This window comes from Limobrevibacterium gyesilva, assembly GCF_025989185.1.
Taxonomy (GTDB): Bacteria; Pseudomonadota; Alphaproteobacteria; order Acetobacterales; family Acetobacteraceae; genus Limobrevibacterium; species Limobrevibacterium gyesilva.
The window spans coordinates 336553-385985 of record NZ_JAPDNT010000003.1 but is presented as its reverse complement, the minus strand read 5'-3'; the positions used below and the strand labels follow the sequence as shown (position 1 = coordinate 385985).

Below are 49433 nucleotides of genomic sequence, written 5' to 3'. Positions count from 1 at the left end.
GCCTGGGCAGCCGCGCCTTCGCCGGCGATCCGGCCGCCGCGCCGGCGCAGGGGCCCGAGCTGTGGCTGGCGCGCCCGGGCCACGCGCCGCTGTGCTTGCGCTTCGACGAGCGGCTGCGTGCCGACGCCGCCGCCTGCGTCGCCCGGCTGCGTGCCATGGGCTTGCAGGTGATGCTGGCCTCCGGCGACCGCAGCGGGCCGGTGGCGGCCGTCGCGGTCGCGCTCGGCATCACGGACTGGCAGGCAGAGCGCTCGCCGGTCGAGAAGGTGGCGCTGGTGGAAGGGCTGCGCGGCCAGGGCCGCCGCGTGCTGATGGTGGGCGACGGAGTGAACGACGGGCCGTCGCTGGCCGCCGCCAGCGTGTCGGCCTCGCCGTCGAGTGCCGCCGATGTCAGCCAGACCGTGGCCGACATGGTGTTCCAGGGATCGCTGCTGGCGCCGGTGGCCGAGGCGGTGGCGGTGGCGCGGCGCGCGCGGGCGGTGATGCGGCAGAACATCGCGCTGTCGATCTGCTACAACGCCGTGATGCTGCCGCTGGCGGTTGCCGGGTTCGTGACGCCCTGGCTGGCGGCGGCGGCGATGTCCAGCTCGTCGCTGGTGGTGATGGCCAACAGCTTGCGTGTGCGAGGCAGACGCGCATGACCGCGATGTTCACCCTGATCATGCTGAGCCTGGTGCTGGGCGGCGGCGCCCTGGCGCTGTTCCTGTGGACGCTGCGCTCCGGCCAGTATGACGATGTCGAGGGTGCCGCAAACCGCATCCTGTTCGACGACGCGCCGCGGAACGACGCGCCGGAGCGCCGATGATGCATTGACCATGCGGCCCCGCTCCATGACACTTCGTCCATCCGAGGCAAGAGGGGGACAGGCCATGTCCAGGCGTTTGCTCATTGCATGTGGCGCCGCGTTGGCGCTGGGGGCCGGGGCGGCCCGGGCGGATACGCTGGTGGTCTGCACCGAGGCGAGCCCGGACGCGCTGAGCTCGGCGCTCAGCACCGCCAACACCAGCTTCGACGTGTCCGAGCAGATCTCCGACCGGCTGGTGGAGATGGAGATCGGCGGCTCCGCGCTGAAGCCGGCGCTGGCGGAATCCTGGACGATCTCGGAAGACGGGCTGCAATACACCTTCAAGCTGCGCCATGGCGTGAAGTGGCAGTCCAGCGCCACGTTCAAGCCGACGCGCGCGCTCAATGCCGACGACGTGGTGTTCAGCTTCAACCGGATGCTTGACAGGGCGCACCGCTTCAACAAGGTGGGTGGCGGCAACTATCCGCTGTTCGCGGCCCTGGTGGAGCCGAGCCTGAAGGCGGTCACCAAGGTGTCCGACGACACCGTGCTGTTCGAGCTGAAGACTCCGCTGGCGCCGCTGCTGAGCACGCTGTCGGTGCAGCCCTTCTCGATCCAGTCGGCCGAATACGCCGCCGCGATGGACAAGGCGGGCACGCCCGACCAGCTCGACATCGCGCCGATCGGCACCGGGCCGTTCCAGCTGGTGCAGTACCAGAAGGACAGCCTGATCCGCTTCCGCGCCTTCAAGGATTTCTGGGGCGCGAACGGCGGCATGCCGGAGCGCGCGGCCAAGGTCGACAACCTCGTGTTCTCGATCACGCCTGATCCGTCGGTCCGCTTCGCCAAGCTGCGTGCCAATGAATGCCAGGTGGCGCGCTATCCCAATCCCGCCGATCTCGACGCGATGCGCGCGACGGCGGGCGTGACCGTGCAGGACAGCACGATCGCCTCGCTCAGCTATCTGGCGTTCCGCAATGACAAGAAGCCGTTCGACGACAAGCGCGTGCGCGAGGCGCTGGCGACAGCGATCGACCTCAACAGCCTGGTGAAGGCGGTCTATCAGGGCAGCGGCACGCCGGCGGCGGCGCTGGTCTCGCCGGCGCTGTGGGGCCACAACGACCAGGTGAAGCCGCGCCCCTACGACCCCGCGCGGGCCAAGGCATTGCTGGCCGAGGCCGGCTATCCCAACGGCTTCAGCACCGATCTGTGGGCCATTCCGGTGGCCCGCGCCTACATGCCCAATGGCCGTCGCGCCGCCGAAATGATCCAGGCCGACTGGGCCAAGATCGGCGTCACCGCGAAGATCGTGACCTTCGAATGGGGCGAGTACCTGCGCCGCATCCGCAACAACGAGGCCGATGTCGGCATGCTCGGAGGCACCTGGGACTATCCCGATCCGAGCCAGCAGCTGATCGGCTTCACCTGCGAGGCGCTGACCACTGGCCGCAACATCCCGCACTGGTGCAACCGCACCTACAGCGACCTGATCCAGCGGGCCAACATCGTCACCAGCCAGGCGGAGCGGGCGCGGCTGTACCAACAGGCGCAGCAGGTGTTCCACGACGAGGTGCCGGCCATGGTATTCGCCGACGCCCGCGCCTTCGTCGGCGTGCGCAATAACGTGCGCGGCTTCAAGCTGCACTTCCTCGGCGGCCAGCCGTTCGGCGGCGTCAGCCTCGCGCAATAAGGAACGAAAGATCATGCAACTGGCACTGGCGACCTGGCAGGAGGTCGAGGACTATCTGCGCACATCGAACGGCGTCATCGTGCCGATCGGCTCCACCGAGCAGCACGGCCCGAACGGGCTGATCGGCACCGACCACCTCTGCGCCGAGGTGGTGGCCAAGGGCGTGGGCGACGCGATCGGCTGCGCGGTGGCGCCGACGCTCGCTTATGGCATGTCGCAGCACCATCTGGCCTTCAAGGGTTCGGCGACGCTGCGGCCGAGCACGCTGATGCTGGTGGTGCGCGATGTCGTGCAGTCGCTGGCGGTGCACGGATTCCAGCGCTTCTTCTTCATCAACGGGCATGGCGGCAATGTCGCGACGGTGACGGCGGCGTTCGACGAGATCTACGCCGCGAAGTCGCTCGGCGATCCGGTGGAGCAGGTGCGCTGCCGGATGACGTTCTGGTCCGGCGGGCCGCGCTGCAAGAAGGTGGCCGAGGAATTGTATGGCGGCGTGAACGGCAGCCACGCCACCGCGGCCGAGGTGTCACTGGCGCAGTACTACCAGCCCCAGGCCATCAAGCACGCGCAGATGTCGCCGAAAGTCGCACCGCCCAGCTCGCAGTTCTTCGAGGCGGCGGATTATCGCGCGCGCTACCCCGATGGTCGCATCGGCTCCGACCCGTCGCTGTCCTCGCCCGAGCACGGCAAGCGGCTGTACGACGCGGCGATCGAGGACATGGTGGAAGCGTATCGGACCTTCCTGGCTTATTGAACGCCGCCAGGGGGCGACGAAGGGGGCGGCAATGGCTGATAACCGCAAGAAGCTGATGCTGCCGGCCGCCATGGCGCAGGCCGGCTGGGACCTCGCGCGCAGCCGCGACGATATCGAGACGCTGCGGTTCGAGGACACGACCCCGCCGGCGGCGTTCCAGGCGATGCTGGCCACGGCCGACGGCATCGCGCTGTGGGGGCGGCCCTTTCCCGCTGCCGATATTGCGCTGGCGCCGGAGCTGAAGGTCGTCGCCCGAATCGGCGTGGGCTATGACGCGGTCGATGTGCCGGCGCTGACCCGGCGCGGCATTCCGCTGTTGATCGCCGGCACCGCCAATTCCGTCACCGTGGCCGAGCACGCCATCTATTTCATGATGGAGCTCGCCAAGCAGGGCGCGGCCATGCACGCGCTGGTGCAAGACGGGCGCTGGACGCAGAAATTCAGCGTCAGGATCTTCGACCTTTACGGCAAGACGGTGCTGATCGTGGGTTTCGGCAAGATCGGCACCCGCGTGGCCGCGCGTTGCCTGGCGATGGAAATGAACGTGCTGGTGCACGATCCCTACGTGCCCGAGGACGTCATCCGCTCGCGCGGCTGCACTCCCGCGCCGGACCTGGACGCGGCGCTGCCGAAGGCTGATTTCGTCACGATCCATTGCCCGAAATCGCCGGCGACGGTCGGCATGTTCAATGCCGACCGCCTTGCGCGCATGAAGCGATCCGCCTTCCTGGTGAACACCGCCCGCGGCGGCATCATCGACGAGGCGGCGCTGCACGCGGCACTCACCTCCGGCGACATCGCCGGCGCGGGGCTCGATGTGTTCGCGCAGGAACCCATCGTGCCCGAGAACACGCTGCCGCATCTGCCCAATGTGATCACCGCGCCGCACATGGCCGGCGTCACCCAGGAATCGCTCGACCGGATGGCCGTCGCATCGGTGCGGAACATCCTCGGCGTGTTCGACGGGCGCGTCGAGCGCGACAACGTGGTGAACAAGGAGGTGCTGGGCTGACACGCCCCGGCTGGATCAAGGCGCCGCCGCTGGGCGGTGCAACGCAGCCGCCGCTGTGGCTGATCTTCGCGCTGGTGATCTCCGGCACGATGTCGATGCATATCTTCGTGCCGGCCTTGCCCGTCGCCGCGCGCGATCTCGGCGTGTCGAACGGCGCCATCCAGCTCACGATCACGCTGTACCTGGTCGGGCTCGCCGGCGGGCAGTTGCTCTATGGGCCGCTGTCCGACCGGTTCGGGCGACGTCCCGTCCTGCTGGGCGGGTTGCTGCTGTATGCCGCCGGCGGCATGGTGGCCGGGCTGGCGCCGGGCCTGGGGACACTGGTGGTGGCGCGGGTGGTGCAGGCGCTGGGCGGGTGCAGCGGCCTGGTGCTGGGGCGCGCCATCCTGCGCGACGTGTCCTCCGCGCGCGAGGCGGCGGCGAAGCTGGCGCTGCTCAACCTGTTCATGTCGGTCTCCCCAGCGATGGCGCCGCTGGTCGGCGGCGCCATCGCCACCTTCCTGGGCTGGCGCGCGATCTTCGCGCTGCTCGCCTTTATCGGCACGCTGACGCTGTTGACCGCGTTGGCGACGCTGCCGGAGACGCACCAGCCGCAGGGCGGCGGACGCCCGGCCGGCATGCTCGGCAGCTATCTGCGGTTGCTGGGCTCGCCGGCGTTCCGCGGCCTGACCATTGCCGGGGCCGGGACCACGACGAGCTTCTACGCCTTCCTTGCAGCGGCACCGTTCATCATCGTGGACCGCCTGCATCGCCCGGCCGCGGAGATCGGCTGGTATCTGGCGGCGCCGATCCTGGGCATCACACTGGGCAGCCTGATCGCCAACCGGTTGGTCTCGCGGGTCGACCCGATGCGCCTGATGCGGGCCGGGATCGTGCTGGCGGCGATCGGCGCGGCGCTGTTCTTCGCCGCCGAAGTGACCGGGCACCTGACGGTCGTGACGATGCTGGCGTCGATGCTGGTGTTCACTGTAGGGACCGGCACCGTGAGCCCGTTGGCGCTGACCAGCGCGATCAGCGCCGTGCCGGGCATGACCGGCGCCGCATCCGGGCTTTACGGCTTCACGCAGATGGGCTTCGGCGCCTTCTGCACGCTGCTGGTAGGGCTGTGGCACGAGAATCCGGCGCAACCGGCGGCACTGGTGCTGCTGCTCTCCTCGCTTGCCAGCCTGTTGGCACTGGCCGCCGTAGTGTCGCGGACACGACGCTGAGCCGCCACGTCGCCGCCGGTCACACGTCCATCGTCGGCTGGCCGGCATCGTCTTCGGCCATCCAGGCCTGCAGCAGGGTGTAGGTCACCGCCAGGGCGGCGGGGCCGAGGAAGATCCCCACCAGCCCGAACGACAGCAGCCCGCCGATCACGCCGCCGAGGATCAGCAGCAGCGGCAGGTCCGCGCCCTTCCTGATCAGGATCGGGCGCAGGAAATTGTCCAGGCTGATGACGACCAGCGACGACACCAGCAGGAACGTGCCCCAGGCGGCGCTGCCGACCACATACATCCAGATCACCGCTGGCAACAGCACCAGCCCCGGCCCGAGCTGGGCAATGCACAGCATGAACATCAGCGCCGTCAGCACCGAGGCGAACGGCACGCCGGCCACGGCGATCGCGATGCCGCCCAGCAGCGATTGCGCGGCCGCCGTCACTACCACGGCGAGCGCCACGCCACGGATGGCCTGGCCGGCAAGGCGAACCGCCTCCGCCCCGCGCTCGCCGGCCAGCCGGTGTCCGAAGCGGCGCGCCATCGCCGCGCCCTGCTCGCCCTTGGCGTACATGATGCCCGCGAGGATGACGGTCAGCAGGAACTGCACGAACACGATCCCGAGGCTGCCCACCGCACCGACGAACCAGTTGGTCACCTGCCCGGCATAGGGCGCCAGCTGCGGCGCCAGGTCGCGCAGGCCCCTGTCGGCGGCTTCGTCCCAGAGCTGTGTGGCCCGCGCGCCGACGAGCGGCAACGCGGTCAGCCAGTCCGGCGCGGGCGGTAACTTGAACGAGGCGAGCGCGCGGACCCACTCGGCGATCTGGCCGGCATGGCCGACGATGGTGCCGATGGCGAACCAGAACGGCACGATGAACACCAGCAGCAGCCCCAGCGTCATGACAGCGACCGCAAGCCCGCGCATGTTCCACAACGCCGCTTGCGCTCGCAGCATCAGTTGCCATGTGGCGATGACCAGGGTCACGGCCCAGACGATGGCCGGCAGGAAGGGGCCGAGGATCCAGAAGCAGGTGGTGATCATCCCGCCGATGAACAGCACGGCGAGGGTTGTGCGGGTCAGGTCGCGGTAGGCGTCGGCCATGAAGGTGGATCCTGCCATGGATACGCGGCACCCTCCGGTGCCGCAACGAACGGGCAACGCGCAACAACGGCCGACACGGGTCCCCGGGCCGCGACATGGGGCCGGCACGAACACTATCGGCTATCGGACCGATTGGCCGGGGAGGGAGAGGGTAGCGTTGCGATAGCGCCCGGGCAACGCGCGCTGCGGTTCAACGCGACGCATAGGGGCACGGAACGTGGGCAGGAAGGCGGTGCGACAGGGATTCGGCAAAGGCCACGCGGCCGTCCTGGCCCTGGTGACGGTCTGCATCGGCTACGGATCGCTCTATCCGTTCGCGTATTCCGGCCCCCTCCACGAGGCCGGAGCGGTCCACCATTTGCTCGCCAGCTGGCGCGACTGGGACGACCGCGGCGACCTGCTCGCCAATATCCTGCTGTATGCGCCGTTCGGCTTCTTCGCGTTCTGCGCGTTGCCGGCACGCGCGCCGGTATGGTCGCGCCTGGCCTGCGCGACCCTCGGCGGCACGGTGCTCAGCACGGCGATGGAGTTGCTGCAATTCTACGATGCCGGCCGCGACTGCTCGATGGGCGATGTCTACGCCAATACGATCGGATCAGCGCTCGGGGCGCTCGCCGCCGCGGCGCGGGTGCAAGGTCGGAGGTGGACCCTGGTTCGCGAGCTCAGCCTGCACCCGCCGGAGGCGGCGCTGCTGGCGGCGTGGCTGCTCTATCGCCTGTACCCCTATGTGCCGACGATCGACCCGCACAAATACTGGCACGCGCTGCAGCCGGCGCTGTCGCCTGGCCTGCCGCCGTTCGAGCTGGCGCGGTATGCCGGCACCTGGCTGCTGATCGGGGCGATTGTCGAGGTCCTCTACGGCTTCCGCCGGTGGCTGCTGCTGTTCCCGCTGCTGGTGGGGATGGAGGCGCTCGGCCAGGTACTGATCATCGACCGCGCGTTGCACCCGGCCGACCTCGCCGGGGCGGGGATCGTCTTCGCCCTCCGTCTGCTCGTGCCGGGCCGGCTGCCGGGGCGGGCGGTGGTGACGGCCGGCGTGTTCGCCGCCCTGGTGGTGTCCCTGCGGCTGGAGCCGTTCCATCTGGCCGAGGCGTCGCGCGCGTTCGGATGGGTGCCGTGGGCCAGCCTGATGTCCGGGTCGATCGGCGTCGCCGCGCAGGCGTTCTGCGCGAAGTTCTACCTGTATGGCGGCCTGATCTGGCTGCTCGGCCAGGCCGGCATGCGGCTGCTGCCTGCGACCGGCCTGACCGCGCTGATGCTGCTGGCCACGAGCATGGCCCAGACGTTCCTGCCGGACCGCTCGGCGGAAATCGGCGACGCCCTGACGGCGCTGATGATCGGCGGCGCTTTTGCGTTGCTGGCGCGTCCGCCTGCGCAGGCGGGGCCGGAGCTCGTTGTCGCCGAAAGTGGCGGGCGCGAATAGAAGAAGGCCCCGGTCGCCCGGGGCCTTCGCATTGTCAGGCAACGGCTGCTGTCGGACGGGACGCTACTCTGCCACCTCGGAAGCGAGGACAGAGATCCGGGTCACAACGGTTGGCCGAAGGCACGAACAATGAGACACTGGATCACCTCCTTTCAGTTGGTTGACGACAGAGCGCAGCCTGCCCCGAAGGCGGGAGTCCGCGCAAGCGGGATTGCGGGGGCCGCGACGACGTCAGGCGGCCGCTTCGTGCGGAATGCCCTTCTCGGTCAGGAAGCTCCCGAGCTCGCCGGACTGGAACATCTCGGTCACGATGTCGCAGCCGCCGACGAACTCGCCGTTCACATAAAGCTGCGGGATTGTCGGCCAGTTGGAGAACTGCTTGATCCCGTCGCGCAGCTCGGCGTCTTCCAGCACGTTCGCGGTCTTGAAGGGCACGCCCATATGGGTGAGGATCTGCACCACGCGGGCCGAGAAGCCGCATTGCGGGAACATCGCATTGCCCTTCATGTACAGCATCACCGGGTTCGCGGTGATGTCGGCCTGGATGCGTTCGAACACGGGGTTGGTCATCGCGGAAAGCTCCTTAATCGGGGGCTGAGGTCTGAAGCGCGAGGGCATGCAACTCGCCCCCCATCCGGCCGCGCAGGGCGGCGTAGACGATCTGGTGCTGCTGGACGCGGGACTTGCCCCGGAACATCTCGCTGATCACGGTGGCGGCGTAGTGGTCGCCGTCACCCGCCAGATCTTCGATGGTCACGCGGGCGTCCGGCAGTGCTGCCTTGATCAGGGCTTCGATTTCGCTGGCGGGCATCGCCATGCCGTTTCGTCCTTACCTTGTCGCCGGCCCGTTCATCCAGGCCGGGAAGAATCGTTCATGCGCCGCGCGCAACGTCGGCAGTGAGATGGTGCCGCCATCCGGCAGTGTCAAATCCCCCCCGCCGGTTTGGCCGATGCGCACGGCCGGAACACCAGCGAAGGCCGCAGATTGCAGCAAGGCGGCCGAGTCGGCCACCGCCAGGACGTAGCGGCCCTGGTCCTCGCCGAACCAGAACGCGTGCGGCGGCACGCCGGCGGGCTCCGGCAGCAGGCGCACGCCGGTGTTGCCGGCCAGCGCCATTTCGGCGATCGCCACCAGCACCCCGCCATCCGACACGTCGTGGCAGGCGTGAACCGTGCTGGACAGAATCCGGCCGCGCACGAAATCGCCGTTGCGGCGCTCGACGGCGAGGTCCACCGGCGGCGGCGGGCCGTCCTCGCGCCCAGCCACCTCGCGCAGCCACAGCGACTGGCCCAGCCAGCCCGCGCTATGCCCGATCAGCACCAGGTCCAGCTCCGGGATCAGGGCGATGCCAACGGCCTTGGACGCATCCTCCAGCACGCCCACGCCGCCGATCGCGGGGGTGGGAAGGATGCCCTTGCCCTCGGTCTCGTTGTAGAGGCTGACATTGCCGGACACGACCGGGAAGTCCAGCGCGGTGCAGGCGGCCGCCATGCCGCGGATGGCGGCGGCGAACTGACCCATGATCTCCGGCTTCTCGGGGTTGCCGAAATTCATGTTGTCGGTCACGGCCAAAGGCAGGGCGCCGGTCGCCGTGATGTTGCGCCATGCCTCCGCCACCGCCTGCGCGCCGCCGACCTCGGGGTCGGCCTTGCAGTAGCGCGGCGTGCAGTCGGTGGTCAGCGCCAGGGCGCGGGCGTGGTCCTCGATCTTCACCACCGCGGCGTCGGCGCCGCCGGGCCGCTTCACGGTCTGGCCGCCGACGGTGCTGTCGTACTGGTCCCACACCCAGGCGCGTGAGGCCACGTCGGGGCAGCCGATCAGCGTCATCAGCCCGGCTGCGAGGCCCACGGGGTCGGCGACCGGGCCGAGCGGCGCGGGCTTCGGCGGCTCCACCGTCGGGCGGTGGTACAGCGGCGCCTGTTCGGCCAGCGGGTCGAGCGGGATATCGGCCTCCACCACGCCGCGGTGCTTCACCACGATGCGGCCGGTGTCGGTCAGGTGGCCGATGACCGCGAAATCCAGGTCCCATTTCTCGAAGATGGCGCGTGCCACGTCCTGCCGGTCCGGGCGCAGCACCATCAGCATGCGCTCCTGGCTCTCCGACAGCATCATTTCGTACGCGGTCATGCCGGTCTCGCGCTGCGGCACCTGGTCGAGGACGAGCTCGATGCCCACGCCGCCCTTGCCGGCCATCTCCACCGAGGAACTGGTCAGCCCGGCGGCGCCCATGTCCTGGATGGCGACGATGGCGTCGGTGGCCATCAGCTCCAGGCAGGCTTCGATCAGCAACTTCTCGGTGAACGGGTCGCCCACCTGCACGGTCGGCCGCTTTTCCTCGGCATCCTTGCCGAACTCGGCGCTGGCCATGGTGGCGCCGTGGATGCCGTCGCGGCCGGTCTTGGAGCCGACATAGACCACGGGGTTGCCGATGCCGGCGGCCGCGGACAGGAAGATGCGGTCCTTCGGCGCGATGCCCACGGTCATGGCGTTGACCAGCGGATTGCCGTTGTAGCTGGGGTGGAAATTGATCTCGCCGCCCACGGTGGGCACGCCCACGCAGTTGCCGTAGCCACCGATGCCGCGCACCACGCCGTCGACGATGCGCCTGGTGCGGGGCAGGGCAGGGTCGCCGAAACGCAGCGCGTTGAGGTTGGCGATCGGGCGCGCGCCCATGGTGAACACGTCGCGCAGGATGCCGCCCACGCCGGTGGCCGCACCCTGATACGGCTCGATGAAGCTCGGGTGGTTGTGGCTCTCCATCTTGAAGATGGCGGCCAGGCCGTCGCCGATATCGATCACGCCGGCGTTCTCGCCCGGGCCATGGATCACCCAGGGCGCCTTGGTCGGCAGCGTCTTCAGCCACACGCGGGAGGATTTGTAGGAGCAGTGCTCCGACCACATCACGCTGAACACGCCGAGCTCGGTCAGCGTGGGCGTGCGGCCCATGATGGCCAGCACCTTCGCGTACTCGTCGGCGCTGAGCCCGAACTGGCGGGCGAGGGCCTGGTTTACCTGTTGTGCCATGTGTCGCGGCCCTGGTTGGTTAAGGGAAGGCCAGGGGCTTTGCCCCTGGACCCCAGCCAAGGCGGAGCCTTGGCAATCCCATACCCTCTTGGCTGGATAGGCGGCCTTCAGCTGATATCAGCTGAAGGTCGTTGATCCCGCCAAGAAAGTCTGGGTTTCCAAAGGCCTCCGGCCTTTGGCGGGTGCAGGGCAGCGCCCTGCCCTTGCTGATCATCTAGGCCGCCAGCGCGGCCACGAGGCCGTCGAACAGCGGCTTGCCGTCGGTGCCGCCCATCAGCGGGTCCACGAGGTCCTCGGGGTGCGGCATCAGGCCGAGCACGCGCAGGTTCGGCGTATAGATGCCGGCGATGTTGCGGGCGCTGCCGTTCAGGTTGGCCTCGGGCACGATGGCGCCGTCGGGCGTGGCATAGCGCAACGCCACCAGGCCCTCGCCCTCCAGCCGGTCGAGCGTGGCATCATCGGCGAAGTAGTTGCCGTCGCCATGCGCCAGCGGGGCGCGGAACACCTGGCCGCGCTGGTAGTGGCGGGTGAAATCGGTATCGGCGCGCTCCACCCGCAGGTGGCAGTCCATCGACAGGAAACGCAGCGAGGCATTGCGCAGCAGCGCACCCGGCAGCATTCCGGCCTCGGTGAGGATCTGGAAGCCGTTGCACACGCCCAGCACATGGCCGCCGCGCTCGGCATGGGCGCGCACCGCGCGCATCACCGGCGACTGCGCGGCCATGGCGCCGCAGCGCAGGTAGTCGCCATAGGAGAAGCCACCGGGCAGGACCACGAGATCGATGCCGGAGAGGTCGGTTTCCTTGTGCCAGACCATGCGCGGCTTGCGGCCGCAGGTCTTTTCGAGCGCGATCGCCATGTCGCGCTCGCGGTTGATGCCGGGGAAGACGACGACCGCGGCGTGCATTCAGGCGACCTCGACCTTGAAGCTTTCGATCACGGTGTTGGCCAGCAGCTTGCGGGCCATGTCCTCGGCCTGGGTGCGGGCGCGGCCGGGGTCAGTCTCCGCCAGTTCCAGCTCGATCACCTTGCCGGCGCGCACTTCGCCGACATTGCCGAAGCCCAGGCCGTGCAGCGCGTGGCCGATGGCCTTTCCCTGGGGGTCGAGCACGCCGTCCTTCAGCATCACGGTCACGGTCGCCTTGATCACTGCATCGTCTCCGGGCCCTTGAGGTCGCGCGTGCCGGCCTCGGGCAGGATGCCCAGGCGGCGCGCCACTTCCTGGTACGCCTCCTCGACCTTGCCGAGGTCGCGGCGGAAGCGGTCCTTGTCCATCTTCTCGCTGGTCTTGCTGTCCCACAGGCGGCAATTGTCCGGGCTGATCTCGTCGGCCAGGACGATGCGCATCTCCTCATTCTCCCACAGCCGGCCGAATTCCACCTTGAAGTCGACCAGCGTGATGCCGACGCCCAGGAACAGCCCGGTCAGGAAGTCGTTGATGCGCAAGGTCAGGGCGACGATGTCGTCCATGTCCTGCGTCGCCGCCCAGCCGAAGGCGGTGATGTGCTCCTCGGCCACCATCGGGTCGCCGAGCGCGTCGTTCTTGTAATAATACTCGATGATGCTGCGCGGCAGGCGGGTGCCCTCGGGGATGCCCAGGCGGGTGGACAGGCTGCCGGCGGCGACGTTGCGGACCACCACCTCGATCGGGATGATCTCGACCTCGCGGATCAGCTGCTCGCGCATGTTCAGGCGGCGGACGAAATGCGTGGGGATGCCGATTTCCGCCAGCCGCAGCATCAGATACTCGCTGATGCGGTTGTTCAGCACGCCCTTGCCGGTGATCACGCCCTTCTTCTGGGCGTTGAACGCGGTCGCGTCGTCCTTGAAATACTGCACGAGCGTCCCGGGCTCGGGTCCCTCGAACAGGATCTTGGCTTTACCTTCGTAGAGCTGGCGGCGGCGTGCCATGGCGTATTTCCTCAGGGGCTGTCCCCATCAACACCGCGCGCAACCTACGCGACGGCAAGCGGCACCCCCGCGGGCCGGCGGCGCGGGGCGGGTATAGCAGCGACGTGATCGCGGTGCCACGTCCCCCGTGCAAGGCCGGTCAGACCCCCTCGCGCGCAGCGAGTTGCACGGGCACGAAGGGGGCCGCGTCGGGCGGGCCGGCCGCGAACAGCCAGACCGGCCGCCCGCATGCGGGCAGGCCGACCAGCGCGGAGCTGACGGTTGCGAATCCATGCCGCTCGGGGACGTTGATTTCGCTGCCTTGCGGCCCGCCGCGATCGGCCAGCAGCGCGGTCCAAGCCCGCCAGTCCCCGATCGCCGGGGCCGGCACAGCGGCGGCGCGGAAGCGGGGCAGGTGGCGGGCGGTGCGCGGGCTGGCTTCGTCGTTCGGGTCGTGCGCCGTCACCATGTGCAGGCCGGCGGGCAGGGGGATCGGCTCGGCGCGCTCGCCGTCCAGGCCGCGGACGAACACCACGCTCCGAGAATCGGCCACGATCATGTTGAAACTGCGGTATTCCCCGGCGGGAATGTCAGCCAGGGCCGCAGCCGCATCGGCGGCCGTATCATGGCCCAGGGCGAGCAGCGGCAACGCGCCGCGGCTGCGCTTCCCGGGGGCCGGGCCCAGGCTGCCGGGCCGGTTGAGCACGGCCGCAACCACGCCGGCGGCGTTCATGCCCATCCAGGTGCCGCCGCCGCTGCGGTCGCGCCCGGCGACCACGCCCGGATGGTCGGGCCAGTAGGCGCCCGGCCGATCCCATGGACGGGCCACCATCTCGTCGCGATTCGCCCCTAGCAGCACCGGCCAGTCATGGCCGGGACGGAACAGGACGACGGCCGTGCACATCGGATGCGGGCGTCAGGCCTGAGGGCCGGGTTCCCCGAACACCCGGGTGTACACGGTGTCCAGGTGGCGCAGGTGCAGGGCCGGGTCCATGGCGGCGTCCAGCGCCTCGGGCGGCACGCGGCCGGCCACCTCGGGGTCGGCCTCGAGGTTGGCGCGGAAGCTGCACCCCTCGGGCGTGCCGAGCTTCGTCCAGGTCTCCATGGCGTTGCGCTGCACGATCCGGTAGGCGTCCTCGCGCAGGATGCCGGCCTTGGCCAGCGCCAGCAGCACCTCGCCGGAATGCACCACGCCGCCCAGGCTCTCCAGGTTCGTGGCCATGCGGTCGGGGTAGATGGTCAGCTTGTCCATCATGCCCGCCAGCCGGGCCAGGGCGAAATCCAGCGTCACCGTCGAATCCGGTGCGATCGCCCGCTCCACGCTGGAATGGCTGATATCGCGCTCGTGCCACAGCACCACGTTCTCCAGCGCCGGCACCACGGCCGCGCGCACGGTCCGCGCCAAGCCGGTCAGGTTCTCCGACAGCACCGGGTTGCGCTTGTGCGGCATGGCCGAGGAGCCCTTCTGGCCGGGATGGAAGAATTCCTCCGCCTCTCGCACCTCGCTGCGCTGCAGGTGCCGCACTTCCGTCGCCAGCCGCTCGATGCCCGAGGCGATCACGCCCAGCGTGCAGAAATACGCGGCATGCCGGTCGCGCGGGATCACCTGGGTCGAGACCGGCTCCACCGCGAGGCCGAGCTTCTCCGCCACATAAGCCTCCACCCGCGGGTCCACATGGGCGAAGGTGCCGACGGCGCCGCTGACGGCGGCCACGGCCACCTCGGCGCGGGCCTGCTGCAGGCGCACGCGGTTGCGGGCGAACTCGGCGTAGTGCCCGGCGAGCTTCAGGCCGAAGCTGGTCGGTTCGGCATGGATGCCGTGGCTGCGCCCGATCGTGACCGTGTGCTTGTGCTCGAACGCGCGGGCCTTCAGCGCCGCCAGGACCGCATCGATGTCGGCCAGCAACAGGTCGGCCGCCTGGGTGAGCTGTACGGAGAAGCACGTATCGAGCACGTCGCTGCTGGTCAGGCCCAGATGCACGAAGCGGCTGTCCGGCCCCACGGACTCGGCGAGCCAGGTGAGGAAGGCGATCACGTCGTGGCGGGTCTCGCGCTCGATCTCGTCGATGCGTTCGACATCGGCGGCGTTGATGGTCGCCAGTTTCGCGCCGCCTTTTTCGCGGATGGCGCGGGCGGCTTCGGCCGGGATGGTGCCGAGCTGCGCCATCGCCTCGGCGGCCAGCGCTTCGATCTCGAACCAGATTCGATAGCGGTTCTCGGGCGCCCAGATGGCAGCCATGGCCGGGCGAGTGTAACGGGGAACCATTGTCTCTCCAGTCTCGAACGCCATTCTAGAACGGTGCCCTCATCTACGGCGGGGCTCGCCTGCCCGCAAGGAACCCACGATGGACCCTGTCCTGCTTTCCCAACTGAGCGCCCTCGCTCAGGTGCTTCTGGTCGACCTGACTCTCGCCGGCGACAATGCGGTCGTCGTCGGCCTCGCCGTCGCGGGGTTGCCTGCGCATCAGAAACGCCCGGCCATCCTGGTCGGCATCATCGTCGCCACGGTGCTGCGCATCGGCCTGGGCGCCATTACGCTGCAACTGCTGGAGATCGTGGGCCTGCTGCTGGCGGGTGGGCTGCTGCTGCTATGGGTCTGCTGGAAGATGTTCCGCGAGCTGCAACAGAGCCGCGAGCACACGCACGCGGCGGCGCCGGCGCCGAAATCGCTGTTCCAGGCGATGCTGCAGATCGTGCTCGCCGACCTGTCGATGAGCCTGGACAACGTGCTGGCGGTGGCCGGTGCGGCCGCGGGCCATACCTGGGTGCTGGTCACCGGCCTCGCGGTCTCGGTGGTGCTGATGGGGGTGGCGGCCAATTTCATTGCCAACCTGCTGGAGCGGCAGCGCTGGATCGCCTGGGTCGGCCTGCTGATCGTGCTCTACATCGCGCTCAAGCTGATCTGGGAGGGCGGACACGAGGTCTGGGCGCATCTGGCCTGACGACACCGGCCGGGACCGCCTTCTGCCAGAGCAATATCGCTAGAGGTGGAATCACCGGGCGATAAAATTGCTCGTCAAAACAATAACGTAGAGCATGATCGGTGCTTCTGTCTGCACCGATCATGCTCTAGGATCTCCGCGGCAACGTTCCGCGGAGATCCGGCCCATGAACCGGCAGACCCACCCGTTCCTGACATCGCTGCGCACCGGGCACGGCGGCAAGGTGGTTTCGGCCACGGACGCGGTGTGCCTGATCCGCGACGGCGACACGGTGGCGACCGGCGGGTTCGTCGGCATCGGCTTCGCCGAAGGCATCGCCGTGGCGCTGGAGGAGCTGTTCCTGGCCACCGATCCCGGGCATGGCCGCTCCGCGCGCGGGCCTGGGAACCTGACGCTGGTCTATGCGGCCGGGCAGGGCGACGGCAAGACGCGGGGCCTGAACCATCTGGGCCATGAGGGCCTGGTGAGGCGCGTCATCGGCGGCCACTGGGGCTTGGTGCCGCGCCTGCAGGAACTGGCGATCGGCAACCGCATCGAGGCCTACAACCTGCCGCAGGGGGTGATCACCCATCTGTTCCGCGACATCGCGGCCCACCGGCCCGGCCACCTGACCAGGGTGGGCCTGGGCACTTTCGTCGATCCACGTTTCGGCGGCGGCAGGATCAACGCCCGCACCACCGAGGACATCGTGGAGCTGGTCACGATCGGCGGGCAGGAGGCGCTGTTCTACAAGGCGTTCCCGATCGATGTCGGCATCATCCGCGGGACCACGGCCGACCCGCAGGGCAACATCACCATGGAGCGCGAGGCGCTGACCCTGGAGGTGCTGGCCATCGCCATGGCCGCGCACAACTCCGGCGGCATCGTCATCGCCCAGGTGGAACGGCTGGCCGAGGCGCATTCGCTCAACCCGCGCCAGGTGAAGGTGCCGGGCGTGCTGGTGGACTGCGTGGTGGTGGCCGAAAAGCCCGAGCACCACTGGCAGACCTTCGCCACCGCCTACAGCCCCGCCTTCGCGGCCGAGATCCGCGCGCCCGCCGGGGCGCAGGCGCCGATGGAGCTGGACGAGCGCAAGGTGATCGCCCGCCGCGCGGCGCTGGAACTGCTTCCGAACGCCGTGGTGAACCTGGGGATCGGCATGCCGGAAGGCGTGGCCGCGGTGGCGCATGAAGAGAAGATCATCGACCTGATCACGCTGACCGCCGAGCCCGGCGTGATCGGCGGCATCCCGCAGGGCGGGCTGAATTTCGGCGCGGCCATCAACACCGACGCGGTGATCGACCAGCCCTACCAGTTCGACTTCTACGACGGCGGTGGGCTGGACGTGGCGTTCCTGGGGCTGGCGCAGGTGGATGCGCGCGGCAACGTCAATGTCTCGAAGTTCGGCCCGAAGCTCGCCGGGGCGGGCGGGTTCATCAATATCAGCGAGAGCTCCAGGAAGGTGGTGTTCACCGGCACCTTCGACGCCGCCGGCCTGCGCGTCGCCATCGAGGACGGGCGGCTGGTCATTGTGCAGGACGGTCGCCACCGCAAGTTCGTGGCCGCGGTGGAGCACCGCACCTTCAGCGGCGAATACGCCGTGCGCCGTGGCCAGACCGTGCTGTATGTCACCGAGCGCTGCGTCTTCACGCTGGGCGCGGAGGGGCTGGAGCTGACCGAGGTGGCGCCGGGCATCGACATCGCCCGCGACATCCTCGCGCACATGGATTTCGCGCCGGTCGTGCGCGACCCGCGCCCGATGGATCCGCGCATCTTCCGCCCGGAGCCGATGGAGCTGCGCGCCCGGCTGCTGGACGTTCCGCTGGAGCAGCGGCTTGGCTACGACCCCGACTCCAACCTGTTCTTCGTGAATTTCGAAGGCTACAGCGTGCGCTCCGCCGCCGAGATCGAGCGCATCCGCAGCCTGGTGGCCGAGCGCCTGGCGCCGCTGGGGCACAAGGTGACGGCCATCGTCAACTACGACAACTTTTCCATATTGCCCGAGCTGATCGATGCCTATTCCGACATGGTGCGCTGGCTGACCGACCGTTTCTATGACGGGGTGACGCGCTACACCACCAGCGGCTTCCTGCGCGTGAAGCTGGGCGACGCGCTGGGCCGGCGCCAGCTCGCACCGCATATCTACGAGACCGCGGCGGAGGCGCGCCGGCATTTGCAGGAACCGGCACGGCGGCGGACCGAATGACGCCGCTGTCGCACGCAACTCGGGAGAGCGGAAGATGAGCAGGCGCATCGTCATCATCCAGGGCCATCCGGACCCCGAGACCGGCCATTTCTGCCACGCCCTGGCCGCGGCCTACGAACGCGGCGCCGAGGCCGGCGGGCACGCCGTGCGGCGGATCTGCGTGGCCACGCTCGACCTGCCGATCCTGCGTACGCCCGCCGACTGGGAGAGCGGCGCGCCACCGGGGGCGGCGCGAAGCTGCCAGGAGGACATCGCCTGGGCAGACCACCTGGTGGTCTTGTACCCGCTCTGGCTCGGCTCCATGCCGGCGCTGCTGAAGGGATTCTTCGAGCAGGTGTTCCGCCCCGGGTTCGCGGTGGCGAAATCCGGTTCGGCCAGCGGGTGGGCGTCGATGCTGAAGGGCAAGTCGGCGCGCATCGTCGTGACCATGGGCATGCCGGCGCTGGTGTATCGCTGGTATTTCGGCGCCCACAGCCTCAAGAGCCTGGAACGCAACATCCTCGGCTTCGTGGGCATCGGGCCGATCCGCGAAAGCCTGGTCGGCATGGTCGCCTCGCCCGACCCGTCGCGCCGGGAGCGGTGGCTGGCGAAGATGGAGCGGTTGGGCGGGCAGGGGCGTTAGGCGAGGCCGAGCCGGGCCTTGGCTTGCGCCACTTCGGCCTCGTCGCGATAGCCGATGAGGATGCCGGATTTGAGCTGCTGCCGGCCGGCATAGGGTGCGATGCGCGCATCGGGCATGGTGATGCGGTTGTGGTCGCGCAAGGCCCAGTCCAGCAGCGCGTTGCGCAACCGGTCGCGTTCCGGCGCGAATTGCGGGTCGGCGCCGCGATCGTGGAATTCGTCGGGGTCGGCCACGAGGTCGTACAGCATCGGCCGGAACCCGGTGGCGTGGATGTATTTCCAGCGCCCGTCGAACACCATGAACAGGCGGCAATCGGCGATCGGCTGGTTCAGCGCCAGCCGCGCCTCCTGCATGGAGTAGTCGTATTCCGAGAACACGCAGCGCCGCCACGCGGCCGGCCTCCGCCCGTGCAGCCAGGGCAGCAGCGAGGCGCCCTCCATCACGTGCGGCTTCGCCGTGCCGCCGAAGAATTCGAGGAAGGTCGGCGCCAGGTCGATCGCTTCCACCAGCGCGTTGCACACGCTGCCGCGGGTCGCGTCCGCGGCCGGCGAGGGATCGGCGATGATCAGCGGAATCTTTGCCGAGCAGTCGTGGAACAGGTCCTTCTCGCCCAGCCAGTGGTCGCCGAGATAGTCGCCGTGATCGGAGGTGAACACGATCATGGTGCTGTCGGTCAGGCCGCGCGCCGCCAGGAAGCGGAACAGCACGCCGAGCTGGTCGTCGATCTGCTTGATCAGGCCCATATAGGCGGGGATCACGCCGCGCCGCACGGCGTCGTCGGCGAAGTTGCGCGACACCCGGAAATCCATGAACGCGCCGTAGACGGGATGCGGGTGCTGCCGCTCCTGCTCCGCGCGCACCGCGGGCGGGACGTCGTCCGGCGCGTACATGTCGTGATACGGCGCCGGCACGATGTAGGGCCAGTGTGGCTTGATGTAGGACAGATGCAGGCACCACGGGCGGTCGTCGTCGGCGGCGGCAGCGATGAAGTCCATGGCCCGGCGGGTCATGTATGGCGTCTCGGAATGCTCTTCCGGCACGCGCGCGGGCTTGTCGGCATGGGCCAGCAGCCAGCCGTTCAGGATCCCGCCATCCGCGCCCTCCGCCGAGTTCGCCCAGTGCTCCCACGGGTTCGGCGCGTCGAAGCCCTGTTCGCGCAGATACACATCATAGCGCGGCCGTGGCGCGGGATCGGGATGCAGCCCGTCATCGCGCTCGAACGGCTCGAACCCGCACTCGCCGACATGCACGCCGATGATCGAGCCAGGGTCGACGCCGAGCCGTGCCATGCCCTCGATGTCCGCCTTCATGTGGGTCTTGCCGACCAGCACGTTGCGGACGCCGATATCCTTCAGGTGGTCGCCCAGCGTCGGCTCGCCGGCGCGCAGCGGGAAGCCGTTCCAGTTCGACCCGTGGCTGCGCATGTAGCGGCCGGTGTAGAAGCTCATGCGTGACGGCCCGCACACCGGCGACTGGACATAGGCGCGGGTGAAACGAACGCCGCGGGCCGCCAGCGCGTCGATGTTGGGCGTGTGCAGGCGCGGGTGGCCGGCGCAGCTCAAATAGTCGAACCGCAGCTGGTCGCACATGATCCACAGCACGTTCTTCGCGGCCGCCATCTACAGCAGTCCCTCCCTGCGCAAGCTGAGCCAGCGCCCGTTGCCGACGATGATGTGGTCGTGCAGCACGATGGACAGCGCGCCGGCGGCGGCCTTCACCTCCTGCGTCATCTCGATGTCGTCGCGCGAGGGCGTGGGGTCGCCGCTGGGATGGTTGTGCACCAGGATCAGGGCGGTGGCCTGCAACTCCAGCGCGCGCTTCACCACCTCGCGCGGGTAGACGGGCGTGTGGTTCACCGTGCCGCGCGCCTGCGCCTCGTCGGCCAGCAGCCGGTTGCGGGTGTCAAGGAACAGAACGCGGAACTGCTCGATGCGCTCCCGCGCCAGCATGGCCGTCAGGTAGTCCATCAGGCGGTCCCAGTTGCCCAGCACCGGCCGGTCGATCACCTCGGCGCGCGCCAGCCGCAACGCCGCCGCGTGCACCGTCTTCAGCGCGGCCGCCCCGGCTTCGCCCATGCCCTCGATGCCGCGGATGTCGTTCAGGGGCGCGGAAATTGCGGCGGCGAAACTGCCGAAACGTGCCAGCAGGGCGCGGGCGATCGGCTTCGTGTCGCGCCGTGGCAAGGCCAGGAACAGCACCATCTCCAGCAGTTCATAATCCGCCAGCGCCTCGGGCCCCGCCGTCAGCAGCCGTGCGCGCATGCGTCCGCGATGGCCGTCCACGCCCACGGCAGACATCTGCGCCGGCGCCGTTGGCAGCAGGCCCAGCTGATCCGAAAACTGATCCGATCCTTTCGCCATCGCACCGCAGCCTGCCATGCGGCGTGCTGGCGGGGAAGCGGCCAGGGGGCGGCACCGCCTGTTGCCGCAGGCCGGTCGCGCGCGCTGCGAGAGACGGGCGTTAGATCAGTTGTGTATTGTTTGGCATCTTCAAGAAATCAAACAAGAAATGAATTATATACAAAAGATTGTGAATGCAACGAGGTTGTTCACCACTCTCATGGAGACTAAAGGGGAATTCGGTTCGTATGAGCCGAGCAGACGCGAGGACTCGGAAGTACCGGCGTTCAATTCGGATGTTTAATATCTGTATTGCGTGGCTGCATCTGATTTCGAGTCCATTCGAAGCCATGAGGAGAACGAATTTTGTCCGATCCGATAACGGCTCTTCACTACACGCCCAACGCGAATTTTGTTGGCAATACCTATGCTCCGGGTGCCGTCGGCTTCAACCTGGCGGATGTCAGCAGTGTCAGTGGCCTGAATTCCCTGCCCGCCGGCGTTCAGGGGCTGGTGTATCTCGGCATGACCAATGGTGCCGATGCCACCTTCCAGAGCGCGGTGCAGCAATATATCGGCAATCCCAAGCTGTTTGGCTTCTATCTGGCCGATGAGCCCGGGCCGACCGTTTCGGCGGCCAATCTCAAGGCCGAGTCGGACTGGATTCATGCCAATGTGCCGGGCGCCAAGACATTCATTGTCCTGGAGAACAACGGGACATCCACGAAACCATCGTTCTCCTTCAATCCCGGAAATACCGGCATCGATCTGTACGGGGTCGATCCTTACCCGATCCAGCCGCAGTTCAGCGGCGGCGCCGACTTCAGCATCATCGCCAACGCGGTGAATGCCGCCGAAGCGTCCGGCATCGCGCAAAGCCAGATCGTGCCCGTCTACCAGGCTTTCGGCGGCGGTGGTTACGCGTCGTGGACGCTGCCGACCGCCGCCCAGGAACAGCAGATCCTGTCGACCTGGGGCACGCTCGTCCCCACGCCGGCATTCGACTACGCCTATAGCTGGGGCACGCAAAACGGCGATACGGCCATCGTGAACGACCCCGCCCTGCAGCAGGTCTTTGCCGCCCACAACGCCCTGGCATCATCCACGCCGACGCCGACGCCGACGCCGACGCCAGCGCCAACTCCGACGCCCGTGCCGCCCGCCAGCGACAGCACGCTGACGGCCACCGACAAATACGGCGTCACAGCAAATGTCCCGGTCATCACGTCCGGCAGCCAGGATTTCAAGGGCCCGCTGGCCGGCACGGTTCACCAGGCCGTTGCATCGGGGGTCGATACCATCAGCGCAACGTCGGCCATTACCTCGGAGACATTGCTGCTGGGTTCCGGCACCCAGGCGATGAGTTTCATCGGCCGTCAGTCCCTTGCCGTCACCGGCGGCTCAGGCACGGATACCGTGAAGGCGGCCGCCGGGCGGAACACGTTCACGGCCGGCACCGGCACGCTCGACGTCACCGGCGGCTCCGGCAAGGACACCTACGTGTTTCACGCGGGCGACGGCCTGCTGAGGATCGAGGACTTCTCGCTGCTGAAGGGCGATCGCCTGCTGGTCGACCAGGCGCTCAAGGGGTCCTTGCAGCAGGCGCCGGACGGTCATGGTGGCGTCATGCTGACCTTCGGCAGCGCCGGCCACGGGATCGATCTCCCGCATCTCTCTTCGTTCAACGCTTCGAATATCCACTTCGTCTGATACCAACGGCCCTTGACGAAGACCCTTCCATCGTCAAGGGCCGTTGGGATCGCGCGCCGATCCGCTTGCGGCACGCAAGCGCGTGCCTGTCGCGGGCTTGGTGGGCGGCGGCGCGCAAAATAACGACTCATACCAGCGGTCATTCTTCATGGCCGCTGGTATGAGCGGAGGCAAGGAGGTTCCCGGTCCAATCGGATCGGGAACCGCTCCAGCCGCTGCCTTACGCCTCGGGCACCAGCCACTGGCCGAGCACGGCGCGCCAGCTTTCGGTGATGGGCACGGCGCGGCGCGTGGTGGTGTCGATCACGGCCAGCACCGAGGCCGCGCGTGACACCAGTTCGCCTTCGATCAGAAGCCGCTGGCGGACATGCAGGGATTTCGTGCCGATCCGGTGCAGCGCGGTCTCGATCCGCACCTCGCCGGGCCAGTTCATTTCGCGCAGGAAATCGAGCTCCAGCCGCGCGATCACCACCCCGAAGCCGCCATCGATGGCCAGCAGGCCGGCTTCCTGCATCATCTCGGCGCGGCCCGCCTCGTACATCACCGCGTAGACGGCGTTGTTGACGTGGCCCAGCTGGTCGGTGTCGCAGAAGCGCAGCTTCTGCGTGGTCACGAAGGGCGCCCCCATGACGGATCAGGCGGACGGGTAGGGCGGCTTGAAGATCCCTTCGGGCGACAGCGTGAACACCTCCACGCCGTCGGCGGTCACGCCGATCATGTGCTCGAACTGCGCCGAGAGGCTGCGGTCGCGGGTGACGGCGGTCCAGCCGTCGTCCAGCACCTTCACCTCGGGGCGGCCGGCGTTCACCATCGGCTCGATGGTGAAGAACATGCCGGGCTTCAGCTCCGGGCCCTCGCCGGGGCGGCCGAAATGCAGCACGTTCGGCGCCTCGTGGAAGCGCCGGCCGATGCCGTGGCCGCAGAAATCGCGCACCACGCTGAACCGGTTGGACTCCACATAGCTCTGGATGGCATGGCCGATATCGCCCAGCGTGGCGCCCGGCTTCACCGCCGCGACGCCGCGCAGCAGCGACTCATGGGTGATTTCGATGAGGTTGCGCGCCTTGGTGGAGGGGGGGCCGGCGCAGTACATCCGGCTGGAGTCGCCATGCCAGCCGTTCAGGATGACGGTCACGTCGATGTTCAGGATGTCGCCGCTCTCCAGCTTCCGCTCGCCGGGGATGCCATGGCAGACGACGTGGTTGATCGACGTGCAGATCGATTTCGGATAGCCGCGATAGTTCAGCGGCGCCGGCACCGCGCCGTGCGCCAGGATGAACTCGTGGCACAGCTGGTCCAGACGCTCGGTGGAGACGCCGGGGCGGACATGCTCGGTGATCATGTCCAGGGCCGCGGCGGCGAGCCGGCCAGCCGCGCGCATGCCCGCGAAGTCTTCGGGGGCATGAATCGTGATGCGTCGTGCGTCCGTCCCGCCGTCCATGTGATTGAACTCCGTCCGCCGCTGGCCCGGGCCGGCAGCCTGTATTGCACTTCCTGGTCGCAACATGCGCAAGGGCGGGGTGCGGTGCAAGGGGACGGCGCTTGCCGTCCCGGCGCATCCGGTCCAGCCTCCACGCATGGTAGACGCACCGCCTTTCCGCCCCGCCGGCATCATCGACATGCACACCCATGCCGGGATGCCCCGTCGCAATGCGCCGGTCGATCGTGCGGTGCTGGACAGCATGGGCCCTGGCGGCGTGGCCGCCTGTGTCGTCGCCGCGGTGGCCGATGCGCCGGTCATCCGCCGCGACCTGGCCACCCGCGCCATCAAGCAGGTGCGTGCGCCCGAGCCCGGCGAGTGCCTGGCCGCCACCGAGGCCACGCTGGACGCCTATGCCGCGTCCGGCTTCCACATCGCCCGCGAACCCGGGGACATCGGCCTGGACACCCCGGCGATGGTGCTTGCCATCGAGGGCTGCGACTTCCTGGAAGGCCGGCTGGACCGGCTGGACACGATGGCGGCGCGCGGCGTGCGCAGCGTCCAGCTGACCCACTACGTGGTGAACGAGACCGGCGACATCCAGACCGCGCCGCCGGTGCATGGCGGCCTGACCGCGTTCGGCGCCGAGGCGGTGCGCCGCATGGACCGGCTGGGGATCATCGTCGACGTGGCCCATTGCACCGAGGCCACGGTGCGCGGCGTCGCCGCGGCCAGCAGCCGCCCGTTCCTGTGCACCCACGCCAACCTGGCCTGGCCGGACCGGCCGGATGGCGGCCACAAGCGGTTCATCAGCCTGGACTATGCCCGCCTGGTCGCCGCCAGCGGCGGCGTGGTCGGCGCCTGGATCGCGGTGTTGTGGCAGGAACGCATGGCCGGGATGATCACGCATCTGTTCCGGCTGATCGACGCCATCGGCATCGACCACGTGGGCATCGGCACCGACATGCCTGCCGGCGTGGCCGAGCACGAGATGCCGGATTTCTCCCGCCACCGCGAGATCGGCGACGCCCTGACGGCGCGGGGCATGACCGCCGAAGAGGTGGCGAAGGTGTGCGCCGGCAACTGGCTGCGCGTGTTCCGGGCGGTCAGGGCCGGCGCTGCCTGATCGCCGCAGGCGCCACTCCGCCGCGTCAGCGGCTGGCGACCTGGTTGGGATCGGGTTTGACCAGGCTGCAGCTCTGCTTGCGCTTGCTCAGGGTCGCGCAGGTTTCGCGCGCCTCGGTCTCGCTGAGGCCCGTGAGCTGGGCGCGCCATGCCGCCTTGCCCTGCACCGTGGCCTGCTCCAAGCGGACCTCTCCGGATCCGGCCAGCCGGCGCGCCGTGTTCGCGGCCTTGCGCGCGGCGGCCTCGCTGGCGAAGGAGCCGACCTGCACGGTCCATCGGGCCGGGCGGCCGCGCGCGACCTGTTGCACGCTGGCCTGGGGCGAGGGGGCCGGCGGCTGGGCGGCCTGGGCAGCAGTCACGAGGCCACCGCCCTGGCGCCCGCGCCGCGCCATCATGGGCACGTCCAGCTTCTCGAACCCCTGGTCGAGCAGGGCCGCCATGTGCAGGTCGCGCTCGCCGGCGCGGGCCGCGCCCAGCACCACGCCGATCAGCCGCACATTGCCGCGCACCGCGGAGGTGACGAGGTTGAAGCCGGACGCATCGGTGTAGCCGGTCTTGATGCCGTCGGCGCCGGGATAGGTTTCGAGCATCCGGTCGTGGGTCAGGATCGTGCGCCCGCGGAAGCGGAAGCTCGGGGTGCTGAAGTAGCGGTATTCGTTGGGGAAATCCTGCACCAGGCGGCGGCCCAGCGTGGCCAGGTCGCGCGCCGTGGACCATTGGTCGGGGTCCGGCAGGCCGGATGCGTTGTGGAACACCGAGCGGCTCATCCCCAGGGCGCGGGCGCGCAGCGTCATCATCTGGCCGAACCGACCCTCGTCGCCGCCCAGCATCTCGCCCAGCGCCGCCGCGGCGTCGTTGGCTGATTTCGTCACCAGCCCCAGGATCGCCTCATGCACCGTGATCTTGCTGCCGGGCACGAGCCCGAGCTTGGTCGGCGACATCGAGGCGGCGTGGCCGGAGATGGGCACCAGCTGGGTCAGGCTGACGCGCCGGTCGCGCAGCGCCTCGAACACCATATAGAGCGTCATCATCTTGGTCAGGCTGGCCGGATAGCGCTGCTCGTCGGGGTTGATGGCCGAGATGACGCGGCCGCTCGCGGCCTCGATGACGATCGAACTGTACCGCTCCGACCCGATCTGCGCGCGGGCGGATTCGCTGGGCAGCAGCAGGGCAGCCAGAAGCAGGGCGGGCCAGATCAGCGCGCGTTTGATCGCGCGGGGGCTACAGAGGCGCCGTCCTGCGGCCATATCGTATGCATCTCCACGTCGTCGTGGCACGACACTACTGGCGGGCGGCCGGAGTTGTCCAGCCGAAACCGGCGTGAAATCCCTGATTTAGAATGGGTTAATCGGCGAATTTGCGGCGTGCAGCGGTGCGTTTTCAGCATGAGACCCGGGCGCTCCGGAAAATTTGCTGCGTCGCACAATATTTACTTGACCCGCCTGAAGGGCGCGGATATGTAAGGGTTGCTGCAGTGCAGCATAGATTTTCACGCCAGGTACGGCGGATGCCGGGAGCCTTGCCGAGACGATCCTGGGCCCGCAGCGGCAAAGACCGAGGGAGCGATGGATATGGCGGCGAAGAAGAACGGCGAAACTCTGGCCAAGTCGGCCGAAGGCGCCGTTGAGACGTCCGAGACTGCGGTTGCAGCGACGACGCAGGGTTTCAATCAGACGGTTGCAGCTCTGAAGGAAGGCGTGTCCGGCGCTGTTGCCGGCTTCGAGAAGACCCAGGCAGAGGTAAAGGCGAATATGGAAAAGGCGATCAAGACGGCCGAGGAATTCGTGTCCTTCGGCCAGGGCAATGTCGAGGCCGTGGTGAAGTCCGGCCAGATCTGGGCCGCCGGGGTCCAGGATCTGAGCAAGAGCTTCGCCGCCACGGCGCAGGCGCAGCTCGACCAGACCGTGGCGGTGTTCAAGGCCCTGGCCGCCGTGAAGTCGCTGAAGGAAGCGATCGATCTGCAGTCCAACCTAGCGCGCAGCTCGGTCGAGACGGCAATGGCCGAGACCGGCAAGCTGACCGACGCGTCGCTGAAGCTGGCCGAGCAGGCCCTGGCCCCGATCACCGCCCGCGTGACGCTGGCGGTTGAGAAGTTCGGCCGCGTCGCGTCGTAAGGCGACACGGACGACGGGCCTCTCCTGCGGGAGAGGCCTGACGGAAGAGGCCCGGGACCCCCCTCCCGGGCCTCTGTTTCGTTTCGAGGCTCTGTGTTTCACTCCGTGGCCCGCGGGGCGGTTCCAGTCCGCGCATGCCACCTTGTCATGCCGGCACCTGTAACCATCTGGTGTGCCGGCCGCGTGACGCTCTTTTCCCGACGGCCCGGTTTCCGATATGGTTGTCGCACAAGGTGGCCATGGCGCCGCTTGGCGATGCATGGCAGGCCTGCCGTTCCTCCCCGGAGGACGGATGGCCCTTTTTGATGAGCGGTTGCGGATGATGAGCGACGGCGACAAGCGCAAAGACGGTGGACGCACCGACGGCGGCAGCGGTGGCAGCGATGCGCCGAACACCGGGGTGGTGGTCAAGACGCGGCCGAAGACCCGCAAGCCCGCCATGTACAAAGTTCTGATGCTGAACGACGACTACACGCCGATGGAGTTCGTCGTCCATGTGCTGGAGCGTTTCTTCCAGAAGTCCCGCGAGGAAGCGACTCGCATCATGCTGCATGTGCATCGCCGCGGCGTCGGCGTATGCGGCGTGTTCACCTACGAGGTTGCCGAGACCAAGGTGACGCAGGTGATGGATCTGGCGCGCCAGAACCAGCACCCGCTGCAATGCACGATCGAAAAGGAATAGCGCCGGGCCGCGGCTGCGAATGGCTGCGTGCGGTTGGCGCAGGTTGCTGAAAAGATTGATCTGATATGCGTGGTTGTGCGTGCCGGCGCGACGGGTTGCGCGGGCGCAATGGCGCGCCCGCGCCGGACGCGTCTGCAATCCGTCCCGGCCATACGGCCGGGTTTTACGATGTCTGTCCGATTTTTAAGTTAAGATCACTAAAATACTGGTGCGCCGATTGTACATTCTTGAAAGAATGATGACGCATCGTGGTTCGGCAGGGTGCAACCGCTTCGTCGCTTCCGGCGTTGAATGCAGCATCAGCGGTCAAGCACTGTCTGTCAGCCTCGCGTGAAACCGGCTTTTCCGGACCTGTCTTTCCCCGGCCTGCCGTGCCTGTGACTAGCCTGCCCGCGATCACCGAATTGAGGAGCGTCGTCCAATGCTCTCCCGCAATCTCGAACAGACGCTCCATCGTGCCCTTTCGCTCGCCAATGAGCGCCGGCACGAATATGCGACCCTGGAGCATCTGCTGCTCGGCCTGACCGACGACAGCGACGCCGCCACCGTGCTGCGCGCCTGCGGCGTCGATCTCGACAAGCTGCGCACCGACCTGACGGAGTTCCTGGACAAGGACCTGGCCGGACTCGCCACCGATCGCCCCGGCGAGCCGAAGCCCACCGCCGGCTTCCAGCGCGTGGTGCAGCGCGCCGCCATCCATGTGCAGTCCTCCGGCCGCGACGAGGTGACCGGCGCCAACGTGCTGGTGGCCCTGTTCAGCGAGCGCGAGAGCCATGCCGTGTATTTCCTGCAGACGCAGGACATGACGCGCCTCGACGCGGTGAACTTCATCAGCCACGGCATCGCCAAGGCGCCCGGCCGCAGCGCCCAGCGCCCGGTGCAGGGCTCGGCCAGCGAATCGGGCGGCAGCGAGCCGGAGCGCGAGGAGAAGCCGAACCGCCGCGGCCAGGACGCGCTGAGCAACTACTGCGTCAACCTCAACAAGAAGGCGATGGCCGGCAAGATCGACCCGCTGATCGGGCGCGAGAGCGAGATCGAGCGGACGATCCAGATCCTGTGCCGCCGCACCAAGAACAACCCGCTCTATGTCGGCGACCCCGGCGTGGGCAAGACCGCCATCGCTGAGGGCCTGGCCAAGCGCATCGTCGAGGGCGACGTGCCGGAGGTGCTGGCGAAATCCACCATCTTCGCGCTGGACATGGGCGCGCTGCTGGCCGGCACCCGCTATCGCGGCGATTTCGAGGAGCGGCTGAAGGCGGTGGTGACCGAGCTGGAGGCGCAGCCCAACGCGGTGCTGTTCATCGACGAGATCCACACGGTCATCGGCGCCGGCGCCACTAGCGGCGGGGCGATGGACGCGTCGAACCTGCTGAAACCGGCCCTCGCCTCGGGCACCCTGCGCTGCATCGGCAGCACCACCTACAAGGAATTCCGCAACTACTTCGAGAAGGACCGCGCCCTGGTCCGCCGTTTCCAGAAGATCGACGTGAACGAGCCGACCCTGGAAGACGCGGTGAAGATCCTGCGCGGCCTGAAGAACAACTACGAGAAGCACCACAAGGTCCGCTACACCGAGGAGGCGATTCGCGGCGCCGTGGAGCTGTCGGCGAGGTACATCCACGACCGGAAGCTGCCGGACAAGGCGATCGACGTGATCGACGAGGTCGGCGCCAGCCGCATGCTCCAGCCCGAGCACAAGCGCCGCAAGACCGTGACCCTGCGTGACGTCGAGGAGATCGTCGCCAAGATCGCGCGCATTCCCCCCAAGTCGGTCTCCGCCGACGACAAGGAGACGCTGCGCAACCTGGAGCGCGACCTGAAATCCATGGTGTTCGGCCAGGACAAGGCGATCGAGGCGCTGTCCGCCGCGATCAAGCTGTCCCGCGCGGGCCTGCGCGAACTCGAGAAGCCGATCGGCAACTACCTGTTCAGCGGCCCCACCGGCGTCGGCAAGACCGAAGTCGCCCGCCAGCTTGCCAGCACGCTGGGCATCGAACTGATCCGCTTCGACATGTCGGAATACATGGAGCGCCACAGTGTCTCGCGCCTGATCGGCGCCCCGCCCGGCTATGTCGGCTTCGACCAGGGCGGCATGCTGACGGACGCGATCGACCAGCACCCGCACGCCGTGCTGCTGCTGGATGAGATCGAGAAGGCGCACCAGGACCTCTACAACATCCTGCTGCAGGTGATGGACCACGGGAAGCTGACCGACCACAACGGCAAGACGGTCGATTTCCGCAACGTGATCCTGATCATGACCACGAATGCCGGCGCATCCGACATGGCCAAGGAAGCCATCGGCTTCGCCCGTGAGGGGCGCGTGGGCGAGGACGACGACGCGATCAAGCGCATGTTCACGCCGGAGTTCCGCAACCGCCTCGACGCCACCATCGCCTTCTCCGCGCTGACACCGGAGGTCGTCGGCCGGGTGGTCGAAAAGTTCGTCATGCAGCTGGAGGCCCAGCTGGCCGACCGCAACGTGACCATCGAGCTGTCTTCGGCGGCGAAGGAATGGCTGGCGGAGCGCGGCTACGACCGCTTGTATGGCGCCCGCCCGCTGGGCCGCGTGATCCAGGAGCACATCAAGAAGCCGCTGGCCGAGGAGCTGCTGTTCGGCAAGCTGACCAAGGGCGGCGCGGTGAAGGTCACGCTGAAGGACAACAAGCTCGACTTCGAGTTCATCGAGGCGGCCGTCCCCGCCTTGCCGAAGCCTGATGGCGATGGCGACGAGAACGGCTCCGAGAAGGAATCGGAGACCGCGGAGTAGGAGACGAGCAAGGGGCCGGCAGCCGCCGGCCCCTTTTCACGTCTGGCTGGACCTACCTGTCCACCGGCAGCCCGATGAACCCCGGCTCCAGCTGGGCCGCGAGGCGGAACAGCACGGCGTCGTCGGCGAATTTCGCGACCGCCTGCACGCCGATCGGCAACCCGTCGGCATTGCGGAACAGCGGCAGGTTCATCGCCGGCTGGCCGGTGGCGCTGAACAGCGGCGTGAACGCGGCGTAGTCGGAGAGTTGCCGCAGATACGCATCGGTGTCCTCGGTGTCTGTCGTCAGCTCGCCCAGCAAGGCCGGCGGCCGTGCCAGCATCGGCGTCAGGATCACGTCGAAGGCGCGGAACTGCCGCGCGGCCTGTCGCACGATCGCGTTGATGCGTGCATTCGCCCCGTGCAGCGCCACCGCCGGCGTGGACTCCCACCGCGCCACGCAAGCCCGCGTCAGCGGCTCGAGTTCATCCGGCGCGGCCGGACGCCCCAACTCGCGCTCGCGCATGCGCACCAGCCCGGCCAGCCCGGACAGCAGGATGGTGTTGCAGGCCTCGAACAACGCTGCGCCGTCGACGGCGATGCGCGTCGGCACGATCTCGTGGCCCAGTGCCGCGCATTGCTGCGCGGCATGTTGCACGGCAGCGACGCAGTCGGGGTGAACGCCCACGCCGGTCCAGCTTTCCGTCACCACGCCGATGCGCAGCCGCCCAGGATCGCGCCCGACCTCGGCCGCGAAGGGCACGGCGGGCGGGGCGGTGAACCAGGGCGCGCCTTCGTCGGGGCCGGCCGTCGCATCCAGGATCGCGGCGCTGTCGCGCACGCTGCGCGAGACGCAATGCTCGTGGCTCAGCCCCATCATGGCGTCGCCGCGATGCGGACCGACCGGGTTGCGGCCGCGCGTCGGCTTCAGCCCGACCAGGCCGCAGCACGAGGCGGGAATGCGGATGGAGCCGAGGCTGTCGGTGGCATGCGCCGCCGGCACGATACCGCCGGCCACCGCGGCGCCGGCACCGCCGCTCGATCCGCCCGGCGAATGTGCCGGAGACCACGGATTGCGCGTGGGCCCGTGCAGGCGCGGCTCGGTGCTGGCGCTCATGCCGAACTCCGGCGAGTTGGTGCGCCCGGCCAGCACGAAACCGGCGCGGCGCAGCCGGGCGATGGTCTCGCTGTCGAAGCCCGGGTCCGTGCCCGCAAACAGCCGACTGGCATGGCTCAGCGGCAACCCGATCGCCGGCGCGTGCAGGTCCTTGATGAAATACGGCACGCCGGTGAACGGGCCGTCCGGCAACCCCGCCCGGATCGCCGCCCGCGCCGCGTCGTAGCGCTCCAGCACGATCGCATTCAGCGTGCCGTTCACGGCCTCGGCGCGCGCGATCATCGCGTCCAGCACGTCCTCCGCGCTGACCGCGCGGCGGCGCACCAGCGCGGCCAGCCCGGTCGCGTCGTGTTGCCGGTATTCCTCAGGGGTCATGCCATCTCCACCACGATGCCACGCTGCGCCTGTTCGGCGCGCGCCAGAACGAACTGCGCGGCCGCCAGGTCCTGCGCGGCCACGCCCAATGAACGGTACAGGGTGATCGCTGCGGCGTCGCGCCGGCCTGGTTCGGCCCCGCGCAGCACGTCGCCGATCTCGGTGATGCGGTGGTCCGGTCCGATCAGCCCTTGCCGGCGCGCGTCGATCACCTCGGCGGCCTGCGCCTCCAGCGAGGGCTTGTAGTCGGTGAACAGATCGACCGCGGGCACGCAGCCGGTGGCGATCTCCTGCATCACCGGCACGCTGGCGCCGACCGCGTTCACGTGCAGGCCGGCATGCAGCATGTCGGGCTGCAGCAAGGGCGTGCGCGCAGCCGTCACCGTGCAGACGATGTCCGCCTGCGCCACTGCGGCCGCGAGCGTGTCCGCCGTGTCGATGCCGTGCCGCCGCGCGAACGCTTCCGCGTTGGCGGGGTCGCGCCCCCACACCACGACGCGCCGCAGCGGGCGCACCGCGCGCATGGCGGCGAGATGGCTGTGTGCCTGCTCGCCGCAGCCGATGATGGCCAGGGTCGCGGCATCGGCGCGGGCCAGCGCCTGCGTGGCCACCGCGCTGGCGGCCGCCGTGCGCAGCGCCGTCAATTCCGAGGCGTCCATGCAGGCGCGCACCAGTCCGGTTTCGGGATCGAAGATCAGCATCAGCCCGGCATGCGACGACCGTCCGTGCTTCGGATTGTCCGGAAACAGGCTCAGCAGCTTGGCGCCGTAGACCGGCGGATCGCCCAGCGCGCCGGGCATCACGCCCAGCCGGTTGCCGCCGCCGACCGGCACCACGCTGCGCAACGGCAGCTCGGCCCGGCCCTCCGATACGCGCTGCATCGCCGCCGCCACCGGCGCGATCAGGGCAGCGACGTCCACCAGGGCGGTGATGTCCGCCCGCGTCAGGATCCGCATCTGGCCTTCGTCACTCCTCGTTCACGAGCACGCTGCGCGCTTCCGCGAGTTTCGCGCGGTCCTCCGGCGCCACCCGCAGCGGCTTCAGATTCAAGTTTTCCAACGCCTCGATCATGGCGGCCACCACCATCAGCCGGGCGAACCACTTGTTGTCCGCGGGCACCACGAACCACGGCGCGTGTCCGGTGGCCGTGCCCGCGATCGCAGCCTCGTAGGCAGCCATGTACTCGTCCCAGCGGGCGCGTTCTCCGATATCGGACGAGTCGAACTTCCAGGCCTTGGTGGGATGGTCCAGCCGTTCCAGGAGGCGGCGCTTCTGCTCCTCCTTCGAGATGTTCAGATAGAATTTGAGGATCACCGTACCCTGGCGCGTCAGGTAGCGCTCGAACGCCGTGATGTCCTCCAGCCGTTGCGCCCAGATCTCCTTCGTCACCAGCGGATCGGGCAAATGCTGGCGCGCCAGGATTTCCGGATGCACCCGCGCCACCAGCACCTCCTCGTAATGGCTGCGGTTGAAGATGCCGATATGGCCGCGTTCCGGCAGCCTGCGCATGACGCGCCACAGGAAGTCGTGGCTCAGCTCCTCCGGCCCCGGCGCCTTGAACGACATCACCCGCACGCCTTGCGGGTTCACCCCGGACATCACGTGCTTGATGGTGCCGTCCTTGCCGGACGCGTCCATGCCCTGGAACACGCACAGCAGCGACCAGCTGCTGTGCGGATACAGCAGCTCCTGCAGCTCCGACAGCCGCGCCACGTCGGCGGCCAGCAACGCCGCGGCGTCGGCCTTCGCCACCATCTTCGGCGCGGTGTCGGCGGGGTCGTAATCCTTCAGCCGGAAGCCCTTGCCGGAGGTGACACGATAGCGGTCGAGGACCTTGCCGGCGAAGTTTGTCACGACGGCGGCGCTCCGTAAGCGGTGGTCAGGTATTGCAGGATCGCCGCCACCTCCGCGTCCTCCACCGGCGCGCCGAAGGCGGTACGCATCTTCGTCACCTCCGCCTTCCAGGCATCGGGAGTCAGGAACGGCGAATTCATGCGGATATAGTCCAGGCTGTGGCAAGCGTTGCAGCGCATTTCCACCACCTCGCGGCCCGGCCCCGGCTTCAGGTCCACCGGCTCCTCGGCACGCGCGGCAATGGGGGCGGAAACGGTGGCGAGCAGGGCCGCCAGCATCGCGTATCGGCGCATCGGACGATCCTCCTTCACGCGGCGGCCAGCGTGATCGTCTGGATCACGTTGTGATGATAGCCGGAGGGGTTGAACACCAGCTTCGCCGGCTGCACCGCGCCGGCGTTGCTGGTGGCGCGCACCATGACGGTCACGGCGCCCGTGGCCGCGCCCTGTACGCGCATGCTCCAGGGCCGGAAGGCGTAGCGGCCGAGATCCTGGCCCAGCGTCGCCGGCTTCCAGCTCTCGCCGCCGTCCCTGGAGAGTTCGACCGACTTGATGCCGCTGCCGTTGTCCCAGGCGATGCCCTGCACGTCGAAGCCGGCGGCAGGGACCCTGGCGCCGTCGGTGAGGTTGGTGACCAGCGAGTTCACCACGATCTCGGTGATCGGGCTGGTCTGCTCGGTGTCCTGGGTAGCGAAGGGGCGCGCCACCGGGAACATGCCCCTGGGCACGCGATAGGCCTTCTGCATCCAGAAATTGTCGAGCGGCTTGCTGCGCAGCTCCAGCGAGGTCACGTGCTTCATCCAGTAGGTCGCGGTCCAGCCGGGGATCACGATTCGCGCCGGGAAGCCGTTGAGATGCGGCAGCGGCGCGCCGTTCATCTGGTAGGCGATGATGGCGTCGGCCTCGAGCGCACGGTCCAGCGGAATGCTTTTCGCGAAATGCGGGGTTTCCGGTAGCACCGCGCCGTCGGCGCCGGCCATCGCCACCTCGACGGCCCCGGGCTTGATGCCGGCGCGGGCCAGCACGTCGCGCAGCCGGGCGCCGCGCCAGCGCGCATTGCCCATCGCGCCGACGCCCCATTCCACCCCCGGCACGTGCGGGCTGAACAGGCCGCGCCGGTTGCCGGAACACTGGCACACGGCCACGACCTCGGCCGCGGGCAGGCTGCGCAGGTCGTTCATGGTCAGCCGCACGCTGCGTTGCGCCGCGTCGCCGCCAACCGTCAGCGACCAGTCGCGCAGCTCGTCCATTTCGGGAATGACGGCGAGGTGATACCGCACGAAGAAACGATCGTTCGGCGTGATCGGCGTACGGAACGCCTCCAGCGGCGTCTCGTAATTGGGCGGGCGCCAGGTCAGCTTGATCAGGTTCTTCTTGCCCGGGAGCTGCGCCAGCACGGCCTCGTCGCGCGTGCCCTCGGGCAGGGCGGCGCTGAGGCCGGGTATCGCGGCCCAGGGGGCGCCAGGCCCGCCCATCAGCATCGCGCCGGTTCCGAGCATCATCGATCTGCGTCGCATGGCCGCCCCCCTTGGTTCCCGCCCCCATCCACACCAGCGGACGCGTCGGCGCACGTCACTGTTGCCCGATGCGCCTGCCGGGTCCATGCTGATCGTTCGTCGCGCTCCCCGGCGATGCCAGAATTGCTGCATTGCAGTATGACATCGCCGGGCGCAGCGATCCGCGGCGATCAGCCTTGCCGCTTGACCGCCAGCGGTCCCGATGCCTGGCAGGTCGGCATCATCTCCAGCCGGTTGATGTTCACATGCGCGGGCAGGCCGACCACCCAGGCCACCGCCTCGGCCACGTCCTCCGCGGTCAGCGGCTGGGTGTTGGCATACATCGCCGCAGCCCGCGCCGCGTCGCCCTCGAAGCGGACGCTGCTGAACTCGGTGCCGCCGACCAGCCCCGGCTCCAGGTCGGTCACCCGCACGCCGGTGCCCACCAGGTCGGCCCGCAGGTTGAGGCTGAACTGGGTGACGAACGCCTTGGAGGCGCCGTACACATGCCCGCCGGGATACGGGTAGATCGCCGCGGTGCTCGACAGGTTGACGACGTGCCCCCGGTCGCGCTCGACCATGCCGGGCAGCAGCGCGCGCGTCATGTGCAGCACGCCGGTGACGTTGGTGGCGACCATGGTGTCCCAGTGCTCGATCCGCGCCCGCCAGGCGGGATCGAGCCCCAGGGCCAGGCCGGCATTGTTCACCAGCACGTCCACCGCCTGCCAGCCCGCCGGCAGGGCGCCGGGCAGGGCGGACACGGCGGCGGCGTCGGTCACGTCCAGCCCGAACGGCAGCACGGACGGCCCCAGCTCGGCGGCCAGGGCGGCCAGGCGGTCGGTGCGCCGGGCCGTTGCGATGACACGATGGCCGTCGCGCACGAAGCGCCGGGCGATGCTGGCGCCGAAGCCGGCGGAGGCGCCGGTGACAAGTACCGTCAGGGTCACAGAAGTTCGAGCTCCACTTTGATGTTGCCGCGTGTGGCCTTGGAATACGGGCACACCTGGTGCGCCTTTTCCAGCAGCCCCTGCGCCGTCGCCCGGTCCACGCCGTCGATCTTCGCCTTCAGCTTCGCGGCCAGGAAGAAGCCGCCGTCGTTCATGTCGATCGTCACGTCGGCCGTGACGGCGACCCCGGCGATGGCCACCTTGTCGGTGTGTGCCACGAACTCGATGGCGCTGCCGAAGCAGGCGGAATAGCCGGCGGCGAACAGTTGCTCCGGGTTGGTCATGCCGGCCTTGCCCGGCCCGCCCAGCCCCTTGGGCACCGAGAGGTCGAATTTGATCAACCCGTCGGAGCTCTCGACATGGCCGTTGCGGCCGCCGGCGGTGGTGGCGATGGCGGTGTAGCCCATTTCCGTGTCCTCCTGTTGTGGCATCAATCCGGTAGGTGGAAACGAACCGACACAGGGCAATGGTCCGTCAGGCGACGTTTCCACTCGATTCCGGTTTCGCGGAACACCAGCACGCGCAGGCTGTCCGCCTGCATCCAGCCGCGGGCGGCCCCGCCGGCGATGATATGGTCGATGAAGCCGCCGCCGCCCCAGCATGGGCTCGACTTGCCCGCGGTGGCCCGCGCCAGCGGGGCGGGCTGGTTCAGCGCCGCCCAGAACGCATCGCGCCCGTCCATCCAGCGGTTGAAGTCGCCCATCAGCACGAACGGCACGCCCTCGGCCCGGCGCTGCGCGATCCAGCCCTGCAACGGCGCCAGCTGGGCGCGCAGCGTCGCGCAGGCGGGCCGGTCGGACGCGGTCAGCCGATCCTCCCGGCAGCCGGTCTTGAGGTGCACGGCCAGCAGCCGGAGCATCCCGCCCGGCAGCTGCAGCGTCACGTCCGCCCCGCTGCGCAGCCGGTTGCGCGCCTGCGGATACAGGTCGAGGCCGGCAAGGTCGGGATTGGCGGCGAAGGCGATGCCCTTGCGCACCGCGAACCCCGTGCGCTGGACCACGCGGTCCCCGGTGACATGGATGACGTAACGATCCGGCGGGAAGATCCGGGCCGCCATCTCCGGTCCGTCCACCTCCTGGAACGCCACCACATCGGCGGCCAGGGTCTCGGCATAGCCGCGCAGCCGCGCCACGTCCTCGGGCTGTTTCGGTCGCACGTCCGCCGGCAGCGCCGGGTCCCCGGCCGGGCGCGCGGTCAGCCACTCCAGGTTCCAGGTCGCCAGCTTCAATTCGGCGGCCTGGACCACGGCCGGCAGCAGCAGGAGCAGGGCGAGCAATATTCTCATGCGCGCATGATTGCCATGTCGGGCCATTCGGACCAGCCCCGAAAAGGGCGCGGGGGGGCCTACCGGGGCCTTGCGGTCGATGGCATAGTGCCCATCTAGCTGGGCAACGCTTCCCGGCTGATTCGATCCGGCACCGGCTAACGGTCGCTGGCAATAAAGGGGGAGTGACTGCGTCTTGAAGCCAACAGACGTTCGGAATCCCGACTACTTCCACAAGGTCGTCGATTGTCAGTGGGCCTGCCCCGCCCACACCCCGGTTCCCGAATACATCCGACTTATCTCCGCCGGCCGCTACGCCGATGCCTATATGGTCAACTGGAAGTCGAATGTCTTCCCGGGGATCCTTGGCCGGACCTGCGACCGCCCGTGCGAGCCCGCCTGCCGGCGCGGCCGCGTGGAAGAGGAACCGGTTGCGATCTGCCGCCTGAAGCGCGTGGCGGCCGATTTCAAGGGCGACGTTTCGGCGCGCATGCCGGCCCCGGCGACCACCCGCAACGGCAAGCGCGTTGCCTGCATCGGCGCCGGCCCCGCCAGCCTGACCGTGGCGCGCGACCTGGCACCCGCCGGCTACGAGGTGGTGGTGTATGACAGCGCGCCGCAGGCCGGCGGTTTCATCCGCAGCCAGATCCCCAAGTTCCGCCTGCCCGATTCGGTGATCGACGAAGAGGTTGGCTATATCATCGACCTCGGGGTCGAAACCCGGTACGGAAGCTACGTCTCCAGCCTGAAGGCCCTGCTGGACGAGGGCTACGACGCCGTGTTCGTGGGCTCCGGCGCCCCGCGCGGCCGTGACCTGCATATTCCCGGGCGCGACGAAGCGGCGGCCAACATCCATATCGGCATCGATTGGTTGTCCTCGGTCTCGTTCGGCCACATCACGAAGATCGGCCGCCGCGTGCTGGTGCTGGGCGGCGGCAACACCGCCATGGATTGCTGCCGCTCCGCCCGCCGCCTGGGCGGCGAGGACGTGCGCGTGGTGGTGCGCAGCGGCTTCGAGGAGATGAAGGCATCCCCCTGGGAAAAGGAGGATGCGATGCGCGAGGACATTCCCATCCTCAACTATCTCGTGCCCGTGGCCTTCATCCACGACGACGGCCGTATGACCGGCATGACGTTCGAGAAGGTGAAGGCCGAATACGACGCCAATGGCCGCCGCAATCTGGTGCCCACCGGCGAGCCGCACGTGCACATGGAATGCGACGACGTGCTGGTGGCCGTGGGGCAGGAGAACGCCTTCCCCTGGATCGAGCGCGATCTCGGCATCGAATTCAACCGCTGGGGCCTGCCCGTGGTGGACGAGGTGACGATGCAGTCCACCCGCAAGGAGGTCTTCTTCGGCGGCGACGCCGCGTTCGGGCCGAAGAACATCATCTGGGCGGTGGCGCATGGCCACCAGGCCGCCATCTCCATCGACACGTTCTGCCAGGGCGGGGACCTGCGCGACCGCCCGCCGCCGGACGTCACTTTGGTCTCCCAGAAGATGGGCATCCATGAGTGGAGCTACGACAACGCCGTCTCCATCGACCTGCGCTACAAGGTGCCGCATCGCGAGAAGGCGCTGGCCCTGGGCGACATCAAGGCCGAAGTAGAGCTGGGCTTCGACGTCGAGCTTGCCTTCAAGGAGGCGCAGCGCTGCCTCAACTGCGACGTGCAGACGGTATTCGCGCCGAAGCTGTGCATCGAATGTGATGCCTGCGTGGATATCTGCCCGGTGGACTGCATCAGCTTCACCGCCGACGGCGAGGAGGCGGAATTGCGCACCCGCCTGAACGCGCCGGCGCTGAACCTCACGCAGGACATCTACGTCGCGGACGGCCTGAAGACCGGCCGGATCATGGCGAAGGACGAGGATGTCTGCCTGCACTGCGGCATGTGTGCCGAACGGTGTCCCACCGGCGCCTGGGACATGCAGCGTTTCCTGCTGGACATGGCGCAGGTGAGACCCCAGGCAGGCAGGATGGAGGCGCACGCATGCGTCCGCTAGAAGCCGTCAACGATTTCGTCGTCAAGTTCGCCAACGTCAACGGTTCCGGCTCGGCCAGCGCCAACCAGCTGTTCGCGAAATCGATCCTGCGCATGGGCGTGCCGGCCACGCCGCGCAACATCTTCCCCTCCAACATCCAGGGCCTGCCCACCTGGTACGAGGTACGGGTGTCCGAGGCGAACCACCTGGGCGCCCGCGGCGGCACCGACCTGATGGTGGCGATGAATCCGCAGACCTGGGACCAGGACCTGAAATCCATCGAGCCCGGCGGCTACCTGTTCTATGACTCCACCCGGCCGCTGCCGCCGTCGAAGTTCCGCAGCGACATCACCGTGATCGGGATGCCGCTCACCGCCATCTGCAACGCCGAATACACCGACAGCCGCCAGCGCCAGCTGTTCAAGAACATCATCTATGTCGGCGCGCTGTCGGCCCTGCTGGACATCGACCCCGCGGTGCTCGAGACGCTGATCGGCGAGCAGTTCAAGGCCAAGGAAAAACTGATCGACGTCAACATCCACGCGCTGCATCTGGGCCGCGACTATGCCTTGCAGAACCTCGCCTGCCCGATCGGGCTGCGCGTGCGCAAGGCCGACGCGATCGGCGACCGCATCTTCATCGAAGGCAACGCGGCCGCGGGGCTGGGCGCGGTCTATGGCGGGGCGACGGTCTGCGCCTGGTATCCGATCACGCCCTCGACCTCGCTCGCCGAAGGCTTCACGCGCTACTGCAACCGCTATCGCGTGGACAAGGAGACCGGGAAGAAGCGGTTCGCCATCGTCCAGGCGGAGGACGAACTGGCCTCGATCGGCATGGTGATCGGCGCCGCCTGGAACGGCGCGCGCGCCTTCACCGCCACCTCCGGCCCCGGCATCAGCCTGATGCAGGAATTCATCGGTCTCGCGCATTTCGCCGAAATCCCCGCGGTGATCTTCGACGTGCAGCGCGCCGGGCCGTCCACGGGCATGCCCACGCGCACGCAGCAATGCGATGTGCTCACCGCTGCCTATGCCTCGCACGGCGACACCAAGCACGTGCTGCTGTTTCCCGAAGACCCGCATGAATGCTTCGAGATGAGCGCCCTGGCCTTCGACCTGGCAGACCGGTTGCAGACGCCAGTGTTCGTGCTTCTGGACCTGGATATCGGCATGAACGAGCGCCTCTGCGCCCCGTTCAGGTGGGACGACAACAGGCGCATGGACCGTGGCAAGGTGATGACCGCCGAGGACCTGGAGGCCGGCCGCGATTTCGGCCGCTATCTCGATGTGGACGGCGACGGCATTCCCTATCGCACCTATCCCGGCACGCACCCCACCCGAGGCGCCTTCTTCACCCGCGGCACCAGCCGCGACCGCTACGCTCGCTACACCGAAGAAGGGGCCGCCTACCAGGACAACATGGAGCGGCTGCTGCGCAAGTTCGACACGGCGAAGACCCTGGTGCCGCGGCCGATTCGGCGCGCCGCCGCCGAGCCGACGCGCCTCGGCGCGATCTATTACGGCTCCTCCAGTGCGGCGATGGACGAAGCGGTGTCGCTGCTGGCAGGCCAGGGCATCGCGCTCGACACGCTGCGCGTGCGCGGCTTCCCGTTCCACGAAGATGTCCGCCGCTTCGTGTCCGACCACGACCAGGTGTTCGTGGTCGAGCAGAACCGCGACGCCCAGCTCCGCACGCTGCTGATCACCGAGGAAGAGTTCGACCCCGCGAAGCTGTCGCGCGTGCTGCACTACGACGGCTCGCCGATCACCGCCCGCTTCATCGCGGGCCGGATCGCCGAGACCGTCTCGTCCCTGAAAATCGTCCCGTTGCGCAAGGCCGTGCCATGACCTACCTGCCGAAGCCGAAGCTGCATCATCCCAAGCTGCCGACGAACGAGCTGGGCTTCACCCGGCGCGACTACGAAGGGTCGATCTCGACCCTGTGCGCGGGGTGCGGGCATGATTCGATCAGTGCCGCGATCGTCCATGCCTGCTTCGAGCTGAGCCTGCCGCCGCACCGCATCGCCAAGCTGTCGGGCATCGGCTGCTCCTCGAAGACTCCCACCTATTTCCTCGGCAATTCGCACGGCTTCAACTCCGTACATGGCCGCATGCCGAGCGTGCTGACCGGCGCCAACCTGGCCAACCGCGACCTGATCTATCTCGGCGTCTCCGGCGACGGCGATTCCGCCTCGATCGGCCTCGGCCAGTTCGCGCACTCCATCCGGCGCGGCGTGAACATGGTCTATATCGTCGAGAACAATGGCGTGTACGGCCTCACCAAGGGCCAGTTCTCCGCCACCGCCGACAAGGGCGCCAGGAACAAGCGCGGCCTCGCCAATCTCGACGAGCCGATCGACCTGATCGGCATGGCGCTGCAGCTCGGCGCCACCTATATCGGCCGCGGCTTCTCGGGCGACAAGGCGCAGCTGGTGCCGCTGATCAAGGGCGCGCTGACCCACAAAGGCGCCGCATTCATCGACTGCATCAGCCCCTGCGTCGCCTTCAACAATCATGTCGGCTCCACCAAGAGCTTCGACTATGTGCGCGAGCACAACGCGGCCGTGAACTTCCTCGATGTCATCGAGGGCCGCGACGAGATCGTGGTCGATCATGCGCCGGGGACGGTGGAGGTGGTGCGCCAGCACGACGGCTCGCTGCTGAAGCTGCGCAAGATCGCTCGCGACTACGATCCCACCGACCGCATCGCCGCCATGAACTTCCTGCAGCAGCACCAGGCGCGCGGCGAGATCGTCACCGGTCTGCTCTATGTCGACCCCGACGCGGACGATCTGCACGGCTATCTCGACACCGCCGAGAAGCCGTTCAACCAGATGACCGATGCCGAGCTGTGTCCCGGCACGACCGCGCTGGAAAAGCTGAACGCGGCATTGCGATAGGCACCGCTGTCCGCGCCAGGAAAATCAGATTGCGCGCGGCCCCCGCCACTCATACCGTTGCAGCAAGCAATAAAGGGGGCGGGGACCATGCAAATGATGGCGAAAATCGCCGCAGTGGCGCTGGCGGCCGGAAGCATGCTGGCGGCGGCGCCGGCCAGCGCGCAGAAATCGGCGGACACGTTGCGCGTCTACTGGCGCGACCAGATCACCGATATCGATCCCTACTACAACAGCCTGCGCACCGGCCTGATCGTGGCGCATCACGCCTGGGACGGGCTGGTGTATCGCGATCCCGAGGGCTTCGTGATGAAGCCGCTGCTGGCGACAGCGTGGAAATGGATCGACGACACCACGCTGGAATTCGAGCTGCGCAAGGGCGTCACCTTCCATAACGGCGATCCCTTCACCGCCGACGACGTAGTCTACACGGTCAAGATCATCACCGACCCGAAATCGGGCATCGCGGTGCCGAGCAACTTCACCTGGCTCGCCGGTGCCGAGGCAGTGGACCCTTATCGCGTGCGGCTGAAACTGAAGCAGCCATTTCCCGCAGCGCTGGAATACGTGTCCTTCGTCATGCCGATCTATCCGATGGCTTATCGCGAGCGCGTCGGTCGGGATGTCTACAAGCGTGAGCCGGTCGGCGCCGGACCGTATCGCATCACCCGTGTCGATGGCGTGAACCAGATCGATATGGAGCGATATGAAGGCTATTACGACGGCAGCTCCAAGGGCCGGCCGCCGATCAAGCGCGTCGTCATCAAGGAAGTGACGGACGCCACCAACGAGATGTCGGCGCTGCTGGGCGGCCAGGCGGACTGGATCTGGCAGTACAACCCCGACCAGTTCGACAGTATCGCACGCATGCCCACGCTCACGGCCCTGCGTCAGGAGGCGTTCCGCATCCTGCATCTGTCGATCGATGCGGCCGGGCGGTCGGGAGAGAAGAACCCGCTGACGGATGCGCGCGTGCGCCGCGCGATCTTCTATGCCGTCGACCGGCAGACCTTTGCCCGACAGCTGGTGCAGGGCGGAGCGCGCGTGCCCGACGCGCCTTGCTACTTCACCCAGTTCGGCTGCGACCAGTCTGCCGCCGTGCATTACGACTACGACCCCGCCAAGGCGAAGCAATTGCTGGCCGAGGCCGGCTATCCCAACGGTTTCGACACCGAGATCGTCAGCGCCAACATCCTGTCCTCGTGGTCGGGCGCGGTGCAGAGCTACCTCGCCGCCGTCGGCATCCGCGCGAAGGTGACGACATTGCAGGCCGCGGCGGCGGTGACGCGCGCGCAGAAGGGCGATGCGCCGCTGTATCTCTCCTCCTGGGGTTCGTATTCGATCAACGATGTCTCGGCGATCATCCCGTATTTCTTTTCCGGCACGCCCGACGACATGGCGCGCGATCCCGAGGTGACCGCGGCCCTGAAGCAGGGCGGCTCGGTGATCGACCCGCAGGCGCGCAAGACGGCGTATGCCAGCGCCATCCACCGCATCACCGACCAGGCCTATTGGCTGCCGATCAGCACCTTCACGACGACCTATGGCATTTCCAGGCAGTTGAACTTCAAGACCTTCCCGGACGAGATGCCGCGCTTCTTCCTGGCAAGCTGGAAGTAGCGGCGCTCACACCAGCAGCAACGGCTCCGCGGCGGCCGGCGAAGCCGCCGCGGACGATTGCAGCTCCTGCACGCCGCAGGCCCGCAGGAAATCCGCGATCGCATCGAAATCGCGCGGCGTGCGTGTGGCATCGTCCGCATCGCCACGGGGAATCCAGATCACGGTCTGGTAGCGGGCACGGGTCAGCAGCACGCGATAGGTGTTGATGCGGTTGGCGATCGCTTCCGCCCCTTTCGGCAACTGCCATTTCGTGCCGACAAAATCGCGCACCAGCCAGCTTTGCCTCCCGCCCGCGCGCACGAGATCGCCGCCCCAGCACAGCCCGACGTGATCAAGCTCCAGCCCCTGGCAGGAGAACTCGGTCGCAACCACCTCCAGCGCATCGCAGGCGCGCACATCCGGCCAGCGATCCAGGAACCAGTGCGCCACCGCGCCGGCATCCATATGCGGCACTTCGGCGCCCATGCCGTCCGCACGCAGCCGCCTCGCGCCAGAACTGCCGACCAGCCCACAGCGCCGCAGGCCGCGCGCGGCGGCGCGCAGGAAGCGGCGCATGGAGTGCAGGTCGCGCGTCAGCAGGAAGGACAGGGGCCCTTGCGATTCGGCAATCCGCCACGCGCCGGCGGCATCGTTCGCCAGCACGGCATCGACCCACGGAGCGGCGGCGGCGTTGCGGATGCTGCGCACCGGCACGTCCAGATGCAGCGCTGCGTCCGCGCGCAGCCCTGGCAGGGCCGGCAGCCGTTGCCGCACATCCGTGGCCGCCAATGTGGCGGGCGCCGCCAGCACGCGCCAGTTCGGCCGCGCCGCCAAGGCCGCGCCCCATTCGGCCAGCCCGCCTTCACCGTCATGGATTTCCTGGCCGTTGCCCACCAGGCACACGATCACCGCCCAGTCCTGGTGTCGTGCCATGATGTCCAGCAGATGCCCGGGTTCGGAATCCGACAAAGCCACCTCGCGGTCGCGGCCCTTGCGGATGGCGTGGGCGGCCGACCAGGCGCGCTGGGCTTCGTCGATGACGATCACGCGCTCCGGCGGATGCTGCCCGGTGCGCACATATTCGTCGCGGAACGCCGGCAGCGCCTGGATGGCGGCCTTGGTGCGCTGGCGGGCAGCGCGCAACTGGGTACGGTCGGACGCCGCGGCGTCGCGCGCCAGCGCCTCGCGCAGCACATGCACCAGGGTCGGGTTGCCGGTCAGGAAGGTGGCGCCGGTCTCGCGCCCCGCGCCGAACACGGTGTTCAGCCCGCACAGCGTCTTGCCCGCGCCGGGAATGCCGGTCACGAACAGGATGGCATGATGTCCCCCGCCGCGCGCCTGCCCGATGGCAGCCAGGATCGCATCCGTCGTTGCCGACAGGTTCCGCGCATCGGCCAGCGCTGTGGCGATGTCGGCCACGCCGTGCTGCGAATACAGCGTGCAGGCGGCATCGACGATCCCCGGCACCGGCCGATACGGCGCATCCGCCCACCCCGCCGCCGGCAGATCGCGCGACGGGCGCGGCATGCGCTGCCAGAGATCACGCAGCAGCCCCGGCAGGCTGGCGCGGGACGCATCCAGCACCGGCGCGACGCCGGCGATCAGCAACGGCCACGTCACCGGGCCCGGCTCCGCCTCCGTTGCAACCAGAATCGGAACGATCGGATGGTTCCGGCTCAGCGCATGGAAGTCCTGCAGGTCGAGCGCGTAATCCTCCACCTGCTGGCGGTCGGCCGCGTCGAAGCGGTCGCGGCCGACCTTGAATTCCAGCACCAGCACCGCGCGCCCGGTGACCAGCACGGCATCGATCCGCCGCCCCAGGCGACGCATGGGGTACTCCAGCAGCAGATGCCAATCCGCCGCCTGCGGCCAATCCGCGAGCGCCGCGCGCAGGCAGGCAATGGACACCTGCCAGGCCCGCAATTGCTGGGACTCGTTGCGGCGGAAGCGGCGCGCGTCGTCATAGGCCAGGCGGTGCACAAGCGCCTGCATGTCTGCGGCCAGGAACGCGTCCACACGCATCGCTTAACGCCTGCCCATTGGTGTCGTTGCGGTTGCGCGCATTGGTAGCGGAGCGAAAGGATTATGCAACTGTTATCGATGCAGTAACGGCCGCCACGCAAACTCGGCGCGACACCGCGGCGCATGCGCTGCGATCCGCGAAACGGACGCTGGGGAGTGGGGTGTGGCAATCAGGACGTGGACGAGCGCCGTCTCCGGCGACTGGGATGGTGCCGCGAACTGGTCCGGTGGCGCCGTTCCCGCCGGGGCGGACGACGTCGTGCTCAATGCCCCCGGCACCTACATCCTGACCATCAGCGCAGGCGAGACGGTCGCGGTACATTCCATCAGCGAGTCGGCCGGCGCCGGCACCATCGCGGTGGCCGGCACGCTCTCTCTGGCCAGTCCGTCGCAGGTGGGGCAGCTGACCGTGCTGCCGGGCGGAAAGCTCACCGGGGCTGCAGTTCCGTACGGACCAGGCCCGTTCACCAATCTCGGCACCGTCCTCGCCGCCGGATCGCAGACGGTGTTCATTCAGACCAGCACGATCACGAACGTCAACGGCACGACGCTCGAAGGCGGGGCCTGGGTCGTTGCCGGGCCCGGCAACGGCGCTTCGCAGTTGGTCGTCGCGACCACGGCCGGCGGGATCGTCGCCGACAATGCCGTCATCACGCTCGACGGCGCCAACACAGGATTCAAAGGCTACAACAGCGGGACCTTCATCCCGCTGGAAGCGACGCTCACCAATATCGGTACCGCAGGCGTACTCAGTATTCTCGGCGGGCGCGCCTACACCACGACGAACGCGCTGAACAACAATGGCCGGCTGGTCCTCGGTGGCGGCACTCTCTCGGCAGCGAGCCTGATCAACCAGCCGGGCCATACGATCAGCGGCTATGGCACGATCGCCGCCGATATCGGCAATGGCGGATTGCTGGAAGCGAGCGGCGGCATCCTCACCCTGGCTGGCATCTTGACGGACACCGGCGCGCTTCAGGTCGATCCGAACGCCTTCCTGGCGTTCAGCGGCACCTATTCCCAATCCATCACCAACAATGGCGTGGTGATCGCCAGGGATGGCGTGCTGGCCCTCGGCGGTCCGATCAGCGGCAATGGCGGCTTCCTGATCCAGGGCGGCACCATCGGCGCGGTCACGACGCTGGAGCTGGGCACGTCCGTCAGCCAGCAGGTCGCATTCAACGGCGGCTACGCCACGCTGCGCCTGGACAGCCCGGCAAGCTTCACCGGCAGCATCGTGGGTTTCGGCGCGACCGACACGATCGATCTCGCGGGCATCGACGCCAACGCCGTCGCGCTGTCCGGCAACACCCTGCAGCTCATCAAGAACGGAGCCCCTGTCTACAGCCTGTCGCTTTGCGGCAGCTACAACGCGGCGACATTCTCGGCCGCCGGCGACGGCCAGGGCGGCACGGCGATCACGCTGGCCGGCGTGCCCGCCCGCGACTACGTGCTCGAAGGGCCGCGCTGGTCGACCACGACCGTCAGTTGGAGCATCGCCACCAGCCAGTACGCTGATACGTTCGACGCCGACCATCCCTTCAGCGGTTTCATTGATCCGGTCGGGCAGGCCGCCTATGTCGGTGTCATCGAGCAGGCGTTGCAGGCTTGGTCCAGCTATTCCGGTATCACCTTCGTCCAGCAGCCGGATTCCGCATCGCCGGCCACCGCAGCCGACATCCGCTTCGGCTGGGGTGACCTGTTGGGCACAAGCGGCGAGATCGGCCAGGCCGCATACAGTTTCAGCGGCGACCTGTTCAGCCCCGACTCCATCGTGCGGCTGCAGGACCCGGCGCTGAAGGCGCTGAACCCGACGCCCGGCGTGATCGGCGGCTACACCTATAGCGGCTTCGCGGCGACGCTGTATCAGATCGTTGTCCACGAGATCGGCCATGCGCTCGGGCTCGGGCATTCCACCGATCCCAACGCGGTGATGTACGCGGCGGCGCAGGGTGTCGCGAACCAGGACGTGAATGCCAGCGACATCTCCGGCATCCAGGCGCTGTACGCCAGCGTCGCCTGCTATGCCGCAGGCACGCGCATCCTGACCGCACGCGGCGAAGTGCCGGTGGAGGCGCTGCGGCCAGGCGACACCATCACCGGGCATCTCTCAGGCCTGCCGCGGCGCGTGCGCTGGGTGGGCCATCGGGTGCTGGAGCCGCACCGGCATCCGCGGCCGCACGACGTGCAGCCCATCCGCGTGTGCGCCGGCGCTTTCGGTCCAGGGTTGCCGCGCCGCGACCTGCGTCTCAGCCCCGACCATGCCCTGCTGGTGGGCGATGCGCTGATCCCCGTCCGCTACCTCGTGAACGGGGCGACCGTGCTGCAGGAGAGTGTCGGCCGCGTCAGCTATTTCCATGTCGAGCTGGAAAGCATCGACGGACACGTGGTGCACGACGTCGTGCTGGCCGAGGGGTTGCCCGCGGAGAGCTATCTGGACACCGGCAACCGCGACGCCTTCGCCAATGGCGGCGCCGCCATCCGCCTGCATCCCGACTTCGCGCGCCGCGTCTGGACCATGCATGGCTGCGCGCCGTTGCATCTGCAAGGGCCTGTGGTCGTGGCCGCGCGCCGGCGCCTGCTGCATCGCGCGCCGGCGTTGGGCCATAGCGTGACCAACGATCCTGCCCTGCATGCGAAGGCCGGGCGCGCCGTGGAGCATGCGTTCGCCCGCAACAGCCACACCGCGCGCTTCATGCTGCCCGGCGGCCTCGTGCGCCTGTGCAGCCGCAGCGCGGTCCCCGCCGAGATCCGGCTGGAAGACACCGACACGCGCCGCATGGGCGTCGCGGTCGCGCGGCTCGCGCTGAACGGCCAGGTGATCAGCCTCGACGATCCGCGCCTGGGTGCCGGGTTCTTCCCGACCGAAGCCGAAGGCCGGCGCCGATGGCGCTGGACCGATGGCGACGCGCATCTGCACCTGGATGGGCCCGGCCAGCTCGACGTCACCGTGGCCTTCACGCTGCCGTACTGGATTCGGCGCGTAACGACAACGATCAGGGCCAGAGCCTAGACCTGGTCCGCGCCCCCATCATCGCGGCGGAACGGCGAGAACGCGGCGAGTTCTTCCATGTGCGTCAGCTTCTCCGCGCGCTCATGCGTCAGGAATTCCG

Annotated in this window: 44 protein-coding genes (1 of these 44 running past the window's edge); 20 read left to right on the top strand and 24 right to left on the bottom strand. The window is 68.4% G+C overall.

Annotation, left to right across the window (positions count from 1 at the left end; translation table 11 throughout):
• From OL599_RS07790 to OL599_RS07765, 6 genes are all read left to right on the top strand, one after another.
• A partial coding sequence (locus OL599_RS07790; protein ID WP_264713114.1) for an HAD-IC family P-type ATPase occupies nucleotides 1–641 on the top strand: 641 nt, incomplete at its 5' end.
• Complete coding sequence (gene ccoS / locus OL599_RS07785; protein WP_264713113.1) at nucleotides 638–805, top strand: cbb3-type cytochrome oxidase assembly protein CcoS; 168 nt, start codon at nucleotides 638–640, stop codon at nucleotides 803–805. The genes OL599_RS07790 and ccoS, both read left to right, overlap by 4 nt.
• A 64-nt stretch (nucleotides 806–869) precedes the next feature.
• Nucleotides 870–2474 (top strand): ABC transporter substrate-binding protein, encoded by a 1605-nt coding sequence (locus OL599_RS07780; RefSeq protein ID WP_264713112.1) that lies wholly within the window; start codon nucleotides 870–872, stop codon nucleotides 2472–2474.
• 13 nt (nucleotides 2475–2487) lie between these two features.
• Entirely contained in the window at nucleotides 2488–3228 is a 741-nt protein-coding gene (locus tag OL599_RS07775; RefSeq protein WP_264713111.1) for a creatininase family protein, read from the top strand.
• Nucleotides 3229–3259: 31 nt separating this feature from the next.
• On the top strand, nucleotides 3260–4240 hold the full coding sequence (locus OL599_RS07770) for a hydroxyacid dehydrogenase (RefSeq protein ID WP_264713110.1): 981 nt from the start codon (nucleotides 3260–3262) through the stop codon (nucleotides 4238–4240).
• Entirely contained in the window at nucleotides 4237–5448 is a 1212-nt protein-coding gene (locus OL599_RS07765; RefSeq protein ID WP_347403194.1) for a multidrug effflux MFS transporter, read from the top strand. Before OL599_RS07770 ends, OL599_RS07765 begins: the two co-directional genes overlap by 4 nt.
• Nucleotides 5449–5467: 19 nt before the next feature.
• Here the strand turns inward: OL599_RS07765 and ydiK are convergent, their stop codons facing one another.
• Nucleotides 5468–6541, bottom strand: coding sequence for an AI-2E family transporter YdiK (ydiK, locus tag OL599_RS07760; RefSeq protein ID WP_264713109.1), 1074 nt, complete (start codon nucleotides 6539–6541; stop codon nucleotides 5468–5470).
• Between the two features lie 232 nt (nucleotides 6542–6773).
• On the opposite strand from ydiK, the gene OL599_RS07755 reads away from it, so the two are divergent.
• On the top strand, nucleotides 6774–7964 hold the full coding sequence (locus OL599_RS07755; RefSeq protein ID WP_264713108.1) for a VanZ family protein: 1191 nt from the start codon (nucleotides 6774–6776) through the stop codon (nucleotides 7962–7964).
• A 231-nt stretch (nucleotides 7965–8195) separates the two neighbouring features.
• Here OL599_RS07755 and grxD read toward each other — a convergent pair whose 3' ends face one another.
• The 8 genes from grxD to purB all read right to left on the bottom strand — a co-directional run bounded on the left by grxD (nucleotide 8196) and on the right by purB (nucleotide 15145).
• Nucleotides 8196–8534 (bottom strand): Grx4 family monothiol glutaredoxin, encoded by a 339-nt coding sequence (gene grxD / locus OL599_RS07750; RefSeq protein WP_264713107.1) that lies wholly within the window; start codon nucleotides 8532–8534, stop codon nucleotides 8196–8198.
• A 13-nt stretch (nucleotides 8535–8547) separates the two neighbouring features.
• Complete coding sequence (locus OL599_RS07745; protein ID WP_264713106.1) at nucleotides 8548–8781, bottom strand: BolA family protein; 234 nt, start codon at nucleotides 8779–8781, stop codon at nucleotides 8548–8550.
• Nucleotides 8782–8793: 12 nt separating this feature from the next.
• The gene (gene purL / locus OL599_RS07740; protein WP_264713105.1) at nucleotides 8794–10989 is read right to left on the bottom strand and encodes a phosphoribosylformylglycinamidine synthase subunit PurL; all 2196 of its coding nucleotides are present in this window, start codon (nucleotides 10987–10989) and stop codon (nucleotides 8794–8796) included.
• Between the two features lie 214 nt (nucleotides 10990–11203).
• On the bottom strand, nucleotides 11204–11896 hold the full coding sequence (gene purQ, locus OL599_RS07735) for a phosphoribosylformylglycinamidine synthase subunit PurQ (protein WP_264713104.1): 693 nt from the start codon (nucleotides 11894–11896) through the stop codon (nucleotides 11204–11206).
• Nucleotides 11897–12136: a phosphoribosylformylglycinamidine synthase subunit PurS gene (gene purS / locus OL599_RS07730; protein ID WP_264713124.1), complete on the bottom strand. Its 240-nt coding sequence runs from the start codon at nucleotides 12134–12136 to the stop codon at nucleotides 11897–11899. It abuts the gene before it with no gap.
• Complete coding sequence (gene purC, locus OL599_RS07725) at nucleotides 12136–12900, bottom strand: phosphoribosylaminoimidazolesuccinocarboxamide synthase (protein WP_264713103.1); 765 nt, start codon at nucleotides 12898–12900, stop codon at nucleotides 12136–12138. The genes purS and purC overlap by 1 nt, the downstream gene beginning before the upstream one ends.
• A 139-nt stretch (nucleotides 12901–13039) precedes the next feature.
• Complete coding sequence (locus OL599_RS07720) at nucleotides 13040–13783, bottom strand: NRDE family protein (RefSeq protein WP_264713102.1); 744 nt, start codon at nucleotides 13781–13783, stop codon at nucleotides 13040–13042.
• A gap of 12 nt (nucleotides 13784–13795) precedes the next feature.
• Nucleotides 13796–15145 carry an adenylosuccinate lyase gene (purB, locus tag OL599_RS07715; protein WP_264713101.1) on the bottom strand — a complete coding sequence of 450 codons (1350 nt, stop codon included), beginning with the start codon at nucleotides 15143–15145 and terminating at the stop codon, nucleotides 13796–13798.
• Nucleotides 15146–15224: 79 nt separating this feature from the next.
• Here purB and OL599_RS07710 point away from each other — a divergent pair, with 79 nt between their 5' ends.
• The 3 genes from OL599_RS07710 to OL599_RS07700 all read left to right on the top strand — a co-directional run bounded on the left by OL599_RS07710 (nucleotide 15225) and on the right by OL599_RS07700 (nucleotide 18628).
• Complete coding sequence (locus OL599_RS07710; protein ID WP_264713100.1) at nucleotides 15225–15821, top strand: YjbE family putative metal transport protein; 597 nt, start codon at nucleotides 15225–15227, stop codon at nucleotides 15819–15821.
• Nucleotides 15822–15987: 166 nt separating this feature from the next.
• On the top strand, nucleotides 15988–18006 hold the full coding sequence (locus OL599_RS07705; protein WP_264713099.1) for an acyl CoA:acetate/3-ketoacid CoA transferase: 2019 nt from the start codon (nucleotides 15988–15990) through the stop codon (nucleotides 18004–18006).
• Nucleotides 18007–18040: 34 nt separating this feature from the next.
• The gene (locus tag OL599_RS07700) at nucleotides 18041–18628 is read left to right on the top strand and encodes an NAD(P)H-dependent oxidoreductase (RefSeq protein WP_264713098.1); all 588 of its coding nucleotides are present in this window, start codon (nucleotides 18041–18043) and stop codon (nucleotides 18626–18628) included.
• Here OL599_RS07700 and OL599_RS07695 read toward each other — a convergent pair.
• Entirely contained in the window at nucleotides 18625–20247 is a 1623-nt protein-coding gene (locus tag OL599_RS07695; protein ID WP_264713097.1) for an alkaline phosphatase family protein, read from the bottom strand. The genes OL599_RS07700 and OL599_RS07695 overlap by 4 nt on opposite strands.
• The gene (gene radC / locus OL599_RS07690) at nucleotides 20248–20925 is read right to left on the bottom strand and encodes a RadC family protein (RefSeq protein WP_264713096.1); all 678 of its coding nucleotides are present in this window, start codon (nucleotides 20923–20925) and stop codon (nucleotides 20248–20250) included.
• Between the two features lie 408 nt (nucleotides 20926–21333).
• Here radC and OL599_RS07685 point away from each other — a divergent pair, with 408 nt between their 5' ends.
• Complete coding sequence (locus OL599_RS07685) at nucleotides 21334–22677, top strand: hypothetical protein (protein WP_264713095.1); 1344 nt, start codon at nucleotides 21334–21336, stop codon at nucleotides 22675–22677.
• A gap of 220 nt (nucleotides 22678–22897) precedes the next feature.
• Here the strand turns inward: OL599_RS07685 and OL599_RS07680 are convergent, their stop codons facing one another.
• Both OL599_RS07680 and map read right to left on the bottom strand, forming a co-directional pair.
• Nucleotides 22898–23290 carry an acyl-CoA thioesterase gene (locus tag OL599_RS07680; protein ID WP_264713094.1) on the bottom strand — a complete coding sequence of 131 codons (393 nt, stop codon included), beginning with the start codon at nucleotides 23288–23290 and terminating at the stop codon, nucleotides 22898–22900.
• A 21-nt stretch (nucleotides 23291–23311) separates the two neighbouring features.
• Nucleotides 23312–24118, bottom strand: a complete 807-nt coding sequence (map, locus tag OL599_RS07675; RefSeq protein WP_264713093.1) for a type I methionyl aminopeptidase — start codon at nucleotides 24116–24118, stop codon at nucleotides 23312–23314.
• Between the two features lie 136 nt (nucleotides 24119–24254).
• Here map and OL599_RS07670 point away from each other — a divergent pair, with 136 nt between their 5' ends.
• Nucleotides 24255–25223: a dipeptidase gene (locus tag OL599_RS07670; protein ID WP_264713092.1), complete on the top strand. Its 969-nt coding sequence runs from the start codon at nucleotides 24255–24257 to the stop codon at nucleotides 25221–25223.
• Between the two features lie 25 nt (nucleotides 25224–25248).
• Here the strand turns inward: OL599_RS07670 and OL599_RS07665 are convergent, their stop codons facing one another.
• Nucleotides 25249–26469 (bottom strand): D-alanyl-D-alanine carboxypeptidase family protein, encoded by a 1221-nt coding sequence (locus OL599_RS07665; RefSeq protein ID WP_264713091.1) that lies wholly within the window; start codon nucleotides 26467–26469, stop codon nucleotides 25249–25251.
• 324 nt (nucleotides 26470–26793) lie between these two features.
• Here OL599_RS07665 and OL599_RS07660 point away from each other — a divergent pair, with 324 nt between their 5' ends.
• The 3 genes from OL599_RS07660 (at nucleotide 26794) to clpA (ending at nucleotide 30788) form a co-directional block, all read left to right on the top strand.
• Nucleotides 26794–27336 (top strand): phasin family protein, encoded by a 543-nt coding sequence (locus tag OL599_RS07660; RefSeq protein ID WP_264713090.1) that lies wholly within the window; start codon nucleotides 26794–26796, stop codon nucleotides 27334–27336.
• Nucleotides 27337–27658: 322 nt separating this feature from the next.
• On the top strand, nucleotides 27659–28018 hold the full coding sequence (clpS, locus tag OL599_RS07655) for an ATP-dependent Clp protease adapter ClpS (RefSeq protein WP_264713123.1): 360 nt from the start codon (nucleotides 27659–27661) through the stop codon (nucleotides 28016–28018).
• A gap of 421 nt (nucleotides 28019–28439) precedes the next feature.
• Nucleotides 28440–30788: an ATP-dependent Clp protease ATP-binding subunit ClpA gene (gene clpA, locus OL599_RS07650; protein ID WP_264713089.1), complete on the top strand. Its 2349-nt coding sequence runs from the start codon at nucleotides 28440–28442 to the stop codon at nucleotides 30786–30788.
• Between the two features lie 52 nt (nucleotides 30789–30840).
• On the opposite strand, the gene OL599_RS07645 is transcribed toward clpA, so the two are convergent.
• The 8 genes from OL599_RS07645 to OL599_RS07610 all read right to left on the bottom strand — a co-directional run bounded on the left by OL599_RS07645 (nucleotide 30841) and on the right by OL599_RS07610 (nucleotide 37840).
• Entirely contained in the window at nucleotides 30841–32259 is a 1419-nt protein-coding gene (locus OL599_RS07645; protein ID WP_264713088.1) for an amidase, read from the bottom strand.
• Nucleotides 32256–33215 carry an ornithine cyclodeaminase family protein gene (locus OL599_RS07640; RefSeq protein WP_264713087.1) on the bottom strand — a complete coding sequence of 320 codons (960 nt, stop codon included), beginning with the start codon at nucleotides 33213–33215 and terminating at the stop codon, nucleotides 32256–32258. Before OL599_RS07640 ends, OL599_RS07645 begins: the two co-directional genes overlap by 4 nt.
• 10 nt (nucleotides 33216–33225) lie before the next feature.
• A complete protein-coding gene (locus OL599_RS07635) occupies nucleotides 33226–34113 on the bottom strand; it encodes a polyphosphate kinase 2 family protein (protein WP_264713086.1) in 888 nt (295 codons plus the stop codon).
• Nucleotides 34110–34406, bottom strand: coding sequence for a hypothetical protein (locus OL599_RS07630; protein WP_264713085.1), 297 nt, complete (start codon nucleotides 34404–34406; stop codon nucleotides 34110–34112). The genes OL599_RS07635 and OL599_RS07630 overlap by 4 nt, the downstream gene beginning before the upstream one ends.
• Before the next feature lie 14 nt (nucleotides 34407–34420).
• Complete coding sequence (locus OL599_RS07625) at nucleotides 34421–35629, bottom strand: molybdopterin-dependent oxidoreductase (protein WP_264713084.1); 1209 nt, start codon at nucleotides 35627–35629, stop codon at nucleotides 34421–34423.
• Between the two features lie 170 nt (nucleotides 35630–35799).
• Entirely contained in the window at nucleotides 35800–36555 is a 756-nt protein-coding gene (locus OL599_RS07620) for an SDR family NAD(P)-dependent oxidoreductase (RefSeq protein WP_264713083.1), read from the bottom strand.
• Nucleotides 36552–36986, bottom strand: a complete 435-nt coding sequence (locus OL599_RS07615; protein ID WP_264713082.1) for an organic hydroperoxide resistance protein — start codon at nucleotides 36984–36986, stop codon at nucleotides 36552–36554. The genes OL599_RS07620 and OL599_RS07615 overlap by 4 nt, the downstream gene beginning before the upstream one ends.
• Nucleotides 36986–37840 carry an endonuclease/exonuclease/phosphatase family protein gene (locus OL599_RS07610; RefSeq protein WP_264713081.1) on the bottom strand — a complete coding sequence of 285 codons (855 nt, stop codon included), beginning with the start codon at nucleotides 37838–37840 and terminating at the stop codon, nucleotides 36986–36988. Before OL599_RS07610 ends, OL599_RS07615 begins: the two co-directional genes overlap by 1 nt.
• Before the next feature lie 175 nt (nucleotides 37841–38015).
• Here OL599_RS07610 and OL599_RS07605 point away from each other — a divergent pair, with 175 nt between their 5' ends.
• The 4 genes from OL599_RS07605 to OL599_RS07590 all read left to right on the top strand — a co-directional run bounded on the left by OL599_RS07605 (nucleotide 38016) and on the right by OL599_RS07590 (nucleotide 44319).
• Nucleotides 38016–39824 carry an FAD-dependent oxidoreductase gene (locus tag OL599_RS07605; RefSeq protein ID WP_264713080.1) on the top strand — a complete coding sequence of 603 codons (1809 nt, stop codon included), beginning with the start codon at nucleotides 38016–38018 and terminating at the stop codon, nucleotides 39822–39824.
• A complete protein-coding gene (locus tag OL599_RS07600; protein ID WP_264713079.1) occupies nucleotides 39812–41650 on the top strand; it encodes a 2-oxoacid:acceptor oxidoreductase subunit alpha in 1839 nt (612 codons plus the stop codon). Before OL599_RS07605 ends, OL599_RS07600 begins: the two co-directional genes overlap by 13 nt.
• Complete coding sequence (locus OL599_RS07595; protein ID WP_264713078.1) at nucleotides 41647–42702, top strand: 2-oxoacid:ferredoxin oxidoreductase subunit beta; 1056 nt, start codon at nucleotides 41647–41649, stop codon at nucleotides 42700–42702. Before OL599_RS07600 ends, OL599_RS07595 begins: the two co-directional genes overlap by 4 nt.
• A 93-nt stretch (nucleotides 42703–42795) precedes the next feature.
• Complete coding sequence (locus OL599_RS07590; RefSeq protein ID WP_264713077.1) at nucleotides 42796–44319, top strand: ABC transporter substrate-binding protein; 1524 nt, start codon at nucleotides 42796–42798, stop codon at nucleotides 44317–44319.
• 6 nt (nucleotides 44320–44325) lie between these two features.
• On the opposite strand, the gene OL599_RS07585 is transcribed toward OL599_RS07590, so the two are convergent.
• Nucleotides 44326–46320, bottom strand: a complete 1995-nt coding sequence (locus OL599_RS07585; protein WP_264713075.1) for a DUF2075 domain-containing protein — start codon at nucleotides 46318–46320, stop codon at nucleotides 44326–44328.
• A gap of 163 nt (nucleotides 46321–46483) precedes the next feature.
• Here OL599_RS07585 and OL599_RS07580 point away from each other — a divergent pair, with 163 nt between their 5' ends.
• Entirely contained in the window at nucleotides 46484–49333 is a 2850-nt protein-coding gene (locus OL599_RS07580; RefSeq protein WP_264713073.1) for a Hint domain-containing protein, read from the top strand.
• Here OL599_RS07580 and OL599_RS07575 read toward each other — a convergent pair.
• Nucleotides 49330–49433, bottom strand: the final stretch of a protein-coding gene (locus OL599_RS07575; RefSeq protein WP_264713072.1) for a GNAT family N-acetyltransferase. Its footprint extends 1069 nt past the window's final position; only the last 104 of its 1173 coding nucleotides appear in the window; its start codon lies off the right edge, out of view — the gene reads right to left on this strand; its stop codon occupies nucleotides 49330–49332. The two genes, OL599_RS07580 and OL599_RS07575, sit on opposite strands and share 4 nt — an antisense overlap.

Excerpts from the sequence above, each read along its gene's own strand:
- OL599_RS07610 (WP_264713081.1), bottom strand. The coding sequence starts at position 37,840 with ATGAGAATATTGCTCGCCCTGCTCCTGCTGCTGCCGGCCGTGGTCCAG.
- purC (WP_264713103.1), bottom strand. The coding sequence starts at position 12,900 with ATGGCACGCCGCCGCCAGCTCTACGAAGGTAAAGCCAAGATCCTGTTC.
- OL599_RS07775 (WP_264713111.1), top strand. The coding sequence starts at position 2,488 with ATGCAACTGGCACTGGCGACCTGGCAGGAGGTCGAGGACTATCTGCGC.
- OL599_RS07695 (WP_264713097.1), bottom strand. The coding sequence starts at position 20,247 with ATGGCGGCCGCGAAGAACGTGCTGTGGATCATGTGCGACCAGCTGCGG.
- purQ (WP_264713104.1), bottom strand. The coding sequence starts at position 11,896 with ATGCACGCCGCGGTCGTCGTCTTCCCCGGCATCAACCGCGAGCGCGAC.
- OL599_RS07665 (WP_264713091.1), bottom strand. The coding sequence starts at position 26,469 with ATGGCCGCAGGACGGCGCCTCTGTAGCCCCCGCGCGATCAAACGCGCG.
- OL599_RS07595 (WP_264713078.1), top strand. The coding sequence starts at position 41,647 with ATGACCTACCTGCCGAAGCCGAAGCTGCATCATCCCAAGCTGCCGACG.
- OL599_RS07600 (WP_264713079.1), top strand. The coding sequence starts at position 39,812 with ATGCGTCCGCTAGAAGCCGTCAACGATTTCGTCGTCAAGTTCGCCAAC.
- radC (WP_264713096.1), bottom strand. The coding sequence starts at position 20,925 with ATGTCTGCCGTGGGCGTGGACGGCCATCGCGGACGCATGCGCGCACGG.
- OL599_RS07710 (WP_264713100.1), top strand. The coding sequence starts at position 15,225 with ATGGACCCTGTCCTGCTTTCCCAACTGAGCGCCCTCGCTCAGGTGCTT.
- OL599_RS07720 (WP_264713102.1), bottom strand. The coding sequence starts at position 13,783 with ATGTGCACGGCCGTCGTCCTGTTCCGTCCCGGCCATGACTGGCCGGTG.
- grxD (WP_264713107.1), bottom strand. The coding sequence starts at position 8,534 with ATGACCAACCCCGTGTTCGAACGCATCCAGGCCGACATCACCGCGAAC.
- purL (WP_264713105.1), bottom strand. The coding sequence starts at position 10,989 with ATGGCACAACAGGTAAACCAGGCCCTCGCCCGCCAGTTCGGGCTCAGC.
- ccoS (WP_264713113.1), top strand. The coding sequence starts at position 638 with ATGACCGCGATGTTCACCCTGATCATGCTGAGCCTGGTGCTGGGCGGC.
- clpA (WP_264713089.1), top strand. The coding sequence starts at position 28,440 with ATGCTCTCCCGCAATCTCGAACAGACGCTCCATCGTGCCCTTTCGCTC.
- OL599_RS07615 (WP_264713082.1), bottom strand. The coding sequence starts at position 36,986 with ATGCCACAACAGGAGGACACGGAAATGGGCTACACCGCCATCGCCACC.
- OL599_RS07630 (WP_264713085.1), bottom strand. The coding sequence starts at position 34,406 with ATGCGCCGATACGCGATGCTGGCGGCCCTGCTCGCCACCGTTTCCGCC.
- OL599_RS07745 (WP_264713106.1), bottom strand. The coding sequence starts at position 8,781 with ATGGCGATGCCCGCCAGCGAAATCGAAGCCCTGATCAAGGCAGCACTG.
- OL599_RS07645 (WP_264713088.1), bottom strand. The coding sequence starts at position 32,259 with ATGACCCCTGAGGAATACCGGCAACACGACGCGACCGGGCTGGCCGCG.
- OL599_RS07770 (WP_264713110.1), top strand. The coding sequence starts at position 3,260 with ATGGCTGATAACCGCAAGAAGCTGATGCTGCCGGCCGCCATGGCGCAG.
- OL599_RS07585 (WP_264713075.1), bottom strand. The coding sequence starts at position 46,320 with ATGCGTGTGGACGCGTTCCTGGCCGCAGACATGCAGGCGCTTGTGCAC.
- OL599_RS07660 (WP_264713090.1), top strand. The coding sequence starts at position 26,794 with ATGGCGGCGAAGAAGAACGGCGAAACTCTGGCCAAGTCGGCCGAAGGC.
- map (WP_264713093.1), bottom strand. The coding sequence starts at position 24,118 with ATGGACGGCGGGACGGACGCACGACGCATCACGATTCATGCCCCCGAA.
- clpS (WP_264713123.1), top strand. The coding sequence starts at position 27,659 with ATGAGCGACGGCGACAAGCGCAAAGACGGTGGACGCACCGACGGCGGC.
- OL599_RS07780 (WP_264713112.1), top strand. The coding sequence starts at position 870 with ATGTCCAGGCGTTTGCTCATTGCATGTGGCGCCGCGTTGGCGCTGGGG.
- OL599_RS07700 (WP_264713098.1), top strand. The coding sequence starts at position 18,041 with ATGAGCAGGCGCATCGTCATCATCCAGGGCCATCCGGACCCCGAGACC.
- OL599_RS07640 (WP_264713087.1), bottom strand. The coding sequence starts at position 33,215 with ATGCGGATCCTGACGCGGGCGGACATCACCGCCCTGGTGGACGTCGCT.
- OL599_RS07625 (WP_264713084.1), bottom strand. The coding sequence starts at position 35,629 with ATGCGACGCAGATCGATGATGCTCGGAACCGGCGCGATGCTGATGGGC.
- OL599_RS07590 (WP_264713077.1), top strand. The coding sequence starts at position 42,796 with ATGATGGCGAAAATCGCCGCAGTGGCGCTGGCGGCCGGAAGCATGCTG.
- ydiK (WP_264713109.1), bottom strand. The coding sequence starts at position 6,541 with ATGGCCGACGCCTACCGCGACCTGACCCGCACAACCCTCGCCGTGCTG.
- purB (WP_264713101.1), bottom strand. The coding sequence starts at position 15,145 with ATGGTTCCCCGTTACACTCGCCCGGCCATGGCTGCCATCTGGGCGCCC.
- OL599_RS07705 (WP_264713099.1), top strand. The coding sequence starts at position 15,988 with ATGAACCGGCAGACCCACCCGTTCCTGACATCGCTGCGCACCGGGCAC.
- OL599_RS07670 (WP_264713092.1), top strand. The coding sequence starts at position 24,255 with ATGGTAGACGCACCGCCTTTCCGCCCCGCCGGCATCATCGACATGCAC.